Below are 57,671 nucleotides of genomic sequence, written 5' to 3'. Positions count from 1 at the left end.
CACAAAGCCGACGCACGGGCCGGAAGGCGACTTCCTGGCCAAGCTGGACCCGGTGGCCGAACTGGCCGAGGCCGCCGCCGAGTTCTCCGACGAACGCGAGGCACGGCCGGACGGGCAGCGACAGACCGGGAGAACCGCCCTGAACGGGCGACCTGGCACGGCGGACGGCGAGGATGCCACCCCGGCCGTCGGCGGCGGGCCGGGCCCAGCCGTGCGCAGGGACGCCGCCCAGGTGGGCGACGGCACGGCGACCGCCCCGAACGGCACGAAGCGGCCGGCCCAGCGCCGGGTTCCGCCACTGCCGGCCGATTTCGCCGAGACCCTCGACGTGGACCTGGACCAGGAACTCGTCGCCGAGCTGAACGCCGCGAAACTGAACGCGGCCGCGCGTCGACGGTTCCGCTGACGCGGCTCCCCGCCCCCGCGCGGGCGGGCGGTGGCCCACAGCCCGCTGGAAGCGAGCATCCCGCCTGAGCGGGACGGCGGCGTCGCAGACCGCTGGGAGCGGATATCTCAGGGGGCGGCCCGCTGTTCCCTCCGCCGTCCCGCCGCGCTCGTGGGTCCGGAGCCGGACGGCCGCTGAAACACCTCCGCGCCGGCCCCGGAAGCGGACCGGCGCGGAAACGTCGACAGCTACTTGGCCTGCTCCTCGCGCAGCGGCTTGCCCTCGGTCATGTCGGCGAGGATCTCGCGCATCTCGTTGTCGCCCAGCGAGTGCTTGTCGTGGTTGGTTTCGACCAGCTCGTACAGCGTGGTCTGGATCTTCTCCACGTTCGGGATGTCCGCCAGCACGGACTGCCCGCGCTCGCCGGCCGACTCGATGGTGAGCGTGCCGCAGCCGAGCATCCGCTCGAGGAACCGCTGGTTCATGGAGTGGTCGTTGATCCGGCTCAGCGGGATGTCCCGCCGGTCACGGTTGAAAACACCCTTCTGCAGCAGAACCCGCTCATTGGTGAACAGATAGTGTGTGGTCCGCCACACCAGGTACGGCCACAGGCTCAACACGACCACCGCCACCAGCGCGACCGCCGCGATCACCCAGCCGGCGATCGACGGCAGGAGGACGAAGCCGACCACCACCGCGGCAATGGCCAGGACCAGCACCAGAACCGGCCGGATCAGCGCCTTCCAGTGTGGGTGCAGGTGCGCCACGACATGCTCGTCCGTGGTGAGCACGTCCTCAGGGAATGCCACCCCAACCTCCTCGTCCATACACGAATGTCCGCCGGTGACCGTAGCGGTTGTCCGCCACCGACACGCCATTCGGTACCGACTCTTTACCGCGACGTACGCCTGGTGACATCCCACCCGTCGGGGACGGTCGCGCCTGGGCCGTGGCAGGGCCGGACTCGGCTCACGACAGGGCCGGGCCCCGGATCACTCAGGCCGGGCGTCAGCAGGCCGGCAACACAGCGGGCCGGGCATCACGGCAGGCCCGGCAGCACGGGGAGGCTCAGCGGAGGTGCAGGACGTCACCCGCGGCGACCCGCCGCTCGCCGTCAAGGGTGTCGAGGACCAGCTGGCCATCGGGGTCGATGGTCCGGGCCGTGCCCACCAGGTCGTCACCGCCGGGTAGCAGCACCCGTACCTCCCGGCCGAGGGTGGCACAGTGCTGCAGATATGCCTCGCGCAGGCCACACTCCCCCGCGTCGCCGCCGGCGGCACGCCAGCGGCCGTACCAGCGCTCGATGCCGCGCAGCAACGCCCGGAGCAGTGGGTCCCGGTCCGTGGCGACGGCACCGGCCAACTGGAGCGAGGTCGCCGGCAGACCGGTGGTGACCGGCAGTTCGTCCACCCGCAGTGTCACGTTCAGCCCGATCCCGAGCACCACCGCCGATGGCTGCCCGGCGGCCGCCGCCACGCCCTCCGCCAGGATCCCGGCACACTTCGCCTCACCCGAGGGCTCGTCGCCCGGCTCCATCGTGGCGGATCCACCGCCCGCCGGCCCGACCCGACCGACGCCCGCCGGGCCGGCAACGCCATCCGCCGGCCCGACATCCGCCCGCTCGACCGGACCGACGCCCGCCGGCCCGGCGACGCTGACCGGCGCCCCGAGTCCGGGCCAGACGAGCAGGTCGTTGGGCCACTTCAGCGCGGAGTCCAGCTCGGCGAGCCGATCCACCGCCTCGACCAGCGCTACGCCGGCCAGCAGCGGCAGCCAGCCGTACCGGGCCGGTGGCACGGCCGGCCAGCCCCGGTCAGACGCGGCAACCCCCGGTCGGAGCAACACACTCACCGCGATCCCGGCCCTGGCCGGCGACTCCCAGGAGCGCCCCCGCCGGCCACGGCCGGCGGTCTGCCGCTCGGCGACCACCACCAGCCCCTCCGGCTCCCCGGACCGGGCGGCGTCCGCCACGTCGGCGTTGGTCGACCCGGTCTCGGCCCGCAGCACCAGCCGGTTCCAGAGGCCGTCGGGGACGATCAGGGCCCGCTGCAGCCGTCGCGCGTCGAGCGGCGGACGGTCCAGGTCGGTGTACGGCGATCCCGGCATCAGGCCAGCGTACGGGGCGTCGTTACGATCGCGGACGTGACTGCGCAGCGGACCTCCACCGAACCCGACCTTCACAGCACCGCCGGACGGATCGCGGACCTCGACCGACGGGTGGACGAGGCGGTGCACGCCGGCTCGGCCCGGGCGGTGGAGAAGCAGCACGCCCGGGGCAAGAAGACCGCCCGGGAACGGATCGAGATGCTGCTCGACGAGGGCTCCTTCGTCGAGTTGGACGGGCTGGCCCGGCACCGGTCGACGAACTTCGGGCTGGAGCGGACCCGCCCGTACGGCGACGGTGTCGTCACCGGCTACGGCACTGTCGACGGCCGCAAGGTCTGCGTCTTCGCCCAGGACTTCACCGTCTTCGGCGGCTCCCTCGGCGAGGTCTTCGGCGAGAAGATCGTCAAGGTGATGGACCTGGCGATGAAGATCGGCTGCCCGGTGGTCGGCATCAACGACTCCGGTGGCGCCCGGATCCAGGAGGGTGTGGTCAGCCTCGGCCTTTACGGCGAGATCTTCTTCCGCAACGTCCGCGCGTCCGGCGTCATCCCGCAGATCTCGCTGGTGATGGGTCCGTGTGCGGGTGGCGCGGTCTACTCACCGGCGGTGACCGACTTCACCGTGATGGTCGACCAGACATCCCACATGTTCATCACCGGACCGGACGTGATCAAGACGGTGACCGGTGAGGACGTCGGGATGGAGGAGCTGGGCGGGGCGCGTACCCACAACACCCGCAGCGGCAACGCGCACTACCTCGCCACGGACGAGGACGACGCGATCGAGTACGTCAAGGCACTGCTGTCCTACCTGCCGTCGAACAACCTCGACGAGCCGCCGGTCTTCGACGACGCCTCGGCCGAACTGGACGTCACCGACGCCGACCGGGAGTTGGACACGCTGATCCCCGATTCGGCGAACCAGCCGTACGACATCCACCAGGTGATCGAGCACGTCCTCGACGACGGCGAGTTCCTGGAGATCCAGCCGCTGTACGCGCAGAACATCGTGGTCGGTTTCGGCCGGGTCGAGGGCCGTCCCGTCGGGGTGGTGGCGAACCAGCCGATGCACTTCGCCGGCTGCCTGGACATCGACGCCTCGGAGAAGGCCGCCCGGTTCGTCCGCACCTGTGACGCGTTCAACATCCCGGTGCTGACCTTTGTGGACGTACCCGGGTTCCTGCCCGGCACCGGACAGGAGTGGGAGGGGATCATCCGACGCGGCGCGAAGCTCATCTACGCGTACGCGGAGGCGACCGTCCCGAAGGTCACGGTCATCACCCGCAAGGCGTACGGCGGCGCGTACGACGTGATGGGTTCCAAGCATCTCGGTGCCGACCTCAACTTCGCCTGGCCGACGGCGCAGATCGCGGTGATGGGCGCGCAGGGCGCCGTGAACATCCTCTACCGGGGTGAACTCGCTGCCGCCGAGGACCCGGCCGCGCTGCGGGCCGAGAAGATCACCGAGTACGAGGACACGCTCGCCAACCCGTACATCGCCGCCGAACGCGGGTACGTCGACTCGGTGATCCGGCCGGCGGAGACCCGGGGCCAGATCGTCCGGGCGCTGCGGGTCCTGCGTACCAAGCGGGAGACCCTGCCGCCGAAGAAGCACGGCAACATCCCCCTCTGACCGGCGGACATCCTCCGATCCGCCCCGGCACGCCGGTTGGAGGTCGGATCGGCTGCCAGACCGGTCGTACCGGCCACCGGTTTCAGCAGCCCCGGATCGCGGCCAGGCAGAGCCGCGCCGCCGCCGCCGAGGCCAGTTCACGGGCGCGGTCCCGATCCGTGTCCACCGGTTGGATCAGCGCGACCAGGTCGCCGAGCCGGATCACCGCCATCAGGTACGTGTCGGAGTCGCTGAACGTTTCGTCCGGCTCCCGGCTGCGGACGGTCACCCGGTGCTCGATCAACAACGACTCGTCGCCGCCGAGGCGCTCCCCCAGCACCGCCCAGTGGTGCTCCGCCTCCACGTCGATGACGCGCGTGCCGCTCTGCGCCGAGCCGGTCGAGACGAAGCGGTCGCAGTCGGTGACGATCCGGTGCACATCCGCGAGGATCCGGCTCGCGTCGTCGACGCTGACCCGGTACACCTCCTCGTGCACGACCGGTTCACCGGTCTCCGGTGCCGCGTACACGGTCGGCGGCTGCTGGACGGTGTGCCGCCGGTACTGCTGGGCGTACACGGTGTCGAACCGGCTCCGGGTGAACGCCGGACAGTGGTTGAGGGTCGCTGGATCGAGAAGGGTCACCGGCTCGTCCCTGCCGGTGTTGACCCGGTCGACCACGAGCCCCGCTCCGACGTCCACCGGCTGCAGCAGCGCCTCCTCCGGCACCGGTTTCCCGGGCGATGCCGGTGAGGGCAGGCCCAGGGCGGTCGTCGACCGGACCGGGGAGGTCGTCGGCACGTCGCCACCCGGCAGCGCCGGCACGTCGTACACCGCCGGGCCGAGGGTGGCGATGGCGGCCGTGCCGGTGCCGAGCAGGACGACCGACGCGAACGCCCCGACGACAAGACGGATCAGGGTACGACGTCGGGCGCGGCCCCGGATCTCCTCCGCCGTGGACCACCGGACGTTGACAAGTTCGGCGTTGAGCCGTTCGACGAGTGCCGCTTCCCGGTCATGCATCGACGACCTCCTCGAACTCCACCACGGACAGTAGTTGGGCGAGCGCGGCCCGCCCCCGCGAAAGCCGGGCCTTCACGGTGCCGACCGGTGCTCCCGTTTTCCGGGCCACCTCGGCGACCGGCATGCCGAGCAGGTAGTAGAGGGCGATGGCGGTGCGCTGCTCCTCGGGCAGCCGGCGTAGCGCGGCGACCACCTCGACGGTGTCGGTGTCCGGCGGCGGGGTGTCCGTGGTCGTCACGCCGTACCGGAGGTAGGCCCGGGCACGGCTACGCAGGCTGCGCCAGCGGTTGATCGCCACCCGGGTCGCCACCATTCGGACCCAGGCCTCCGGATTGTCGTGCCCGCGCACCGTCGACCAGCGCTGCCACGCCCGAATGTACGCCTCCTGGACCGCGTCCTGCGCCTCGCTCAGGTTGCCGGTCAGCAGATAGACGTATCCGAGCAGCCGTTGCCGACTGCCCCGGTAGAACTCGTCGAAGTCCTCGACGTCGGCCACCTGCACCTCCTCGGGCGGATACAGGCGTTACGTCTGTGCCCCCGGGTCCGGTTGCCGGCCTCAGCGGAAAAGTCGTGCCCTCGGGAAGGCACCGGCGGGGATCCGTTCCCGTACCGCCTGCCGGATCGCCCGCTGGATCGCCGCGTTCACCGGCGTCGGCACGTCGTGGCGCCGGCCCAGCAGCACGATCTCACCGTTGAGGTAGTCGGTCTCGACCGAGCCGGTGTCCCGGGCCAGGCTCTGCCAGGTGGAACTGCCCTGCCGCCCAGCCCCGCCGACCGGCACGGACTGGATCCGGTCACCCCGCTCGGCGGCCTCCTCGGCCACCGACGTGTGGGCGATGCCGGCCTTGCCGAGCACCGCCTCTCCCTCGGCCCGTACCGCCTCGTACAACTCTTCGACGGCGCCGGAGTCGCGGCCGAACAGCGCCTCGACGGCGTTGCCGAGGTTACGGAGCAGTTTGCCGTACTTCCAGCGCATGACGTCGTCCCGGACCGGGGCGAGAAAACCAGCGGCCACCAGGTCCTCGGCGATCCGCCGGGCGGTCCCGTCGGAACCGTCCGGGTACCCACCGAGGTGCAGCATCCCGGAGTACGGGTGTCCGCTCGCCACCACCCGCCCCGGTTCCAGGTACGTCGCCGGCAGCCAGACGCAGACCGGATAAACCCGGTCGAAGAGGCGGGCGGCGGCGGTCTCGTTCGCCACGCCGTTCTGGGCGGTGAGCAGCGCAAGCCGCTCCGACGCGGTTCCACCGCCGACCACCGGCAGGTCCGCCCAGGCGCGCAGCGCCGCTTCGGTGTCCTGTGACTTGACCGTCAGCACCAGCACCGTGTCCGGGGTCAGCGTCGGCACGTCCGCGCCGGTGGCCGGGTCGCCGTAGCCGGGCACCTCGGCGGTGTGTTCGCCGTCGGGTGTGACCAGGGTCAGGCCGCGCTCCCGGATCGCCTCCAGTTGGGCACCGCGGGCGACCAGCGCCACGTCCAGGCCGGCCCGGCTCAGCCGTACGCCGATGGTGCCGCCGACCGCGCCGGTGCCGACAATCACGTACCGCATCGTCTTCCTCTGCTCCTCGCCAGCCCCTCCGGTCAGCCCGGTTTCGACTGCTCGTCGTCCAGGTCAACCCGGCAGGCTGACGCCGTTCAGGATCGGACCGGCCAGCAGGGCCGCCCCGGCAAGCAGCACGATCAGGTTGACCACGCCGAAGAACCCGACCCAGACCAGACCGGGTACCCCGGTCAACCAGGCGAGCTGGTCGGCGTCCGACTGCGACAGCTGTCCACGTCGACGCTGCGTCTGCATCTCGCCCACCGGCCGTACGCCCCCGAGCAGCAGAAACCATACCCCGGTGTACGCGAACGCGGCCTGTACCTGCGGTGACGCCTTCCAGGAGACGCCGAGCACCACCGCCGTGGTGACCACGATCGAGACGATGCCGTAGACGTTGCGGATCATGACCAGCATCGCGAGCAGCAGCGCGACCGCGACCCACAGCAACAGGGTTATCCGGTTACCGCCGAGCAGCCACGCACCGGCCAGCCCGATCAGCGACGGCGCGAGATATCCGGCGAGCAGGGTGAGGACCATGCCCGGTCCGGTCGGCTTGCCGGCCGACACGGTCAGTCCGGAGGTGTCCGAGTGCAGCCGGATGCCCTGCAGTCGGCGGCCGGTGAGCAGCGCGACAAGGGCATGTCCGCCCTCGTGCGCGATCGTGATGGCGTTGCGTCCAATTCGCCACGGCACCCGGGTCAGCACCACACCGAGCGCCACCAGGCCGGTGACCAGCACCAGCAACGCCGGCGGATCCGGTTGCGCGCCGAACAACCTGCCCCACAGCTCCGACAGCCCGTCGATCGACATCCGAGCGAGCCTACTGCATGTAAGGAAGGGCCCCTGTTAGCGCTTTCTGTAGGGAAAGGGCCCCCTATCAACCGCCGTGGGCGTGGGCCGGCGGTTCGGCGCAGCAGAACTGGCCAGCCGCAGAAGCGGCAAACGGATGGATCGGCAGCAGCGGGACCGGTTGTCACCGTACGGTCGACAACTGATCCTGCTGCCGCCGATGCCTACTGTTCCGATCAGCTCTGGTTCAGCGGAACCGGTGGGTCACCGCACCGGCGCTCGGTCGGCTCGACACCGCGCCCGTCGCCCGGGCAGGCACCAGGTTGCGGTTCGGCTCACCGCGGCGCAGCACCAGCCATCCAGCCACGGCACCGACGGCCACGGTCACGACACCCACGAGCACAATCAACGCGACCACGCCGAGACTCGCCACCAGCAGTGCCAGGTCACCGACGGCGACCAGCATCCAGAGCGCGATGCTCGGCTTCTTCGCACGACATCGGAAGCTCATCAGTCGTACCTCCTTCCGTCGAGATCATCACTACCCCGACGGAAGGAGGGTCATGCGTGTCTAGTCCGCCCGTACGGGCTTGAAGCCGTCCGCGATGATCTCAAAGTTCTTGAGGTTCTCGTCCCAGTCGTCGGCCGGGACGTCCCAACGGATCGCGTACCCCTTGTCCTTGGCCGTGACAAAACCCCGGTTGCGGACCTGCAGCCGGACACCGTCGTCGTCGAACCGCCACTCCCAGTCGGCCGCCCTGAGCCAGTAGTCCACGCTGTCGATGTTCACCCGCTCGTAGTTGCGGTAGCTGCCCCTGCGGGACTGCTCCTGGCGCCGCCAGTCCGCCTCAGCGTCCGCCAGCGGCCTGTTCGTCTGGTCGATGAGGAGCATGCGCCGGCTCTTCGGATCCTCGAAGTAGACCCGGACCTCGTCGGCCGCCCGACCGTACTTCTGCCGCCGCATCGTCCAACCCTCCGGCACGGGAACGGAGAAACCGGTCGAATCCTTGTGCAGCCGCCAGCCGGGCGGCAACTCCTGTCCGCTGCCGCCGGGCTGCCCCGTCGGGGTGGATGAAGGTTGGGCGGCGGGTGTGCTCGTCGGGGCCGGAGGTTGTGCGGCACTGCCCGTCGGGGCCGGCGGATTCGCCGCCTGGCTGGTGCGGTTCGCGACCGGGTCGGTCCCGCCGCCGTTCTCGTCGCCCGAGCCACCCCTGACCAGTGGCACGATCACCGCGATCGCCAGCAGCACCAGGACGACCAGTCCGCCGATCAGCCACACCTTGTGGTTGTCGCCGCCGATCGCGGCCAGCGGGTTACGGGCGGGGCGCTCTCCGTCGTACGCCACGGCGGCGCCGGTCGGGATCGGCGCGCGACCGGTCGACGGAGCGGCCGCGGCGACCACCTCGGTCGGCGCCGGGTCAGACCTCGGCGGGTCCGAGGTCGGCTCCGGCTCCGGGTCCGGCTCGGCCGTCTCCCCGGTCGCTCCCCCCGCCGGTACGACAACCGTCGGCTCGGCCGCCGGCCGAGTCTCCTCCACACCGGTCGCCGAATCGGTCGGCGCCGGCGCGGTCTGCTCCGGTTGCCCGGTGTTGTTGTCCTCAACCGAGAACGGGGCGGTGTCGGCGGCCGGCGCCGGGATGACCGGAACCGACGGCGGGGACGCGTCGGACGTGGCGGCCGGCGGAGGCGGCGACGCGGCGGTGGGCGCCCCCGACTCCTCCTGGGCCGGTCGGGGCGCCGGCACCGGCACGATCGGGGTACGCGGCACACGCGGACCGTTGGGGCCCGGGCGTCGTACGCCGTCAAGCAGCGACAACCCGGGGCGCCCGCGCCGACCCGCGGCGCGGCGCAGCAGTCGCTCGGCCGTCTCCGCGTCGATCCGCAGCGCCGGGTCCTTCTGCAGCAGCCCGGCCAGCACCGTTTTGAGCGGTCCGGCCCGGCGGGACACCGGCGGCGGTTCGGTGGCCAGCGCGGCCAACGTCGCGATCGCGGACGGCCGGGCGAACGGGGACTGCCCCTCGAGCGCCGCGTAGAGCGTCGCGCCCAGCGACCAGAGATCGGCCTCCGGCCCGAACGTGCCATCCTTGGCCCGTTCCGGAGCGATGTACGCCGGCGAACCCAGAACCAGGCCGGTACGAGTCACGTTCGGGTCACCCGGCACGGTCGCCAGACCGAAGTCGGTCAGGACGACCCGTCCATCGTCGCCGAGCAGCACGTTGCCCGGCTTCACGTCCCGGTGCATCACGCCGGCCCGGTGCGCGGCCTTCAACGCACCCAGCACACCCAACCCGATGTCGATCGTCCTGGCCGGCGAGACCGGCCCGTCGGAGGCGAGGACGTCCTGCAGCGAGCGCGACGGGATGTACTCCATCACGATCCACGGATCACCGTCCGTGCGCAGCACGTCGAAGACGCGGACCACGTTCGCGTGGTTGAGCCGGGCGATCGCCCGAGCCTCCCGCAGCGAGCGCTCCCGCATCTCGCGGCGTTCATCCTCGGTCAGTCCCGGCGGCGGGACCAGCTCCTTGATCGCGACGTCGCGGTGCAGCACCTCGTCGCGCGCCTTCCAGACACGACCCATGCCGCCCTGGCCAAGCGGCTCGACAAGCCGGTAACGGTCAGCAATGAGTTGCGGGGGCGCACTGGACACCTAGGGACGGTACCCAACGCCACATCCGGTCACACTCGCGGCACGCCTATCTGAGACGTCCACCAACTCAGGCAACGTACCCTGAAGCTCATGGCTGACGAGAAACCGCTGCTCCGGGTGGTCCGAGGCACCCCGACCGCCGAGGAACTGGCCGCTCTGGTCGGTGCGCTCGTGCTGCGCCCGCGACCGGCCACATCGGTGCGTTCCGCCGCCGTGTCAACCTGGGCCCGGCACGGCCGTCCCGGTACGGTGTCTCCGTCCGGCCTACCCACCCGTACCGGCCGCGACGCGTGGCGGGTCTCCGGCCTTCCCCACTGACCGCACCGGGTCACGCGTCCCACGTCGTTTACGGGGCTGCCCTGGCTGGCTCACACCCACTAACCTTGATGTGGGGCAGTATGTAGCACCTGGGGAGATCACGTGATACCTGACGAAGACCGTGGCCCAGCCTGGCTGCGGGACTACGGCGGATCCATCGAAGCCGACATCCAGCAGATGGAGCAGTTCGCCAAGGACCTCATGGCCGAGGTGCAGAAGAACTACGTGCCGCACATGGAGCAGGTCCAGGGCGACATGACGCCCAATCTCCCGACGCCGATGGGCTTCCCTGAGCTGTACGACTTCATGCAGGCCCACCGAACCGTCCAGCAGGACTTCTCCGACCGCATCTGGGAGATCGGCGACGGCACGGGCAGGATGGCCACGGCTGCCGAGACGGTGAGCAAGAACTACAGCAACTCCGACGCGTTCTCGCATGCGCGGGTGACCGAGGTCGAGCGAGCCCTGGACCAGAGCGGAGTGGGCGCGCCCCCGGCGCCGGGTACCGAGGCCACGCCACCGGCACAGGGCAACACGTACACCACGGGGGGTTCGAATGCTTGACGCGGGCGGAGGCGGCGGATACGCCGGATCGACCAACTGGTACGGCTTCAACACCCGAGAGATGTGGGCGAGGCTGGCCAATCAGGACACCGAGCCCTACTGGAAGCAGGTCAGCGCCTGGAAGAAGACCGCAGACCTCAGCTCGATGCACCTGTCGCGTTTGAAGCAGTACCGCGACGGGCTGGCCGAGGCCTGGCCGCCGGAGAAGAACGAGGCTGCCCGGGCGTACGTCGAGCGCCTCGACGACCTCATCAACGTGGTGCAGGGCGTCTACGACACGTCAAGCAGCAACCATCAAACTCTTTCGAACATCACGCTGGCCGTCTCCGAGGCGCGGCGCAACCTCGAACCCGTCCTCCGGGAATACGAGGAAAAGGAACGGGCGAAGAAGGACTACGAGGACACCAACCCGCTGCTCGCCATCTTCAAGGACGAGGTGAAGCAGTCGGACCTGGACGCGGTCGACAACAAAGCCCGCAGCATCATGTACTCGCTGAGCGGCGAACTCGCAGGCGCCCAGGTACGCCTCCAGAAGCCTCCGGTATTAGAAAAGGGTGGGGGCCGAACGGGCGGCGACGACGTCAACGATAGCCCGATGGGCAACTCTTACCCGCCCGTCCTGCCTCCGGTGGCACCCATGCCGACAGGCGGGGGTAGCGCCACCTACACAACTTCACCAACACCTGCCATTCACACCGTCGTACCGACACAGACCGCGCCGGGTGTTGGGCCTGTCCTCGGAAATACAAGCACACTGACACCACCAACTGTCTCACCGACGCCGTCACCGATCATTACGCCTTCACCGACGCCTACTCCTGGACCTGGCCTCCCTGGCCCATTCCCACCGCCCAGCACGGGGTTGCCGCCAGGCCCCAAGCCACCGGGTCTGCCGCCAACCCCCGGATATCCCAACTCGTCGAATCTTGGCCAAGGCGGGCCCAAGACCGGCCTGGGTAACGGCGGGGGATTGCCTCCACGAGCGATGCCGCCGGGCGGGATGATCGGCGGATCGCCCGGGTCTGGACTGGGACAACCAGCACCCGGAGCCGGAGCCGCGCGGCGGATCAACCCCATCGGCGGCGTCATCGGCGGCGGAGGCGCTGGTGGCAGCGCGGGCACAACGCCACTCGGCGGGGCCGGTCAGCGGCCAGGCATGGGTGGAGTACCGGCCAGCGGCGCCGGCAGGCCAGGAGCTGGCATGGGACGCAACCCGATGAGTCCTGGTCAAAACCTCGGCGTGCCGCCGAGCAGTCGCGCTGGCGCCCAGAAGCAGGACGAGGAGAACAACCAGCACTGGGATCCCGACAACCCTTGGGAGACCGATGAAGGCGTCGCCCCGGTCATGATGCCGTCCCGTCCGACCGGTCGGATCGATCCGGGCCCGGCGATCGGCTACAACCGGTGATCGTTCGCACGACCCGCGCGGCCGTGGCGCTCCTCTGCGCCACGGCCGTCGCCGTCCTACCCGCCACTACGGCCCAGGCCGATCAGATCCGCGATGACCAGTGGCATTTGCGCTATCTCAAAACCGTTGAAGTTCACAAGATCAGCCAGGGCGAGGGGGTTACGGTTGCCGTTATCGACACCGGCGTCGACCCGCACCCTGACCTGCGCAACAATCTATTGCCGGGAACCGCCACCTACTCGGGCGGCTCAGGCGATGGCCGTCAGGATGGCGACCCCGGCGGCCACGGAACAGGTATGGCTGGCTTAGTAGCGGCTCATGGTCGCGGAAGTAGTGGCGCCTTGGGCATCGCCCCGAAGGCGAAGATCCTCCCAGTTCAGGACGCGGCCGACAAGAAGACGATCGGGCCCGATGACGCAGCTAAGGCAATAGAGTGGGCAACGGCGCAGGGCGCGGACGTAATCAACATCTCGGCAGGCTTGTCTTCTACTTCTCGTCTCCGCGCCGCGATTGAGGCAGCCATAGCCGCCGACATCGTCGTTGTCGCCGCAGGAGGGAATAGGCCCGCCGACTTTCTTGTCCCTTTCCCTGCGGCCTTCGACGGTGTGGTCGCGGTAGGATCTATCGATCGCCAAGGGCGTCTGGCCGATCATTCAGTTACAGGAAACAAGATAGTAATCACAGCTCCTGGGATCGATATTCGAAGCACATCCCGGGGCGGGCGTTACAGCGACACCTGGGGAACCTCGAACGCTGCCGCGATTGTTGCTGGGGCTGCGGCGTTGGTTCGGAGCAGGTACCCGGACCTGTCGGCTAAAGAGGTCGTGCACCGGTTGACGGCGACCGCCGACGACAAGGGCGCGCCTGGACGCGACGAGGAGTACGGCTACGGCGTACTCGACATCGTCGCCGCGCTGACGGCGGACGTACCGCCGCTGGAAGGCGATGCGCAGCCGACCGGAGCCGCCACGCCGGAACAGACCCGGAGCAGCAGCGCCGCACCGGATGGGGGCAGCGCGGGCAACGTCCTCACCACCATCGCGCTGGTCGGGTGCGCCGCGGTGGTGCTCTTCGGGCTGCTGATCGCGTTCCTGATCGTCATGTTGGTACGGCGGAAGAAGCGGACCGCGCCCCGACCGCCCTACTGACAGGCCGGTGATCGGACGGGCGGGCGAACTGGCGGACGGCCGGCGACCTGACGGGCGGTACCGGCGATCCGACGGGCCGGCGACGGGACGAATCCCGCCCGCCGGGCCGAGGCTCGCCAGGCGGGCGGGTAGCGTAGGCCGCCGTGGGTACGACAATCCGGCCGCGTCTGGTGCTCGCCTCGGCGAGCCCGGCCCGACGTAAGCTCCTGCAAGCCGCCGGCATCGAGCCGGAAGTCCTGGTCAGCGGGGTCGACGAGTCACAGGTCGACCATTCGACCCCGGAGGCGCTGAGCCTCACGCTCGCCCGGCTCAAGGCGCGGGCGGTTGCCGATCGGCTCGACCCGTCCATCGCCGGCAGCACCAGCACGGAGACAGGCACCGGCACCGGCAGCAGTAGCAGGGAGACCGGCTCCGGCAGCAGCCGGGAAAACGGTGGCAGCGGCGGCACGGAAAACGGCCAGCCGCGCACCCTGGTCCTCGGCTGCGACTCGGTACTCGCCTTCGACGGGGAAATCCTGGGCAAGCCGGCCGACGCCGACGAGGCGGTCCGGCGCTGGCGCAACATGCGGGGCCGCAGCGGCGTACTGCACACCGGGCACAGCCTGGTCGAGCTCACCACCGGCCGCGAAGTCGGTCGGGTCGCCGGCACCGCCGTGCACTTCGCCGAGGTCACTGACGACGAGATCGACGCGTACGTGGCGACGGGCGAGCCGCTGCACGTGGCCGGGGCCTTCACCCTGGACGGTCTGGGTGGCCCGTTCGTCGAACGCGTCGAGGGCGATCCGGGCACGGTCATCGGGCTCTCGCTGCCGCTGCTGCGCGGCATGCTCGGCGAGTTCGGGGTACGGATCACCGACCTCTGGACGGTCAGCCCGGTACGGCCCGGCTCACGCTGACCTGCCGTACCGCCGCGCCGACTGTCCCGCGCGCGCCACTCATCGGTCCTGGCACGCACCTGGCCCGGGGTGGTCGGGGCCGCCCGGACCGGGGAGGTCGGCACACCGCTGCCGCTCCCCTGTCCGACCAGTCGAGTCACCCCTGGCCAGGTGCCGGTTCAGCGGACGCTGCGGGCGAACTCGCGAGCCGCCCAGCCCACCGCCAGGACGGTGATCACCGTCATGATGCCGAGGCCCTGCCAGACCGAGTCGTTGCCCAGGTCTCCGGCGAAGAGTGCCCGGGCGCCGTCGACCGCCCAGGAGAACGGGTTCCAGTCCGCGATGCCCTGCAGCCAGCCGGGCGCGCCGGCCAGCGGCAGCAGGATCCCGGAGAGCAGCAGCACCGGTTGGGCGATCGTGTTCATCAGCGGCGCCAGGGCGTCCTCGCTCTTCACGACGAGGGCGATCCCGTACGACAGGGCGGACGTCATCAGCGCGATGAGCGCCAGCATCAGGTACGTCAGCAGCAGGTCCAGGATGAACACCGACAGTCCGAAGGCCAGCGCCAGCAGGGTGATGATGATCGCTTGGGCGATCAGCGAGACCACGTCCCGCAGGGACCGGCCGAGCAGCAGGGCCAACCGGCTGACCGGCGTCACCCGGGACCGTTCGATGACTCCGGCCCGCAGTTCGGCGATCAGGCCGAAGCCCTGGAACAGTCCGCCGAAGATGGCGAGCAGCACCAGCAGCCCGGGCACGAAGATCCGGTACGCCTCGGCGTTGGTGGTCACCCCCAGGAAGCCGAGCGCCGGCTTGAGCAGCGGGGCGAAGAGCAGCAGGTACATCACCGGCTGGAAGATGCCGACGAAGAGCCAGACGGGCTGGCGGACCAGTAGCAGGAACTGGCGTTGGAAGATCAGCCAGGTGTCGCGGGCGAACTTCATCAAGGTCTCCTGATCGGGAAGGCAGGGCAGCGTCAGGGGCGTGCGGCGGCGGTCAGGACTCGCGCAGCGAACGCCCGGTCTTGGTGAGGAACACGTCGTCGAGGCTGGGGCGGTGCAGCTCGATGGAGGTGAGCGTGACGCCGGCCGCGTCGAGGCAACGCAGGATCTGCGGCATGTCCCGGGAGCCGTCGTTGACGTAGAGCCGTACCGCGCCCTCGTCGGTGGTCTCCAGGCGGCTGACGTACGGCTCGGTCTCCAGGACCTTGGCGGCGGCGGACGCCGCGCCCTCGATGGCGACCAGCACCACGTCGCCGGAGATCTCCCGCTTCAGCTCCGCCGGTGTGCCCTCGGCGACGATCTCGCCGTGGTCCATGATGGCGATCCGGTCGCAGAGCGCGTCCGCCTCGTCCAGGTAGTGCGTGGTGATGAAGACGGTCATCCCGTCGGCCCGCAGCCGGCGGATCTCGTCCCACATGTGGGCGCGGCTCTGTGGGTCGAGGCCGGTGGTCGGCTCGTCCAGGAAGACGATCTTCGGCTCGTGGATGATGCCGAGCGCGATGTCGACCCGGCGGCGCTGACCGCCGGAGTACGTCCGGCACTTGCGGTCGGCGTACTCGGTGAGCTGGAACGCCGCCAGGGCGCGGGTCGCCCGCTGCTGTGCCTCGGCCTTGCCGATGCCGTACATCCGGGCCTGCAGGACGAGTTCCTCCCGGGCGGTCGACTCGTCCCAGGTGCTGCCGCCCTGGGCCACGTAGCCGATCCGGCGCCGCACCTCACCGGGCTCGGTACGCAGGTTGGCGCCGGCGACCATCGCGTCGCCGCCGTCCGGCTCGATGAGGGTGGCGAGCATCCGCAGCGTGGTGGTCTTGCCCGCACCGTTCGGCCCGAGAAAGCCGAAGATCTCGCCTTCGGCGACCACGAGGTCGACGCCGCGTACCGCGTCGACGGTCTTCTGCGTTCTGCCCTGCCGGGACCGGAACGACTTCCGTAGGCCCCTCGTTTCGATCATTCCCACTCCTGGTTGGCCGGGTCGGCTCTCCGCCGACCGCTCCCCCGGGGCCACGCCGACCGGCGCCCACCCCAACGCTCGGAGGCAGGCTAACGCGATATAACTTTTTTAGTCAACGTTGATTATTGCTTGTTATCCGACTCCGCTCCACCGTCGTCAGCGGCGGCCGACCCGGGCAGCCCGGCCGGCCAGGTGTTCTCGGCGTCGAGTTCGGCGAACCGCTCCCAGCCGGCGAATTCCGTGTAGTTCTCCGGCAGGTACGACACCCCGGCGTCGATCAGGTCGGCGACCCGCTCACACCAGTCGACCTCCCCCTTCGCCCGGGCGATCGCCAGCTGCCACATCCAGGTCACATGGATCGGCTTCCCCTGCCGCATCCACCCGGAGTCCATCGCGGCCTGCAGGCTCGCCATCTCGGCCCGCAGCAACCGGGCCCGATTGTGCAGCGCCGCCGACGCCTCCTCCCGGGGCAGCGCGGGCAGGAACGAGAAGGCGACCGAGAACGGGTCGACCACCTGGGCGAGATCCCACCACTGAGCCCTCAACAGGTTCTGGAACTCCTCCTCGCCCTTCGCGGTGACCTCGTACGTGACCCGGGCCGGACGGGCGCCGACCTGCTCGGTCGCCACCTCCCGCAGCAGCCCCTCCTCGGTCATCTTGCGCAGTGCGTGGTAGATCGAGCCGGGCTGCACGTTCGCCCACTTGTCCGCACCCCAGCTCAGCAGCTCGCGGCGGACGTCGTAGCCGTGCACCGGTTGCATCCACCGCACCAGGCCGAGAATCATCATTCGGGTACTTGACACACAGTGAAGCGTAATAGCCAAACTTGACTAACATCCTGTCGCCACCCGACGGGCGGCGGAGAGACGTCAGCCACACCTGCCCTCAGACGCCACACCCCAGCCGTCGGCGACGCGTCCGGTCACCGACAATGTCCTGGCAAACCGCGCCGGACGTCCGGCGACCCCGGAAGCCGCCCTCGCCGAGGTGACTGCACCCAGCCACCGTCGAGCGGGTGGCCGTCCACGATCCGCGACCGGCACGGCCCGCCATCGGAGCGGTCCGGGCCGGAAGTGGTCCGCGACAGGAGCGGTTCGCGAGACGAGCCGTCCGCAACAGGAGCGGTCCGCCACACGAGCGATCCGCAACACGAGGAGGAGCAGCCGCGTGCGCAAGGTACTCATCGCCAACCGGGGCGAGATCGCGGTCCGGGTGGTCCGGGCCTGCCGGGACGCCGGGCTGGCCAGCGTCGCCGTCTACGCCGACTCCGACCGGGACGCACTGCACGTCACCCTCGCCGACGAGGCGTACGCGCTGGGTGGCGAGACCGCGGCGGAGACGTACCTGCGGATGGAGAAGCTCCTCGACGTGGCCGCCCGGTCCGGGGCGGACGCCGTACACCCGGGTTACGGGTTCCTCTCCGAGAACGCCGACTTCGCGGCCGCGGTGATCGACGCCGGCCTGACCTGGATCGGGCCGAGCCCGCAGGCGATCCGTGACCTCGGTGACAAGGTCACCGCCCGGCACATCGCGCAGCGGGCCGGTGCCCCGCTGGTCCCCGGCACCCCGGACCCGGTGGGCGGCCCGGACGAGGTGCTGGCCTTCGCGGTCGACCACGGGCTGCCGGTCGCGATCAAGGCCGCGTTCGGTGGCGGCGGCCGGGGGCTGAAGGTGGCCCGGACCATGGACGAGATCCCGGCGCTGTTCGAGTCGGCGACCCGGGAGGCGGTCGCCGCGTTCGGCCGTGGCGAATGTTTCGTCGAGCGCTACCTGGACCGGCCCCGGCACGTCGAGGCGCAGGTCCTCGCCGACCAGCACGGCAACGTGATCGTGGTCGGCACCCGGGACTGCTCGCTGCAGCGCCGGCACCAGAAGCTGGTCGAGGAGGCCCCGGCACCGTTCCTCACCGACGAGCAGCGGGCCCGGATCCATGCCAGCGCCAAGGCGATTTGCCGGGAGGCGGGCTACCACGGCGCCGGCACGGTGGAGTACCTCGTCGGTCTCGACGGCACGATCTCGTTCCTGGAGGTCAACACCCGTCTGCAGGTCGAGCACCCGGTGACCGAGGAGACCGCGGGGATCGACCTGGTCCGGGAGCAGTTCCGGATCGCGGCCGGCGAGAAGCTCCGGTTCGACAGCGACCCCATCCCGCGCGGGCACTCGATCGAGTTCCGGATCAACGGGGAGGACCCGGGCCGGGGTTTCCTGCCCGCCCCGGGCACGATCACCGCGCTGCGGCTGTCCTCCGGCCCCGGCGTACGGGTCGACACCGGGGTCGCCGCCGGTGACGTGGTCGGCGGCAACTTCGACTCCCTGCTGGCCAAGGTGATCATCACCGGCGAGACCCGGACCGAGGCGCTGGAACGGGCCCGTCGTGCCCTCGACGAGATGGTGGTGGACGGGATGGCGACCGCGCTGCCGTTCCACCGGCTCGTCGTCCGGGACCCGGCCTTCACCGACGCGCCGTTCCGGGTGCACACCCGGTGGATCGAGACCGAGTTCGACAACGTCGTGCCGGCGTTCACCGCGCCCGCCCCGGCCGCCGAGCCGACCCCGGCCCGCGAGACCGTGGTGGTCGAGGTGGCCGGCAAGCGGCTGGAGGTGAGCCTTCCCGCCGGCTACGGCTCGGGTACGGCGCCTTCTGTCGCCCCGGCCGCTGGCGCCCGGCGGCCGGCCCGCCGGGCCGGAGGCTCCGGTGCGGCCGGTGGCGGCGCCGGCGGCGACGCGCTGACCTCCCCCATGCAGGGCACCATCGTCAAGATCGCTGTTGCCGACGGCGACACCGTGGCCGAGGGCGACCTGGTCGTGGTGTTGGAGGCGATGAAGATGGAACAGCCACTGCACGCGCACCGGGCCGGCGTGGTCAGCGGGCTGACCGCCGAGGTCGGCGCCGTACTCACCGCCGGGGCGACCATCTGTGTGATCAAGTGAACGCCGGCCGTACCCGGCCATCGTCCGGGTCCGGCTCGGGCATGATGGCCGGGTGCGGTTTCTCAGCGGTGCGACGCCCGGGCAGGACCTGACCTACAACGACGTCTTCCTGGCGCCGGTCCGCTCGGCCGTGGAGTCCCGGCTCGACGTCGACCTCTCCACCGGCGACGGGACGGGCACCACGATCCCGATCGTGGTGGCGAACATGACCGCGGTGGCGGGCCGCCGGATGGCCGAGACGGTGGCCCGGCGAGGCGGCCTCACCGTCCTGCCCCAGGACATCCCGATCGACGTGGTCACCGAGGTGATCTCCTGGGTCAAGCGGCGGCACCTGGTACACGACACCGCGATCACGCTCGGCCCGACCGACACCGTCGGCGACGCCATCCACCTGTTGCCGAAGCGGTCGCACGGCGCGGTGATCGTGGTCGACCCGGAGGGTCGGCCGCTCGGCGTGGTGACCGAGGCGGACACGGTCGGGGTGGACCGGTTCGCCCAGCTCCGCCACGTGATGTCCACCGAACTGCACACCGTGCCGGCCGAGGCCGATCCTCGGGCCGGCTTCGACCTGCTGACCCGGGGACGCCGTCGGCTGGCTCCGGTGGTGGACGTGGCGGGCCGACTGGTCGGCGTGCTGACCCGGCAGGGGGCGTTGCGGGCCACCCTCTACCGCCCGGCGCTGGACGACAAGGGCCGGCTGCGGATCGCCGCCGCGATCGGCATCAACGGTGACGTCGCCGGCCGGGCCGCCGCCCTCTTCGAGGCCGGGGTGGACACCCTGGTCGTGGACACCGCGCACGGCCACCAGGAACGCATGCTCCGGGCGCTGCGCGCCGTCCGCGCCCTCGACCCGCCGGTGCCGGTCGCCGCCGGCAACGTGGTGACCGCCGAGGGCGTACGCGACCTCGTCGAGGCGGGCGCGGACATCGTCAAGGTCGGCGTCGGGCCGGGCGCGATGTGCACCACCCGGATGATGACCGGGGTCGGCCGACCGCAGTTCTCCGCCGTACTCGACTGCGCGGCGGCGGCCCGGGGGCTCGGTCGGCACGTCTGGGCCGACGGCGGGGTACGGCATCCGCGCGACGTCGCGCTGGCGCTGGCCGCCGGAGCGGCCAACGTGATGATCGGCACCTGGTTCGCCGGCACCTACGAGTCCCCCGGGGACCTCTACGCCGACGCCGACGGCCGGCGGTACAAGGAGAGCTACGGGATGGCCTCGGCCCGTGCGGTCAGTGCCCGTACGGCCGAGGACAGCGCGTACGACCAGGCTCGCAAGGCGGTCTTCGAGGAGGGCATCTCCAGCGCCCGGATGTACCTCGACCCGTCCCGCCCCGGGGTGGAGGATCTGATCGACGAGATCGTCGCGGGGGTACGCAGCGCCTGCACGTACGCGGGCGCGGCGGATCTGGCGGCGTTCCACGACAACGCGCTGATCGGCGTGCAGAGCGCGGCGGGTTTCACCGAGGGCATGCCGATCCCGACGAGCTGGTGAACCGGGGCGGCCGACGGCCGATCGCCGAAACCGCCGTCCGGCCCAACCGGGTCACCGGCCGCCGCCTCGCCCGCTGGTTCAGCCGGGTCGCTGGCCGTCGCCCGGCTCGCCGAGGGTGAAGAGCAGCCGGAGCACCTCCCGGGACGCCGCCTCCGGGTCAGCTCCGACCTGGTCGACGGGGAGCGCGCCGCCGAGCCACAGGGTGGCGAAGCCGTGCACGATCGACCAGGCGGCCAGGCCGGCCCGGGCCGCGGCCGGCCCCTCCGGTGCCGCCGGCAGGGTGGTGACGCCGGCCTGGAGCGCTCGGGCCGCCCGCCACTTGGCGGCGACCAGTTCCGGATCGTCGGGGTGGAAGAGTTCCGGCCGGAACATCACCTCGAAGTGAGCGCGGTGGCCGACCGCGAACCGGACGTAGCCGACACCGAGTTCGAGCAGGCTGTCGGTCCGCTCGCGGACCCGGTCGAGGGTCTCGGCGAGCAGGCCGAAGCCCTCGGTCGCGAACGCGGTGAGCAGGCCGGCCTTGTCGCCGAAGTGGTGTGCGGGCGCCGCGTGCGAGACGCCTGCCCGGCGGGCCAGGTCGCGCAGGCTGAGCCCGGCGGGGCCTGACTCCCCGATCGCCTCGGCGGTCGCCGCCAGCAGCGCGCGGCGCAGGTCTCCGTGATGGTACGGCCGTCCGGCCGCCTTCGCCTCGGTCATGCCGACAGCATATCTTGCCATTGACAAGATATAGCGACGGAGGCAATCTTTACGGCGACAAGTTCGCCCCTCCTCGAAGGGACCACCGTGATGGCTCCGCTGATCGCCCTGCTCGTCGGCTCGCTCACCGCCCGGCTCGCCGGGTTCCTCGGGCTCGCCGCCCTGGACGGCTGGCAACCCGCCCTCCGGATCGGTCTGGCGCTGATGTTCCTGCTCACCGGGTACGCCCACTTCGCCGCGCCACGCCGGAACGGGCTGATCGCCATGGTGCCGCCCGCACTCCCCCGGCCCGCCCTGCTGGTCACGGTGACCGGCGTACTCGAGTTGGCCGGGGTGGTCGGTCTGCTGGTGCCGGCCACCGCCCGCTGGACCGCCGCCGGGCTCGCCCTGCTGATGCTCGCGATGTTCCCGGCCAACGTCTCCGCCGCGCGGCGCGGGCTGACCCTGGGCGGCCGGCCGGTGACGCCGCTCGGCATCCGGACCGCCATCCAGGTCGTCTTCCTCGCCGCCGCCCTGCTGGTACTCCTCCTGCCGGCCTGAGCCGACCGGCGGTACCCCCGCACCGCGCCGCCCGAGGTCGGGCCCGCGAGCATGGGTGTCACCCGGCCGGCCGGACCCGTCCATGATTCGTTGCGTGATCGGTGCGGCGGGGGCCGGACCGGAGTTGACCCTCTCCCAGGGGGAGGGTCGAGGCTGTCGGAGGTGTCGGTGACGGGGTTGATGCCGATCGGGGTGTTCGCGCGAGCGACCCGGTTGTCCGTACGGGCGCTGCGCAACTATGACCGGCTGGGTCTGCTCGTCCCCGCCTCGGTCGACCCGGACACCGGCTACCGCCGGTACAGCGTCGACCAGTTTCCCCGGGCGGGGCTGGTCCGGCGGCTGCGAGAACTGGAGGTGCCGTTGCCCGAGATCGCCGAGATCCTGGCGGCCGACACCCCGGAGCAGGCCCGCGCCGTTGTCGAGCGGCACCGGGTACGGGTGGCCGCGCGGGCGGCCCGGCTGGACGAGATCGCCGGGCGGTTGGGCGCCGTGCTGGCCGAGCCGGGCCGGGTGTCGGGCTGGCTGGGGGTGTACGAACGGTGGCGTGATGCCCGGCACACCGCCCGCACCCTGGTGCGTGCCCCGTTGGGCGGGTTGGCCGAGACGCTGGCGCCCGGGTTCGCGCGGCTGTTCACCGGCCTCGCCGCGCAGGGAATCGCCCCGGCGGGACCCGCCGGGAGCCGCTACCTCAGCGACGACCTCGACGCGACGGAACTGGAGGTGGAGTTGTTCGTGCCGGTGGCGCGCCCGCCCCGGCCGACCGCGACGATCACCGCCGGGGAACTGCCCGGTTGCCTGCTCACCGCGACCGTCCACGAGGGCGGCCACGACACCATAGAGACCGCCTACCGGTCACTGGGGCGCTGGATTGCCGAGCACGACCGGGTGCTGGCCGGCCCGGCCGAGGAGCACTACCTCGTCCCGCCCGCACCCGGCGTAGCCACGACCGCGCTCCGCACGGAGGTCACCTGGCCGGTCCGGCCCCCGTCGGGCTCCTGAGCGGAAGACCACGGGACCACCAGGGCGAGCGCGGGAGACCGGGAAACCAGGAGACTGAATGATCATCGATGACGTCGGGTTCCCCGCCGGTCGGCACTGCGAGACGACCATGCTCGGCGCCCTGCTGCGCCACGAGGGCGTCGCGCTCTCCGAGCCCATGCTCTTCGGCCTCGGCGCGGGTCTGGGCTTCGTCTACTGGGATGTCAGGACCATGGACTTTCCGTTCCTCGGCGGCCGCACCAAACCGACCACGATCACCCGAGCCGTGGCCGACCGGCTGGGCCTGACACTGCACATCCAGGAGACCGCCTCAGCCGGTAGAGCCTGGCGGAACGTCACCGCCGCCCTCACCGCCGGACGCCCGGTCGGCCTGCAACTGGACTCCTACCACCTGGACTACTTCACCACGAAGGTCCACTTCGGGGCCCACTTCGTCGCGATGTACGGCTACGACGACACCCACGCCTACCTGATCGACACCGCCGAGCAGGGCGGCGCCGTGACGACCACGCTGGCCAGCCTGGCCCGGGCCCGCGGCGAACGCGGACCGATGACCGCCCGCAACCGCTCCTTCACCGTCACCGGTCCCACCGACCGGCCCGATCTGGGCAGGGCGATCCGGGCGTCCATCCGCGACAACGCCCACACCTTCCTCAACCCGCCCATCACCAACCTCGGTCACCGCGGCATCAACAAGGCGGCCCGGCAGGTCGCGCGGTGGCTCGACCGGTCGAGCGACCCGTCCCGCGACCTTCCGCTCGCCGCCTCGCTGATGGAACGCGGCGGGACCGGCGGCGCCCTGTTCCGGGCCATGTACCGCGACTTCCTCGCCGAGAGCGCCACGATCGTCGACGACGACAACGTCCGCCTCGGTCACCAGCTGTACGCCGAGATCGCCCCGTTGTGGACCGAGGTCTCCCGGCACATCGCGGCCGCCGGGGAAACCGGCGACCAGGACCAGCTGAACCGGGCCTCGGCGATCCTCACCGACCTGGCGGACCGGGAGCGCCACGCCATGCGGATCCTGGCCGGTGTGCGCGGCGACTGACCACCCGACACAGACGTCCAGCACCGCCGGACTGAGCCGGGTCGAGGTCGTCGGCCCGCCGGTCACCGCGCTCGACGCCCCGGGCAACGCTCAGCGCAGCAGTTCCGCCGAACGGTTCCGTACGACGGCGGAGACCAGCGAGACCGCGGCGTCCACGGCCATCGGCGGCAGTTCCCGTCCGTCGCGCAGCCGCAACGACAGTTGTCCGGCCGCCGCCTCCCGCGCCCCGACCACGGCCGCGTACGGCACCCGGCGGGCGATCGCGGCCCGGACCCGGGCGCCGAGCGAACCGTCCGACACCAACTCGACGCGCAGTCCCGCCGCCAGGTACGCCCGACGGACCGCCTCGGCCGCCTCGACCTGTGCGGGACCGACCGGGAGAACCTGGACCTGCATCGGCGCGTACCAGGCCGGAAAGGCGCCGTCGTGCACCTCGGTCAGGTACGCGAAGAGCCGTTCCAGGCTGCCCACCAGACTCCGGTGCACCAGCACCGGTCGGGCCCGCCGGCCGTGCCGGTCGGTGTAGGACAGGTCGAACCGGGCCGGTTTGTCGAAGTCGAGTTGGATGGTGGCGAGGGTCTGCTCCCGACCCGCCCCGTCCCGGATCTGAATGTCGATCTTCGGCCCGTAGAACGCCGCCTCCCCGGCCGCCTCGACGTACGGCAGCCCGGACAGCGCGTCCCGGAGCAGGTTCTCGGCCCGGTGCCACATCCCGTCGTCACCGACGTACTTCTCGCCCGGTCCGCGCAGCGAGAGGCGGAACCCGGCCGGTCGTACCCCGAGTGCCGCGTGGGCCACCCGGATCAGGTCGAGGATCTCGGCGACCTCGGCACCGACCTGCTCCTCGGCGCAGAAGTTGTGCGCGTCGTTGAGGGAGATCGCCCGGACCCGGCTCAACCCGCCGAGCACCCCGGACCGCTCCGGCCGGTACATCGCGCCCAGTTCGGCGACCCGCAGCGGCAGTTCCCGGTAGGACCGCCCCCGGGACCGGAAGACCAGGCAGTGGTGCGGGCAGAGCGCCGGTCGGAGCAGGAACTCGTCGTCGTCGCTGAGCCGCAGCGGCGGGAACATGTCGTCTTCGAAGTAGCCGAGATGCCCGGAGAGCTGGAACAGCTCGCGCCTGCCCAGCGGCGGCGAGTAGACGTGCTGGTAGCCGGCCCTCCGCTCCAGTTCGCGCAGGTACTCCTCGATGCTGTGCCGGGCGGCGGCGCCGGCCGGCAGCCAGATCGGCAGGCCGGCGCCGGAGAGCGGATCGGCGTGGAACAGCTCAAGCTCGCGGCCGAGCTTGCGGTGGTCGACCATGACAGTCTCCTGGTTCGGGTACGGCCCGCGCCCCGCCTGAAGGGGGAGGACGGCACGGGACGACACCCGCCCGGGACACGACGAGGCCCCGGAGCGGATCGCCCCGGGGCCTGTCGACGGAATGGTGCGTCAGCGCGGCACGCCGGGGTGTCCCGGCGTCGTCGTCATCTGCCCGCTGCGCATGCCCGTCACGCTACGACCGCACCCGCTGTCGGCGCAGCCGAATTTCGCCCACGGGTGGGCACCGGAGCGGCGCCGGTCAACGGCGCAGTCGCCGTACCCGGTCCTTGACGGTCAGCCAGAGGCTGCCGAGCAGCAGCATCGACAGCAGCACCGCGACCATCGCCAGCACCGACGCGACCAGCAGCACCAGCGGCCGGGGCGGCAGGTCGGCGCGGGCCGGGAGCTTGCGGGCGCCCCGGTCGCCGATGGTCACCGTCGACCCGATCTCGGAGACGTCGAAGAAGCCCCGCTTGTGCGGCCTGATCCGGTCGACATCGCCGTCGCTCCAGACGACGTCGGCCTCGCAGACGTACCAGTAGCCGAAGCCCTCGCCGATCGGACCGCGACGTTCACAGGACCGCACCGTCGCCTGCCCGGTCCGGCGGTCCTCGTCGAAGCCCGGCCCGGTGAACTGGGCCACCGTCATCGCCGACTCGGCGGTGAGGAAGACGACCACCAGCAGCACCAGCACCCCGCCGGTGTCGGTCAGCCAGCGGCGCAGTCTCGGCATCGCGGCCCGCCTGGCCGCCAGCTCACGGGTCCGCTCGGCCCGTTCCTCGTCGGCGCGGTCCAGATCCGCCAACTGCTCGTCGATCTCCGCGCGGCGTCGCGCGAGCCGCTCGCGGAACTCCTCGTCGGAACCCATCGCCGCTCCACCGGGTGTGCTGCTCAGCAGGGAGGTACCGCGTGGTGGGCCGCCGGCGCGGGACCCGCCGGCGGCCCGATGGCCAACCGCTTCGCCACCAGGAACGGGGGACCCGGGGACCACGGCTCGCGCGCCGACCACGGTACGCCGACAGCGCCGCAGCCGCCGCCCCGAGGAGATCTGTACCCGGATCCGGACCCGGCGGGGCTACTCCAGCCCGTGCAGCATCAGCTGGCGGGCCGCCTCGGTGATCGAGCCGGACAGCGAGGGATAGATGGTGAAGGTGAGGGCCAACTGGTCGACCGTGAGGTTGTTCTCCACCGCCATGGTGATCGGCAGGATCAGCTCACTGGCGTGCGGCGACACCACCACGCCGCCGACGACCTGGCCGCTGGCCGGCCGGCAGAACAGCTTCACGAAACCGTCCTGCAGGTCGGCCATCTTGGCCCGGGCGTTGCCGGCCAGCGGCAGCATCACCTGGCGGGCCGGGACCCGCCCGGAGTCGACCTCGTCCTGGGACACCCCGACGGTGGCCAGTTGCGGATCGGTGAAGACGTTGGCGGAGACGGTACGCAGCCGCAGCGGCGAGACCGCCTCGCCGAGCGCGTGCCACATCGCGATCCGGCCCTGCATGGCGGCCACGCTGGCCAGCGGCAGCACGCCGGTGCAGTCACCGGCGGCGTAGATGCCGGGGACGTTGGTACGGGAGACCCGGTCGACGGTGACGTAACCGCCGGGGGCGACCGTCACGCCGTACTCGGGCAGGCCGAGGTCGGCGGTGTTCGGCACCGAGCCGACCGCCATCAGCGCGTGCGATCCGGAGACCGTCCGCCCGTCGGCGAGTTCGACCTCCACCCCGTCGCCGACCCGCCGGACCGCGTTGGCCCGCGAGTTGTTCAGGATCGTCATGCCCCGGGACCGGAACACCTGCTCGATCGCGGACGCCGCGTCGGCGTCCTCGTGCGGCATCACCCGGTCGCGGCTGGAGACGAGGGTCACCTCGACCCCCATCGCCAGGTAGGCGCTGGCGAACTCGGCACCGGTGACCCCGGAACCGATGACGATCAGTCGTTCCGGCAGCTCCGGCAGGTTGTACACCTGGCGCCAGTCGAGGATCCGCTCGCCGTCCGGTACGGCGGTCGGCAGCACCCGGGGAGTCGCCCCGGTCGCGATCAGGACCGTCGAGGCGTCCATCGAGTATGTCTCGGCACCGTCGGCGGGCGTCACCAGCACCCGGTGGGTGTGACCGAGGGTGTCCTCGCCCAGCTTGGCCCGCCCGGAGACGAAGGTCACCCCTGCCTTGACCAGCTTGGCCTGGATGTCCGCCGACTGGGCGAGCGCGAGCCGCTTGACCCGGCCGTGCACCGTCGTGGCGTCGACCGTGATCGCCTCCAGGCCGTCCGAGTGGACCCCGAACTCCTCCGTGTCGCGGTAGCCGGTCACCACCTCGGAGCTGGCGATGAAGGTCTTGGAGGGGACGCAGTCGTGCAGGACGCAGGCGCCACCGGCCCCGTCCGTCTCGACCACCGTCACGTCGGCGTCGAGCTGCGCGGCGACCAGTGCTGCCTCGTAGCCAGCCGGCCCCCCGCCGATGATCACGATCCGGCTCACCGCGGTCGCCCTCCGTCGCTGCTCACAGTGACAATCTTGCCCACAACCCGACCGACACGCACGGTCGTGTTCTCCCCCGCCCCTCCACCAGGCTATCGTCATCGCCGTGCGTCATTACGCCGCGTACGGCTCGAACCTCGACCCGGCCCGGATGCGGGCCTACTGTCCGCACTCACCGATGGTGGGTACCGGCTGGCTCGAAGGCTGGCGCCTCACCTTCGCCGGTGACGGCGTGCTCGGCTGGGAGGGCGCCGTCACCACCATCGTCGAGTCACCCGGCGACCGGGTCTTCGTCGCGCTCTACGACGTGCACGCCTGGGACGCCGCCCAACTCGACGAGGTCGAGGGGGTGGTCTCCGGCACGTACCGCAAACTGCACGTCCGGGTGGTCACCCTGGACGGCGAGGTGACCGCCTGGGTGTACGTCTTCGCCGGCTACGAGGGCGGGCTGCCGACCGCCTGGTACCTGTCGGAGATCGCCAACGCGGCGGAGAAGGCCGGCGCCCCGGACGACTACGTCGCCGAGCTGCGCGCCCGCCCCACCGGCACCGCCTCCGCCTGACGCCCGCCCGGCCGGTGACGGGTGGGGCCGGATGCCCCGCTCCGGGCGGCCAGGCTTGATCCCGATGCTGGTCACCCGGCCCCACCGGACAACACCGACCGCACGGTCACCCGGTCGCCCGGCTCACGGTGCCGGCGGCGGGCACGGGATCTCCACCGTCAGCCGGGTCGGCCCGCCGGGTGGGCTGTCCAGCGTCAGTGCGCCGTCGAAGGCGCCGAGCCGCCGGCGTACCCCGGCGAGTCCGGTGCCCCGGTCCGGGTCGGCGCCGCCCCGACCGTCGTCGGTGACGACGATCCGCAGCGCCGTACCGGTGTGTCCGACGGTGATCTCGACCTGACCCGCGCCGGCGTGCCGGACCGCGTTGGCCAGTGCCTCCAGGGTGCTGAAGTACGCCGCCGACTCCACCGGCGGGTCGAGCCGCCCCGGCAGGTCGCCGGTGACCCGTACCGGCACCGGGCTGTCCAGCGCCACGGCGCGGACCGCGTCCGGCAACCCGCGCTCGGCCAGTACCGGCGGGTGGATGCCGCGTACCAGGTCACGTAGCTCGGTCAGGGCGGCGGCCGAGGCGTCCCGGGCCTGGGACACCAGCGCCCGCGCGGCGGCCGGGTCCTCCTCGATCAGCCGTTCGACGTCGGCCAGGTTCAGCCCGACCGCGATCAGCCGGGCCTGCGCCCCGTCGTGCAGGTCCCGCTCGATCCGGCGCAGTTCGGCCGCCTGGGTGTCGACGGCGTCGGCCCGGGTCTCGGTGAGCCGGTGTACCCGCTGGGCCAGCGACGCCGACCTGGTGGGGGCGAGCAGCAACCGGTCGTACCGGGCCCGGACCCGGAGCAGCACCGGCCCGAGCAGCATCCCGACGGCCGCGCTGGCGAGGCCCAACAGCGGAGACGCCCAACCCGGCAGCCAGCCGAGCGCCGGCGCCAGGTGGGTGACGCCGTACCAGAGGTACCAGGGGGTGACCCACTCCCCGGTGGCCAACCCGATCGGCACCGCCCACGGCGCCCACCACAGCGGCTGCGCGACCAGGCCGAACAGGCCCAGCCCGAGCAGGGCGGCCGGAATCAGCCCGAGCACCCCGACCAGCGGGTTGGTGGCCATCCACAGCAGGTCCCGCCAGGTCGCCGGGTCGGTGAACAGCCAGTCGTACCCCTGGGCCCGGACCGCCGCCGCCCGGTCGGGGTGCAGGGTACGGCCGACCCGGTACCGACCGTCGGAGTCTGGCGGCGGCGGCTCCGGATACGGCCGGTACGGCTCCGGAACGACCACCCCGGCCCACGTCCAGAGGTACCTGCGATGGCGGCCCACCAGCGACCGGGTCAGCTTCGACACCTGCGGCGACAGCGCGGTCCAGGCGACCGGCAGGGTCACCAGTTCGAGCAGGAAGCCGCCGAACGCCGCGAAGCCCAGTCCACTGAGCCCGGCGCCGTACCAGGCGTCGTCGTACCGCTTCCGGGTCCACCGGACCAGTCCCGACCGGTGCCACCACGTTTCGCCGGGCGGCCCGAGCATCAGCCGGGTCCACCGGGCGTGCAGCCGCAACGCCACCGGCCCGAGCCCGAAACCGAGCCCGGCCAGCGCCAGTCCGGTCGGTACCGCCAGGGCCGGCGGCACCGCCCCGACGACCGGAGCCGCGCCCCCGGTCAGGGCGAGCGTGCCGAGCCAGGCTCCGGCGGTGGCCAGCAGCGGCGGAACCAGCACCGCCAGCCCGCCTACGAACGGGGTGAGGTGCAACCACAGCCAGTGGCGGAGGGCGGCCGGATTCTCCGAGCGCCAGCTCAGTTCGAGGAGGTACGCCGGCATCCGGGGTGACCGGTACAGCTCGTTGGCGTAGACGTACCAGCCGTCGGCCCGACGCTCGGGTGCCGGCGGCCCGGGACGTGGTTCGGCCTCCACCGGAATTCCGCCCCACCGCCCGGCCAACCGCCGGCCCAGGTCCGTCAGCCAGTCGGCGGCCCGGGCCGTGTGCAGGAACGGCACGACGACGGTGGCCGCGACGACCAGCAGGACGGACATCGCCAGGCCGAGCAGGCCCAGCCCGAGCTGGGCCAGGCTCCGGACGAAGGCGACAGCGCGCCGGCGCATCATGCGTACAGTCTGGTCGGCGGCTGCCCGGGGTGGACTGCTGGTACGCGCCCGGTCGGGGTGTAGTTACCCCCACCCCGGCCGGGTACGTGGACGCATTCCGAGCACCGGCCCCGATTTCTAGCGTTCTTCCCATGACAGTCATCGAGGTCAGCAACCTGCAGAAGCGGTACGGCGCCCAGGTCGCCGTCCGGGACGTCTCCTTCGAGGTACGCGCCGGGGAGATCTTCGGGATCGTCGGCCCGAACGGTTCCGGCAAGACCACCACGGTCGAGTGCCTGACCGGGCTGCGCCGGGCCGACGGCGGGACGGTCCGGGTGCTCGGCCTGGACCCCGACTCGGCCCGTGCCGAGTTGCGCCGCCAGGTCGGCGTACAACTCCAGGAGAGCCAACTGCCGGACCGGTTGAAGGTCTGGGAGGCGCTCGACCTGTACAGCTCGTTCTATCCGGAGCCGGTGGACTGGCGGGCGCTGCTGGACGACATGGGACTCGCCACGAAGCGGAACACCGTGTTCGCCAAGCTCTCCGGCGGGCAGAAGCAGCGGCTGTCGATCGCGCTCGCCCTGGTGGGCAATCCCCGGATCGCCGTACTCGACGAGTTGACCACCGGGCTGGACCCACAGGCCCGCCGGGACACCTGGCAGCTCATCCGGGACGTACGCGACCGAGGCGTGACGGTCGTGCTGGTCACCCACTTCATGGACGAGGCCGAGCGGCTCTGCGACCGGCTCGCCGTCATCCGGGCCGGTGAGGTCGTCGCGATCGACACCCCGGCGAACCTGGTCGCCCGGGCCGAGATACCCGGAGTCGCGCAGCCGACCCTGGAGGACGCCGTCCTCGCCCTGACCCACCCGGCGAACTCCGCCACCAGGAACTGACCCACCGTCCGGCCGGCCTCGCCCGGAACCGGTCCGCCGCCGCCCGCCCGCACTCCACCGGACCGCGCTCACCCGAACCCGAAGGATCGAGGAGATCCCATGAACGCCACCGCTTCCCGTACCACCGACCGGTCCGGTGCCCCCATCGCGCCGACGCCGCGCCGGATCGCCGTCCGGAGCACCACGAAACTGATCGTCGCCGAGGCGAAACTCTTCGTCCGGGAGCCCCTCGGGGCGTTCTTCGGCATCGCCTTCCCGGCCATCCTGCTCCTGGTGCTCGGCAGCGCCATGCCGGGGTTCGACGAACCGAGCGCCGACATCGGCGGCCGCCGGCCGGTCGAGGCCTACGTACCGGTCGTGCTGGCCCTGGCGATCGGCACCGTGGCCCTGGTCAACCTGCTGAACACCCTGGCCACGAACCGGGAGCGGGGGATCCTGCGAAGGCTCTCCACCACACCCGTCCCGCCGGTCCGGCTGCTGGTGGCCCAACTCGTCGTCAACGTGGTCGCACTGGTCGTCGGCGCGGCGCTGGCCGTGCTCGGTGCCTGGGCCGGCTTCGGGATCGACCTGAGCCCGAACCTTGCCGGACTGCTGCTCGCCTTCGTGCTCGGCTCGGCCTCGATGGTGACGCTGGCGGTACTCGTCGCCGCCTTCACCCCGACCAATCGGGCCGCAGTGGCGGTCGGCAGCCTGATCTACTACCCGCTGCTCTTCGCCGCCGGGGTCTGGACGCCCGGCCCGCTGATGCCCGAGGGCGTACGCCGGGTCGCCGACTTCACCCCGCTCGGCGCGGCCTCCCAGGCCCTCCAGGACGCCTGGGCCGGCGACTGGCCGCAGCCGCTGCACCTGGCCGTGCTGACCGGGTTCACCGTCGGCTTCGGGGCGCTGGCGACGAGGCTGTTCCGCTGGACCTGAGCCCTGGGCGGAGCCCCTTCCTGTCCCTGAGCGGTCAGGGAGGGGCTCCGCGACGTCGCTCAGTCCGGTTTGGACGGAGACCTCCGCACCGAGGTCAGCGCGCCGCCGAGCAGGCCGACCAGTTCCACCCGTTCCTCGGCGCCGAGCAGGCCGAAGGCGGGCGAGACGATCCGGTCGGTCACCGACTCCACCCACAGTCGCCGTCGTACCAGCGGGCCAACCGGCGGGTACGGCGGCGACCAGCCGTACGCGACCGCGCCCGACTCGCCCTCCGGACCGGCCAGGATGATCTCCATCGGGGTCATTCCGGCCGCCCGGACCGCCATCAGGCTCGCCCCGGAGTAGTACTCGTAGAGCAGGTGCAGCAGCACCGCGGCGCGGGCGGCGGGTGCGGCGTCGGCCGGCACCGGCAGGCCCCGCCACGCGGCGAAGAGCGGCATCCCGGCCGCGTCCGCCGCCGCCACCACCGGCGTCAGGAGTTCGACCAGCCGTCCCGTCTGGGGCAGCCCGGCGAGGTAGTCGATTCCCCAGCGGCAGCACTCGGCCCGGCTGACCTCGGCCACCTCGCTCGGCTTCGCCACCTCGGCGGCGGTGTCCCAGCCGTCGGCGACGGCGTCGGGGGCGACGATCCCGATGGCGGCGGCGACGGTCTCGGCCCGTACGTCGCCGAGCACCGCACCTCGCCCGGTCACGAAGAACGCCCAGCCGGAGATGCCCATCTGGCGCGCCTGGCGCAGGGTACGCGGGCACTCGATGAACGCGCTGCCCAACTTCAGCACGCTCGGCCTGGCCGCCGTGGCGGCCTGCTCGGGGGTCAACGACACCGCCTTCCGGGTCCGGGTCGCGGACGTACTGCCCGCGTCACCCGCTTGAGTGTGCCTCGCGTACCGGCTTTCCGGGAGCCCTGCCCGGTTTTCCGGAAGACCTGTCCTCCGCCGCCAGTGCCTCGACGGCGGCCTGGACCTCGCCGACCCGCCGTCGGGCGGCGACCGCGCCCCGCTCGGCGGCCTTCCGGGCCACTCTGGCCTGGCCGACCGCCCGCTCGGCGGCGACCCGCCGCCGTTGCAGGTCGGCCAGGGCCTTCTCCAGCTCGGCCAGGGTCGCGGCGCCGTCCCGCTCGACCTCGACGACGCGGGCCAGCTCCGCCTCCGCCCGTTCCTGTCGGGCACGCGCGTCCGCCAGTGCCCGGTCGAGGGCCCGGCGTCGGCTGGTCCGCGCCTCCGCCCGCGCGGCCTCCGCCTCGGCCTCAGCCGTCTCCGCTGCCTTTGCCTTCGCCTCTGCCGCCTCCGCCGACTTCGCCTCCGCCGACTTCGCCTCCGCCGACTTCGCCTCAGCCGCCGTCGACCGGGCGTCCCGCCGGCGACGCGCGGTCTCCGGTCGCGCCTCCGGTGCCGGACCGGCCGTCGGCGCCCCGGCACCTTCCGCGCCGGCCCCGGGCGGCTCGGCCTCCTCCGGGCCGCCCACGATCAGCCGCAACTGCGGCCGGGGCACCTCGCCGAAGCCGGCGTAGCTGGCCGCTCGGACCAGCCGGCCGGACCTGACCTGCTCGGCGACATCCGCGTCGGCGAGTGCGGCGTTCAGTGTCGTCTCCACCTCGGCCAGGGGAAGTTTGCCGGCGGCGAGCCGGGGATCCGCCTCCACGGCCAACGTCCGCGCCTCGCCGACCAGTGCGGAGACCACCCGGCGCCGCTGTGCGGAGAGTTCCCGCAGTTGTGGCCCGCGCAGTTCCCGTTGCGCGGCGTGCAACCCGGCCGACAACTCGACCAGTTCCGCCACCAACTCCCGCCGGTGTGCCACGAGCAGGTTGACCAGCCAGGCGGCGACGGTCGGCTTACGGAGTTTCGCGATCTCCCGGGCGGCGGCGACGTCCCCGGCGGCCCGGGCCGTGGCGACGGCTTCGGCCCGGGCGGCGACAAAGCCGTCCGGTGGCACCGTGTAGAGCCGGTCGACGAGTTCCCGGGACATCTCCGCCATTGTGCCGGCGCGCTCAGGCCACGGCGGTTCCGGGCTCCAGGCGGGCGTACTCGCAGTTCGCCAGCCGGCGCAGGTTCGCGTCGTAGAGCGTCAGACCTGCATCCCCGAGCAGCCCGTCGTGCAGGGCGTACGCCCGGCGCGGGGCGACCGCCCGGACGAAGTCGACCGAGTCGGAGAGTTTGAGCCAGGGACCGGAGATCGGCACGAACAGCGTCTCCACGTGCGCGCCCTCCGGTACGTCGAACGAGTCGCCCGGGTGGTACACGGAGTCGTTGACCAGGAATCCGAGGTTCACCACCCGGGGAATCTCCGGGTGGATCTCCGCGTGCCAGCCCCCGTACGCGCGTACCCGGAATCCGGCCGCCTCGAACGAGTCCCCGGACTGGACCGTGTTCACCACCCCGTTCAGCGCGTCCAGTCTGGTGGCCACCTCCGGGTGGGTGTGGACGGTCACCGACGGGCGCTTGCCGAGCGCGTCGGCGAGCGCGTCGACGTCGAGGTGGTCGACGTGCTCGTGGGTGATCAGCACGGCGTCCACCCCGTCCAGGGCGGCCCGCTCGGTGAGCGTGCCCGGATCGATGACCAGCACCGCCCCGTTGTCCTCCACCCGTACGCAGGCGTGGCCGTACTTGGTCACTCGCATCGAGACTCCCCAGTCGCCGAATCGTGATGTCCCTTGGGCAGTCTGCCGGAACCGGGACTGGTTCGCGGCGCGTCTGACGGATCACTTTCAGCGGGCGCACAGGGACGGGAGCGGGGAGATGAGCGGACGAAGCGGCAGTGGACCGGGGTGGTCACGGCGGCTGGCCGTACTGCTGGGCGCGGTGACGGTGGTGTCCGGTCTGGCGTTGGCCGGTTGCTCGGCCGGCGGCGAGGACTCCGGCAGTGCGGTGGAGCCGAACTCGGCGGTGGAGCAGGCGAATCCGGAGCAGCCGGCGGTGGGTGGCGCCGCTCCGGCGGAGGGTCAGCCGAATCAGCCGGCGCGGGATCCGGACGCTCCGGAGCTGGCGGTCAACCAGCGGGCGATCGTCTACACCGGCTCGATCACGATCCGGGTCGACGATGTCGACCAGAAGGCGGCGCAGGCGGCGGCGATCGCGACCGGTGCCGGCGGCTTCGTCGGCGGCGACACCCGGAGCAGCGACCCGTCCAGCGCGGAGGCGACGCTGCAGCTGCGGGTGCCGGCCGACCGGTTCACCGCTGCCGTCGACGCTCTCGCCGGACTCGGCTCCCAACTCCGCCGGGACATCAAGACCGACGACGTCACCGAGGAGACGCTCGACCTGGACGCCCGGCTCGCCACCCAGCGGGCCCGGGTGGAGAACGGACGCCGGCTGCTGGCGCAGGCGAAGTCCCTCTCCGATCTGGTGATGCTGGAGGGCGAGCTGGCCCGCCGGGAGGCGGACCTCGCCTCGCTGGAGGCGAAGAAGCGCCGGCTGGCCGACCTGACGGCGCTCTCCACGATCACCGCGGTGCTGCTCGGGCCGAACGCCGAGGACGACACCCGGGACGAGCCGGCGACCGGCTTCGTGGCCGGGCTCAAGGGTGGTTGGCGGGCCTTCGTCGCCTCACTGGAGATCCTGCTGACCGTCCTGGGTGCCCTGCTGCCCTGGCTCGTCGCGCTCGGCCTGCCAGCGGTCGGGGTCGGCTGGCTGGTCCGGCGGCTCCGTCGCCGGCGTCGGCCGGCCCCGATGCCGGCCAGGCCCAACGGTCCGGTCTCCTCACCGGGTCCCTCGGCGTCCAGCTGACCGCGGCCGGGGATGGCCGTCGGCCCGCCCGGTGGGTGGCGGCCGGCGCACGATCCCGTCGGCGCCCGACCCGGCCGGCTCCCGGAAGGGCCGGCTCGACCGCCACCGGGCCGGTTCAGTCGGCGATCGCCTTGAGCGCGGTCTGCACCAGCAGCCGGACGCCCACCGCGATCGCCCGCTCGTCCACGTCGAAGGTCGGCCGGTGCAGGTCGACGTTTGCCGCCGCCCGACCCACACCGAGCCGGGCCAGCGCGCCGGGCACGTGCTCCAGGTACCAGGAGAAGTCCTCGCCGCCCATGCTCTGCGGCGTCTCGGCGACCCCGGCCGGACCGGCGGTGGCGACCGTGGCGGCGGTGAGCACCCGGATCGACCGGGCGTCGTTGACCACCGGCGGCCGGCCGCGCAGGTACTCGATGTCGACGGTGGCACCGGTCGGGGCGATCACGTCGCGGACCACCTGGGTGACGATCTTCGGTGCCTGCTCCCAGGTGTCGCGGTCCAGCACCCGCAGCGTGCCGGCGGCCATCGCCTCGTTCGGGATGACGTTGTACTGGGTGCCGGCCGATGCCTGCCCGAAGACCAGCAGCAGCCCACTGTTCGCCGCTACCCGGCGACTGACCAGGGCGGGTACCTCGGTGACCAGCCGGCCGAGGGCGTCGACCAGGTCGACGGTCAGGTGCGGCCGGGCGGTGTGCCCGCCGGGGCCGCTGAGCCGGACGGTGATGTTGTCCGCGGCGGCGGTGATCGGGCCGACCCGCAGGCCGACCTGACCCACCGGCAGGTTGGGGTCACAGTGCAGGGCGAAGATCTGGGTCACGTCGGTCAGGCCGCCGGCCTCGATGACCTCCAGCGAACCGCAGGGCAGGATCTCCTCCGCCGGCTGGAAGATCAGCCGGACCCGTCCGGCCAGTTCGCCCCGTTCGGCGAGCCGGGCCAGCAGCAGGCCGACGCCGAGCACCATCGTGGTGTGCACGTCGTGCCCGCAGGCGTGGCAGGCACCCTCCACGGTGGAGCGGTACGGCACGTCCTTGACGTCGATCAGCGGAAGCGCGTCCAGATCGGCCCGGAGCGCGATCACCGGACCGTTCGGGCGCCCGTCGATGTCGCAGATCACCCCGTTGCCCTTGGGCAGCAGCCGCGGCGCGAGGCCGGCGACGGAGAGTTCCCGGGCGATCAGCGCCGCGGTGTTGAACTCCTGCCCGGACAACTCCGGGTGGGCGTGCAGGAACCGCCGGGTCGCGATCAGGTCGGGCAGCCGGAGGTCCAGCGCCTGGTCCAGCCCGAAGGGCAGGGGTTCGGCACCGGGTGCCGTCTCGGATCCCGTCGTCTCTGATCCCGACGACGCCAGCGGGCTGCCGGCCGGCAGTTGCAACGCACTCGTCACGTCGAATTCTCGATCACTGTGAATGGGATGGGACTCGGACAGCCTAGACCGCCGACGGTGACGCTGCGCAACCTCGTTCTGGTAGCGATCAGACAGCACAGCGTCACGAAAGCCCTGGTAGGAGCGTTCGGCGGCGTACGGAGAGCTGCTCAAGCCACCCTCAGAAGCCGCCATCTGTCCCACACCTCCTACAACGCGTGACGGAATCGCCGGTCACGACCCCTACCCGGAGTCGAGCCACCCGACCGAAATGTCGCACCGTCCGGAGGATTCCTCGAAACCGGCGATCGCGATCACCGACCGTCACCGTGCGGATGACAGGGATCTGCATCCTGACAGGCCGGCCCAGGGCCGGTACGGACAACATGTCCGTCACCGTGCCCGCCCGACCCATTCCGGCGGCTTACCCCGAATGCCGCCGGAACATTCCCGCTCCGACGGTTCCGCGGCCGGGACGACGGTCCACCGGCGGCCCGGAGCGGCCGGCGATCAGAACTGGTCGCTGGGCCGGTACGTGCCCCAGACCTCGCGCAGCACCCCGCAGACCTCGCCCACGGTGGCCCGGGCCCGCAGCGCCTCCCGCATCGGGTAGAGCACGTTCTCCGTCCCCGAGGCGGCGGTACGCAGCTCGTCCAGGGCCCGCCGCACCGCGTCCGCGTCCCGCTCGGCGCGCAGCCGGGCCAGCCGCTCGACCTGGGCCGCCTCGATCGCCGGGTCGACCCGGAGCGGCTCGTACGGCTCCTCCTCGTCCACGGTGAACCGGTTGACCCCGACCACCACCCGGTCCCCGGACTCGATCTCCTGAGCCACCCGGTACGCCGAGGTCTCGATCTCCCGCTTCTGGAAGCCCGCCTCGATCGCCTCCACCGCCGAACCGAACTCGGCGACCCGGGCCATCAGGTCCCGGACCCCGGTCTCGATCTCGTCGGTCATCGCCTCGACCACGTACGAGCCGGCGAACGGGTCGACGGTGGCGGTCAGGTCCGTCTCGTACGCCAGCACCTGCTGGGTCCGCAGCGCCAGCCGGGCGGCCTTCTCGGTCGGCAGCGCGATCGCCTCGTCGAAGCTGTTGGTGTGCAGCGACTGGGTGCCGCCGAGCACCGCGGCGAGGCCCTGCACCGCGACCCGGACCAGGTTCACCTCGGGCTGCTGCGCGGTCAGTTGCACCCCGGCCGTCTGGGTGTGGAAGCGCAGCATCAGCGACTTCGGGTCGCGGGCGCCGAACTCGTCGCGCATCAGCGCGGCCCAGATCCGCCGGGCGGCGCGGAACTTCGCCACCTCCTCCAGCAGGGTGGTCCGGGCGACGAAGAAGAACGACAGCCGGGGTGCGAAGTCGTCGACGGCCAGCCCGGCGGCGAGCGCGGCCCGGACGTACGCGATCCCGTTGGCCAGGGTGAAGGCGATCTCCTGCACCGGGGTCGCCCCCGCCTCCGCCATGTGGTAGCCGGAGATCGAGATGGTGTTCCACTTCGGTACGTCCTCGCGGCAGTACGCGAAGGTGTCGGCGACCAGCCGCAGCGACGGCTTCGGCGGGAAGATGTACGTCCCCCGGGCGATGTACTCCTTGAGGATGTCGTTCTGGATGGTGCCGTTGAGCGCCGTGCCGGGAACTCCGGACTCCTCCGCGACGAGCTGGTAGAGCAGCAGCAGCACCGAGCCGGGCGCGTTGATCGTCATCGAGGTGGAGACCTTGTCCAGGGGGATTCCGGCGAACAGGGTCCGCATGTCCTCGATGGAGTCGATCGCCACCCCGACCTTGCCCACCTCGCCGTGCGCGATCGGGTGGTCGGAGTCGTACCCCATCTGGGTGGGCAGGTCGAAGGCGACGGAGAGGCCCATCGTGCCGGCGTTGAGCAGCTGGTGGTAGCGGGCGTTGGACTCGGCGGCGGTTCCGAAGCCGGCGTACTGCCGCATGGTCCACGGCCGCGACGTGTACATCGTCGGGTAGACCCCCCGGGTGTACGGGAACCGTCCCGGCACGCCGAGCCGCTCGTCCAGCCCGCCCCGCACGTCGGTGGCGTCGTAGACCGCCTTGATCGGGAATCCGGACTCGCTCAACCGACCTTCACTCATGACCGGCATGGTAGATCCCAGCTGGCGGGACGGCGGCGGGTAGCGGCCCGACGGTGACCGGTCCGGCACGACCGGGGTTCCCGGCCGGACCGCGCACCGCGCTCGGGCGGGTGTCGGAACCGGACACCGGGCCGGAAACCGGGTGAGCGATCGGGCACTTGGGGTGAGAAAAACGAGCGGTCAGTGAAGAGATCAACACATACTGTCTAGTTCTGCCATACTCCGGCGGTTGTCTTTCCCTTCTGCGGTCGGAACCCGCAATATAGGGGGGTTCTGTCCTGTGCCCCTCAATTCTCTCGGTGGCTCTTCTGTGACTCAGATCCCGACGTGGAGTGGCGGACCGGTCAATCCCCCGAACGGACGTGCGGCACCCGGCATCACCATCGGTGGCCGGTACTCGTTGCGGGCGGCGGTCGGCCACGGCGGCATGGGCACGGTGTGGCGTGCCGCCGACACGCTGCTGCGCCGCGACGTGGCGGTCAAGGAGGTCGTGCTCCCCGCGGGGCTCGCCCCCAGCGACCGCGACTCGATGTACCAGCGCACCCTGCGCGAAGCCCGGGCCGCCGCGGCCCTGCAACACCCCGCCGTCGTCCAGGTCTACGACGTGGTGACCGAGGGCGGACGCCCCTGGATCGTGATGGAGCTGCTCGACTCGCGCAGCCTCGCCGACATGGTGATCGAGGACGGCCCGCTCGCCCAGCGCGCGGTCGCCAAGATCGGCATCGCCCTGCTCGGCGCGCTGGAGGTGGCGCACGCGAGCGGCGTACTGCACCGGGACGTGAAGCCGGCGAACGTGCTGATCTGCTCCGACGGCCGGTGTGTGCTCACCGACTTCGGCGTGGCCCGGATGCCGACCGACGTCCAGCTGACCACCCCCGGCATGGTGCTCGGCTCCCCGCACTTTATCTCCCCGGAACGGGCCATGGGCCAGGACTTCGGCCCGCCCAGCGACCTCTTCTCCCTCGGCGTCACCCTCTACACCGCAGTGGAGGGCCGGCCGCCGTTCGACAAGGGCGACCCGATCGAGACCATGCACGCCGTGGTCGAGGACCCGCCGGCGCCGCCCAGCCGGTCCGGGCCGCTGACCCGGGTGCTGATGGGTCTGCTGGAGAAGGATCCGGCCCGCCGGCTGGACGTCACCGCCGCCCGGACGATGCTCCGCGAACTCCTCGCCGGTCCGCTGGCCAGCAAGGCCGCCGGGCACATGGTCACCGACCCGTACGCGGTGGTGCCGGCCCAGCGGGCACCGTGGCAGCAGCCCGGCGCCCCGGCGCAACAGCCGGGCGACACGCCCGGCCTGGTCCGTCCCCCGTCGGGCAAGGAGATCGGCGGCTCGGCGATGCTCGCCCCCGGCGAGTCCCTCGCCGACCGGATCGCCCGCAGCACCGCTGGCTCGGCACCCAACGGGACGCGTCCCCCGGCCGCCGGGTCGAACCCGGCCGACGCGCCGACCAGCGCGATGCCGGCCGCCGGCGCCGGACGCTGGGTCAGCTCGCCGGCCCGGGGCCCGTTGGAGACGCCGACCGGGGCGATGGCCGGACACGGCGGCCCGCTGGACACGCCGACCGGGGCGATGCCCGGCTCGGGTGGCCGCCCCGGCACGGTGCACGTCGCCAGCGGCGGCGGCCTGGGCCGGGTCACCTCCGGGGCCCGCGGCGCCGGCGGCACCCTGGTGCGGACCGTCAAGGGCTGGCCACGCCAGCTGCAGCTCGCCGCCGCCGGTGGCGTCGCCGTGGTGCTGCTGCTCGGCATCCTGGTGATCTCGCTCGGCGGCGGTGACGAGCCGGAGGGGAGCGGCCCGACCCAGGCCGGCGGAACCCCGCCGGTCGTACCGGCCGCGTTCCCCACCCAGACGCACAGCGAGCGCGGCCTCTCGATCAACGTGCCGAAGGGCTGGAAGAAGAACGCCCCGAAGAACGTCGTCTACGTCGACTACACCGACCCGCAGGACGCCGGCCGGCGGGTCCGGATCCTGGTGGAGAAGGCGGGTCCCAGTACCCAGCCGATGACGTTCCTCAAGGACGCCGGCAACCGCCTGTCGAACAACTCGCAGAGCTGCGCCAGACCGTACGAGCAGGTGGGGCTGACCGAAACCGAGGTGGCTGGCGAGCCGTCGGCGGAACTGGAGTACACCTGCGGGGACGACGGCAGGAAGCGACACGGCGTCTGGCGGGCGGTCGTCTCGAACGGCAAGGTCTTCTCGTTCTATCTGACCACTCCGGACGAGCGGTTCGACGAGAGCAAGGGGATCTTCGACGAGATGGTCGGATCCTTCAAGCTCACCAACGCGGGCTGAGCCCGGGCGTGGCGACCGGGGCACGCCCACCGGTCGCCACGCCCGGGGCCCCGCCGGCCGTGCCCGGTTTCGCGCCGGCTGTGCCGGGCCGTCCCGGGGCCGGTCCCGGCAGCGGGCCGGCGGGCGTGCTATCAAGTCGGGATGGCGGCTGAACTCACCGAGCTGGACGACCTCCGCGCCCGTACCCAGGCCTGGATCGACGACGATCCCGACCCGGCGACCCGCGACGACCTACGGCAGCTGCTCGACCGGCTGCCGGCGAGCACGGCCGAGCTGGCCGACCGGTTCGCCGGGCCGCTGACCTTCGGCACCGCCGGGCTGCGCGGCCCACTGCGGGCCGGCCCGAACGGGATGAACCTCGCCGTCGTCACCCAGGCCGCGGCCGGCCTGGTCAGCTGGCTCGCGGCCCGCGACACCCCCGGCCCGCTGGTCATCGGGTACGACGCCCGGCACGGCTCGCAGGCGTTCGCCGAGCGGACCGCCCAGGTCGCCACCGCTGCCGGGCGGCGGGCGCTGCTGCTCCCCCGGCCGCTGCCCACTCCCGTCCTGGCGTACGCGGTCCGGGCCCTCGGCGCGGTCGCCGGGGTGATGGTCACCGCCAGCCACAACCCGCCGCAGGACAACGGCTACAAGGTCTACCTCGGCACGGAACTCGGTGGGGCCCGGGGCGGTGGTGCGCAGATCGTGCCTCCGGCCGACGCCGAGATCGAGGAGGCGATCCGTTCGGTCGGCCCGCTGGCGGCGGTACCGCTCGGGCCGGCCGGTGAGGTGCTCGGCGACGACGTCACCGCCGAGTACGTCCGGGCCGCCGCCGCGGTGGTCGCGCCGGACGGGCCCCGTGACCTGACCATCGCGTACACCCCGCTGCACGGGGTGGGTGCGGCGGTGCTCACCTCGGTCTTCGCCCGGGCCGGGTTCAAGCTGCCGGGAGTGGTGCCGGAGCAGGCCGAGCCGCACCCGGACTTCCCGACCGTCCCCTTCCCCAACCCGGAGGAGCCGGGCGCGACCGACCGCCTGCTGGCGCTGGCCCGCACCATCGACGCCGACCTGGCGATCGCCAACGACCCGGACGCCGACCGGTGTGCGGTGGCGGTCCCGGATCCGGTCCGGGGCTGGCGGATGCTGCACGGCGACGAGGTGGGCGTACTCCTCGCCGACCAGTTGATCCGGCGGGGCCGGGGCGGGTTGTACGCCACCACCATCGTGTCGTCGTCGCTGCTCGGGGCGTTGTGCGAGGCGCGCGGCGTGCCGTACGCGGAAACCCTCACCGGGTTCAAGTGGATCGTCCGGGCCGAGTCCGGGGACGCCGAACTGACGTACGGCTACGAGGAGGCACTCGGCTACTGCGTGGCGCCCGGACACGTCCGGGACAAGGACGGGATCACCGCCGCGCTGACCGTCGCCGAGCTGGCCGCGACGCTGAAGGCGCAGGGGCGTACGCTCGCCGACCGGTTGGACGAGTTGGCGGCCGAGTTCGGCGTGCACCTGACCGACCAGCTCTCGGTACGGGTCGACGACCTGAGCGAGATCGGGACCACGATGACGTACATCCGGACCAGGACCCCGGCAACGCTGCTGGACGAGCCGGTCACCTCGGTCGAGGATCTCGCGCCCGAGGCGGACGTGCTGATCCTGCGCACCGAGAACGCCCGGGTGGTGATCCGGCCCTCCGGCACCGAACCGAAGCTGAAGGCGTACCTGGAGGTGGTGGAGCCGGTCGTCGACGGTGATCTGCCGGCGGCCCGGGAGCGCGCCGCGGCCTCGGTACGGGCACTGCGCACCGAGACGGCGGCGGCGCTCGGCATCTGGTAGCTCCGGGCGGTTCCGCCGGCCGTGGACCGGCCCGGCCGGTCCGGACATCCCGGGGTGTCCCGGTCCGGCCGGTCCGGCCAGCGGGACGTCAGGTGTGGTCGGGGCTTGCCTGGTGGCGCGCCCGGGCCCGGGCGGTGCTCAGGCGCGGGTGCCGAGCGCGGTCTCGATGGCCCGGGACAGCGCGGCGATGACCAGTGCCACCGAGGGGCGGATGGTCGACTCCTCCAGGCTGACGCCGCCGTCGGCGAAGCCGGCGCCGCGGGCGATCTCCAACAGTCGGTTGCGGGCGTCCTCGGCGGCCGGCCCGGTCAGCCCGAGGCTCGGCTCGACCCGGATCGCCGCCATCACCGCGGCGAGCGCGGCGGTCCGCTCGTCCGGCGTCCGCTCCCCGGTCAACGCGTCGACCAGTCGGCCCCGGATCTCCGCCTCGACGGACGGGTCCAGCACCGGATAGCGGTGCACGTGGATGTGGTCGAGCCTGGTCTCGTCGACGTCGCTGATCACGCCCCGGGAGCAGAGGTCGCCGAGGATCCGGTCGCGCAGCCCGTGCCGCAGCCGCTGCACCCAGGAGGCCGGCGTGTGCGGGGTGTCCGCCGCGATCCGGGCGAGAACGTCGTCGGCGATCGGGTCGCCGATCGGGGTGGGGTCGGTGACCACCAGCGAACCGTCGGAGAAGGCGAGCCGGCCGGCGAGCGCCAGCTCGACCAGCACGGCGGCGGCCATGCCGAGGTCGAGGCCGATCCGGGAACCGGTCGCCTTGCCGGATTTGTCGTCATAGCCGAGCAGCAGCAGCTCCTCGGCCAACCCAACACCAGTCATGGCCCGGAACGGTAGCCGGTCCGGGCCAACCATGCATGTGTCCCGGCCGTCGGTGTACCGATGGTGGCCGGAAGTGGCCGGCACGCCCCCACCGCCGACCCCGGCCGCCCGCGAGAACCGGCCCGGACGGGCACCCGGCCCGGATGGGCGGACGGCAGCCGGGTGAGCGGCGCGGAACCGGGCAGTCGCTCAGAACCGGGGCATGCCGCCGAACTGACGGTCGCCGGCGTCCCCGAGGCCGGGCACGATGAACATGCTGTCGTTGAGCCGCTCGTCGACCGCGGCGGTCACCAACCGCAGCGGCAGGCCGGAGCGCTCCAGCCGCTCGATGCCGGTCGGCGCGGCGAGGACGCAGAGCACGGTGATGTCGGTGCAGCCCCGGTCGGCGAGCAGCCGGCAGCAGTGCTCCAGCGACCCCCCGGTGGCCAGCATCGGGTCCAGCACCAGCACCGGCCGGCCGGTCAGATCGGTCGGCAGCGACTCCATGTAGGCGCGGGGCTCGTACGTCTGCTCGTCGCGGGCGAGCCCGACAAAACCCATCGAGGACTCGGGGAGCAGCGCGAGCGCCGAGTCGGCCATCCCGAGCCCGGCCCGGAGCACCGGGACCAGCAGCGGCGGGTTCGCCAGCCGGATGCCCCGGGTCGACGTCACCGGCGTCTCGATCGGGAAGGTCTCGACCGGCAGCGAGCGCGCGGCCTCGTACACCAGCATGGTGGTGAGTTCGCGCAGCGCGGCGCGGAACGACGCGGAGTCGGTCCGGGCATCGCGCATCACGCTCAGCCGCGTCTGGGCCACGGGATGGTCAACGACGAGTACGTCCACGGTCGCTCAACCTACTAGTAACCCGGCTGCCCAGGACCCGCCGGTCGGCGGACCACTCCGTCCGGTGCCCCCGGATATGGTCAAGATCACACCCTCGCCCCGGTGCGTATGCTTGCCCGCATGACGGCGACAACGGCGTCGGCCCGGTCCGACCTGTCCGAGGTGGGCCGCTCCGCGGCGACCCTGCGGAGCTTCCTGCACGGCCTGCCCGGCGTGGACCAGGTCGGCGCGGAGCAACGGGCGGCGATGCTCGGCACCCGCTCGATCAAGACCACCGCCAAGGCGTGGGCGATCGACCTGGCGATCCGGATGGTCGACCTGACCACGCTGGAGGGCGCCGACACGCCGGGCAAGGTACGCGGCCTGGCTGCCAAGGCGCTCCGGCCGGACCCTGCCGACCCGTCGTGTCCGGCGGTCGGCGCGCTCTGCGTCTACCCGACGATGGTCCCGTTCGCCGCCGAGGTCCTCGCCGGAAGCACCGTGCACCTGGCCAGCGTCGCGACCGCGTTCCCGTCCGGTCAGGCCCCGCTGGAGGTCCGGCTCGCCGACACCCGGGCGGCGGTGGCCGGCGGCGCGGACGAGATCGACATGGTGATCAACCGGGGCGCCTTCCTCTCCGGCCGCTACTCCGAGGTCTTCGACGAGATCGTCGCGGTGAAGGCGGCCTGTGGGGACGCCCACCTCAAGGTCATCCTGGAGACCGGCGAACTGGTCACCTACGACAACGTCCGCCGGGCCTCCTGGCTGGCGATGCTGGCCGGCGCCGACTTCATCAAGACCTCGACCGGCAAGGTGCCGGTGGCCGCGACCCTGCCGGTCACCCTGGTGATGTTGGAGGCGGTCCGCGACTTCCGGGACGCGACCGGCCGCCAGGTCGGGGTCAAGCCGGCCGGCGGCATCCGGACCACCAAGGACGCGATCAAGTACCTGGTGCTGGTCAACGAGACCGTGGGCGAGGACTGGCTGCACCCCGACCGGTTCCGGTTCGGCGCCTCCAGCCTCCTCAACGACCTGCTGATGCAGCGCACCAAGCTGACCACCGGCGTCTACTCCGGTCCCGACTACTTCACCCTGGACTGACGATGTTCGAATACTCCCCCGCGCCGGAGTCGCGCGCCGTGGTGGACCTCAAGCCGTCGTACGGCCTGTTCATCAACGGCGAGTTCGTCGACGGCGAGGATCGCGACGTCGAGACCGGTGACGGCGGCACCATCAAGTCGGTCAACCCGGCCACCGAGGAGGTGCTGGCCGAGGTCACCGAGGCCGGCCGGGCCGACGTGGACCGGGCGGTCCGCGCCGCGCGGCGCGCCTACGACGAGGTGTGGGGCCGGATGCCCGGCCGGGACCGGGCGAAGTACCTGTTCCGGATCGCCCGGATCATCCAGGAACGGGCCCGGGAACTGGCCGTGCTGGAGTCGCTGGACAACGGCAAGCCGATCCGGGAGTCCCGGGACGTCGACATCCCGCTGGTCGCCGCGCACTTCTTCTACTACGCCGGCTGGGCGGACAAGCTCAACCACGCCGGCCTCGGCCCGGAACCCCGCCCGCTCGGCGTCGCCGGCCAGGTCATCCCGTGGAACTTCCCGCTGCTGATGCTGGCCTGGAAGGTAGCCCCGGCGCTGGCCACCGGTAACACGGTGGTGCTCAAGCCGGCCGAGACGACCCCGCTGACCGCGCTGCTCTTCGCGGAGATCTGCCAGCAGGCCGACCTGCCGCCGGGCGTGGTCAACATCGTCACCGGGGCCGGCGAGACCGGCCGGGCGGTGGTCGAGCACCCCGGCGTCGACAAGGTGGCGTTCACCGGCTCGACCGAGGTCGGCCGGCAGATCGCCCGGACGGTGGCCGGCACCCGCAAGAAGCTCACCCTGGAACTCGGCGGCAAGGCGGCCAACATCGTCTTTGACGACGCGGCGATCGACCAGGCCGTCGAGGGGATCGTCAACGGCATCTTCTTCAACCAGGGCCACGTCTGCTGCGCCGGCTCCCGGCTGCTGGTCCAGGAGTCGGTGTACGACGAGGTGCTCACCTCGCTCAAGAGGCGGATGGCCCGGCTGCGGGTCGGCGACCCGCTGGACAAGAACACCGACGTCGGGGCGATCAACTCGGCCGCCCAACTGGACCGGATCAGGGAACTCTCCGCCGCCGGCAGCGCCGAGGGCGCCGAACTCTGGTCCCCGCCGTGTGAGCTGCCGGACCAGGGTTTCTGGTTCGCCCCGACCATCTTCACCGGGGTCAGCCAGGCGCACCGGATCGCCCGGGAGGAGATCTTCGGCCCGGTGCTGTCGGTGCTGACCTTCCGTACCCCGGCGGAGGCGGTGGAGAAGGCGAACAACACCCCGTACGGGCTGTCGGCCGGGATCTGGACCGAGAAGGGTTCCCGGATCCTCTGGCTGGCCGACCGGCTGCGGGCCGGGGTGGTCTGGGCGAACACGTTCAACAAGTTCGACCCGACCTCGCCGTTCGGCGGTTACCGGGAGTCGGGTTACGGCCGCGAGGGCGGTCGGCACGGGCTGGAGGCGTACCTGAATGTCTGAGCGGGTCGCGGTGCGCAAGACGTACAAGCTCTTCATCGGCGGGAAGTTCCCGCGCAGCGAGTCGGGGCGGTCGTATCTGGTGGACTCGACGGACGGCGGCAGCAACGTGGCACTCGCCTCCCGCAAGGACGTCCGCGACGCCGTGCTGGCGGCAAGGGCCGCGGTCAAGGGCTGGTCCGGTACGACCGCGTACAACCGGGGTCAGGTCCTCTACCGGGTGGCCGAGATGCTGGAGGGCCGGCGGGACCAGTTCGTCGGGCTGGGCGTGCCGGCGGCCGAGGTCGACGAGGCGATCGACCGCTGGGTCTGGTACGCCGGCTGGTCCGACAAGATCACCCAGGTGTACGGCAACGCCAACCCGGTCGCCGGGCCGTACTTCAACCTCTCCGCGCCGGAGCCGACCGGGGTGGTCGGGGTGCTCGCCCCGGCCGAGCCGGCGCTGCTCGGGCTGGTCAGCGTGGTGGCCCCGGCGATCGTCACCGGCAACACGGTGGTGGTGCTGGTCGCCGAGTCGGCTCCGCTGCCGGCGGTGACCCTGGCCGAGGTGCTGGCCACCTCGGACCTGCCCGGCGGGGTGGTCAACCTGCTCACCGGCCGGCCGGCCGAGACCGCGCCCTGGCTCGCCGGCCACATGGACGTCAACGCCCTCGACCTGACCGGCGTCGACGACCCTGGACTCGGTACCGAACTGGAGCGGGCCGCCGCCGGCAACCTCAAGCGGGTGCTCCGCCCGCCGGCCGGGCCGGTCGACTGGTCCGCGGACCCGGGTGTCGGCCGGATGACCGCGTTCCTGGAGACGAAGACGGTCTGGCACCCGAAGGGGGTGTGACGGCCGGGCGCCCGCCACGGTCGGCGCCCCGGTCCCCGTGCCCGGGGAAGCTTCCCGTTATCGCCGACATGTCCGGCTGGTCCGCCTAGGCTCGACCACGGTCCCCGTGACATGTGGAGGCGCCATGACGGACACCGTGGGCCGACCCACTCCGGCGGACCCGACGCCGGGTGCCACCCCGCCCGACCAGACCCCGAGCCCGGTGGTCCGGAACCTGCCGCCTGACCTCGGACCGGACGCGATCGGGATCTTCGAGGGGCTGTCGTTCCTCATCTCCAACCGGGTCGGCGACGTGCCGCCCGGCTCGATCGGCGGTCTGGTGCACCACGACACCCGACTGCTGAACCGGTGGGAGCTGACCCTCAACGGCGCGCCGCTGCTCGTCCTGGCCTCCGGGTTGGTCGACGACTACTCGGCCAGCTTCTTCCTGGCCAACGCCGAACTGCCCGGACTTCCCGCGAACACCGTCGGCGTCCGACGGCACCGCTTCATCGCCGACAGCGTGCACGAACGCATCGTGCTGCAGTGCTTCGCCCGGAAGCCGGTCCCGGTACAACTCCGGCTCGCCGTCGGCACCGACTTCGCGGACCTCTTCGAGATCAAGGAGACCGTCCGGGACCGTTCCGCGCAGATCACCCGGGAACATTCCGGCGACGGCTCGGGCCTGACCTTCCGCTACCGCAACGGGCCGTACTCGGTCCGCACGGAGATCGGGGTCGACCTGCCGGCCACCCGGGTCGAGGGCGACGACCTGGTGTGGGATCTCGAACTGCGGCCGAACGAGCCCTGGAGATGCAACGTCACGGTGCCAATGGAGTTCTGGCCGGTCGACGTCATGCCGGTCCGGCGCCGGTTCGAGGAGGTGTTCCTCGGCGCGTCGCCGGAGGCCGAGCGGCAGGACCCCGCTGTCGCGGTACGCCGACGCCTCCCCCACCTGCTCGACGGCTCCGAACTGCTGCGCGACGTGTACGACCGGTCGGTGTCCGACCTGGTGGCCATGCGGGTCTACAAGGACCTGCGAGAGGAGCCGGAGTACCACCGGAAACTGCTCAAGATCGGGCGCGGTGACGATCCGCTGCTGGTCTGCTCCGCGGGACTGCCCTGGTTCCTCGCCTTCTTCGGGCGGGACATGCTGATCACCGCGTACCAGATGATCGCCTTCTGGCAGGACCTGGCGTACGGGGTGCTGGTGATGCTCGCCACGCACCAGGCGACCGAGTGGGACGACTTCCGGGACGCCGAACCGGGCAAGATCCTGCACGAGATCCGCCGGGGTGAACTGACCCAGCTCGGCCTGAAGCCGCACAGCCGGTACCACGGCACGGCCGACGCCACCCAGCTCTGGCTGATCCTGCTCTCCGAGTACTGGCGGTGGACCGGCGACGACCGGCTGGTCGTCGTCCTGCGCGAACACGTCGAGGCCGCGTTGCGCTGGATCGACGAGTACGGCGACCTGGACGGCGACGGCTACGTCGAGTACGCCACCCGCTCGCCCCAGGGACTCGGCAACCAGTGCTGGCGCGACTCGTGGAACGGGGTGCTGTTCTCCAACGGGATCGTGCCGTACCTGCCGATCGCCACCTGCGAACTCCAGGGCTACAGCTACGACGCCAAGCTGCGGGTCGCCGAGCTCGCCGACGGTCCGCTGAACGACCCGGCCCTCGCCGCGCGGCTGCGCGCACAGGCGGGCGAGCTGCGTGAGCGGTTCAACCGCGACTTCTGGATCGACGACCGGGGCGGCTACTACGCGGTCGGCCTGGACGGCGACAAGCAGCGGATCGACTCGCTCACCTCCAACATCGGTCACCTGCTGTGGAGCGGGATCGTGCCGCCGGACCGGGCCGAGGTCCTCGCCCGCCAGCTCATGTCCGACCAGCTCTTCTCCGGCTGGGGGGTACGCACCACGGCCAGCACCGACCCGGCCTTCAACCCGATCGGCTACCACATGGGCACGGTCTGGCCGCACGACAACTCGATCATCGCCGACGGGCTGGCCCGGTACGGCTTCCGGGAGGAGGCCAACCGGATCATCATGGCGATGTTGGAGGCCGCCAAGCACTCCAACTTCCGCCTGCCGGAGGCGTTCTCCGGGTACGACCGGTCACTCGGGCGTTCCCCGGTGCAGTACCCGACCGCCTGCAACCCGCAGGCGTGGGCCAGCGGTGCGCCGCTGTTGTTCCTCCGTACCCTGCTCGGGCTGCACCCCAGGGACGGACGGGTCGTGCTGGACCCGGTGGTGCCCGAGTCGCTCGGCCGGATCCTGCTCACCGGCAGCAACGCGTTCGGGAAACGCTGGGATCTCGAAGCCGTCGGCGGCCAGTCGGACATCCGGCTCAGCCAGCCGTGAACGGCCCCGGGGTGGGCCCCGCCGGTCGACGTCGAACGGGCGGAATGACCGGAACCGACGTACGACGATGGGTAGTAGACTTGCCGTCGTGACACGACTCGGTGATCTCGAACGTGCGGTGATGGACGTGCTCTGGGACCGGAGCACGGACGGCGGAGTCACCGTGCGCGAGGTGGCCGATGTGCTACGGGACCGCGAGTTGGCGTACACCACGGTGATGACCGTGCTGGACCGGCTCGCCGGCAAGGGCATGGTGGAGCGCGAGCGGGAGGGTCGGGCCTGGCGTTACCGGCCGGCCGCCAGCCGGGAGGCGCACATCGCCCGGCTGATGCTCGACGCGCTCGACCTGGCCGGCAGCCGGGACGCCGCGCTGGTCCGGTTCGCCCGATCGGTGTCCGGTACCGAGGCCGAGATCCTGCGGGCCGCGCTCGACGGGGAGGAGGCCGGCGGCACCCTCGACCGGCCGCCCGCTCCCGAGCGGCGGGGCTGACCCCGATGGCGTACGTCGCCCACTTCGCGATCACCGCCCTGGCGTGCTACCTGGCCGCACAGGCGCTCACCGGCGCCGGTCGGCTCGGCGCGGCGTGGACCTGGCACAGCCCCCGGGTCGCGATCATCTGCTGGCAGGCGGTCGGGCTGGCCCTCGGGCTCTCCGCGATCGGCCTGCCGCTCTCGGTCGGGCTGGCCCCGTACGGCGAGAGCACCGGCTCGGCCCTGCGCTCGCTCGGCGGTGACCTGCTCGGCGGCGGCCCGCTGCCGCCCGGACTGGGCGTGACGCAGCTCGCGCTGGTCGGCGTCGGGTTCGGGGTGGCCGCCGTGCTGCTCGGCTCGACGGCGCGCAGCATCTCCAGCACGTTGCGCGCCCAGCGCCGGCACCGGGACCTGCTCACCCTGGTGGCCCGGGACGATCCGGCCGCGCCCGGCGCGTTGGTCCTCGACCACCCGAGCGCCGCCGCCTACTGCCTCCCCGGGGTACGTCCGCAGGTGGTGGTCAGCGCCGGCACCCTGAGCCTGCTGGACCGGCCGCAGCTCGCCGCGGTGCTCAGCCATGAGCGGGCGCACGCCGACGAACGGCACGACCTGGTGCTGCTGCCGTTCACCGCGCTGTGCCGGGCCTTGCCCTGGGCCCGCTGGGTGCGTGCCGCGCACGAGACGGTCGGGCTGCTGGTCGAGATGCGGGCGGACGACAAGGCCCGGCTCCAGCACGCGGACGGGCCGCTCGCCGGCGCGCTGCTGCGGTTCGCCACCGCCGGGTCGCGGATCACCCCGGCCGGTGCCCTCGGGGTCGCCGACACGCATCTCGACGCCCGGGTACGCCGACTGCTGGTCGCGCCGCGACCGAACCGGCTACCCGGCGTGGCCGCGCTGGTGGTGGCGACGATCCTGGTCAGCCTGCCGATCTCACTGTTCCTGCGCTGAGCGGAGCCGCTACCCGCCCTCGGCGATCCCCACTGTGAGCTGGCCCTCCGGCACCTGTCGCCGAGTCTTGGTACTCTTTACTACGGGACGTAGTAAACGACACCGCCGCCGCCGAGCGGCGGTGGAGGTACTGAGCTGGCTGATCGTGCCGCTGCTGCCGGTACTGTTCGGCTTCCAACCGGTCTGCTGGCGGATCTTCCGCCGTCGACCCGACATCCGGACGGTGGTCCACTGGTGAGCCGTCGACCCTTCGACCCGCGCCTGCTGCACCGGGTACCCGGTGCCCGACCGCAGCTCGGCGTACTCGCCCTGCTCGGCGTCGCCGGCGCCGCGCTGGTCGTCGTACAGGCCGGCACCCTGGCCACCGTGCTGGCGGCGGCGGCCGGCGGGCGACTGGACCGGGTCGCCCTGGTCGGCTTCCTGGCGAGCGTGGCCGGCCGGGCCGCCCTGGCCTGGGCCCGTGGTGTGGTGGCGGCCCGGATCGCGGCGACGGTGAAGGCGACGCTCCGCGCCGAACTGCTCACCGCTGTGACGCGGCACGGCCCGGCCTGGCTCGCCGGACAGCGGGCCGGGCAGCTCGCCACGCTGGCCGGACGGGGACTCGACGCGCTCGACGCGTACTTCACCGGTTATCTGCCGCAACTGGTGCTGAGCGTGACGGTGCCGGTGGCGGTGCTCGCCCAGCTGACGTTCGCCGACTGGAGTTCCGCCCTGATCATCGCGGTGACGCTGCCGCTGGTCCCGGTCTTCGGCGCGCTGCTCGGTTGGCAGGCGCAGGCGGCGACCGAACGGCAGTGGCGGCGGCTGAGTCTGCTCGGCGGGCACTTCCTGGACATGGTGACCGGGCTGCCGACGCTGCGCGTCTTCGGCCGGGCCCGGGCCCAGGTGGCGATGGTCCGCCGGATGGCCGACCAGCACCGGGTCGCGACCATGCGGACGTTGCGGGTGGCCTTCCTCTCCGCGCTGGTCCTCGAACTCGTCGCCACCCTCTCGGTGGCGCTGGTCGCGGTACCGATCGGCCTGCGACTGCTCGACGGCGGGCTCCCGCTGCGGACCGCGCTGCTGGTGCTGCTGCTCGCCCCCGAGGCGTTCCTGCCGCTGCGTGCCGCCGGCAGCCAGTTCCACGCCAGCCAGGAAGGGCTGACCGCGCTGGACGAGGCGCTGACCCTGCTGAACCCGGCCCCGGCCGGATCGCCGGAAGCCGGTGGCGGGCCGGGCCCGACCGGAGTGCCGGCGCCGAGTGCCGGACCGACGACGAGCCGGGTGCCGGGGACGAGCGGGGTGATCCGGTTCGAGGGGGTCACCGTCGAATACGAGCGGACCACCGCGCTACGGGACGTCTCGCTGACCATCCGGCCCGGCGAGCGGATCGCGATCGTCGGGCCGAGCGGCGCCGGCAAGAGCACCCTGCTCCACCTGCTGCTCGGCTTCGTCGCCCCGACCAGCGGACGGATCACCGTCGACGACGTCGACCTCGCCACGCTCGACCTCGACGAGTGGCGTCGCCGACTGGCCTGGGTCCCCCAGCGGGCGCACCTGTTCGCCGCCTCGCTGGCCGACAACATCCGGCTCGGCGCCCCGGAGGCCAGCACCGAATCGGTCCGGGCGGCGGTCCGGGCGGCCGCCCTCGACGAGGTGGTGGCGCTGCTGCCGGAAGGTCTGCGGACCCGACTCGGGGAGCGTGGACACGGGCTCTCCAGCGGACAACGGCAGCGGGTCGCGCTGGCCCGGGCCTTCCTGCGGGACGCGCCGATCGTCCTGCTCGACGAACCGACCGCACGGCTCGACAGCGGCTCGGAGGCAGCCGTACTCGCGGCGACCCGTCGACTCGTCGTCGGGCGTACCGCGCTGCTCGTCGCGCACCGGCCGACGTTGCTGGCCGGCGCGGACCGCGTACTGCGGGTGGAGAACGGTCGGGTCGTCGAGGAGCCGACGACGACCACGGCGACCACCGTCCCGGAGACGACGACCGGGCTGGTCCCGGAAGGCAGGCTGGCATGACACCGCGGACCGGAGCGAGAACGTCGGTTCCGGCCGGGACGACACCCCGGGCCGGCGGGACGTCGGTCGGCGGGACGGCCATCCACGGGGTACCGGGTCCGGCCGGGACGATCCTGCGGTCCGAACGCGTGGTCTGGCACCTCAGCCGGCCGTACCTGGGTCGGCTGGTCGGTGCGGGCCTGCTCGCCGCCGGCACCGAACTCGCCGGGCTCGTCCTGATGGCGACCGCGACCTGGCTGCTGATCAGCGCGGCCGGCCGACCGCCGCTCGACACCCTCACCGTCGCGATCGTCGCGGTCCGGGCCCTGGCCATCGGACGTGGTGTGCTCCGCTACACCGAACGGCTCGCCGGCCACGACGCCGCGCTGCGGGTGGTCACCGAGGTCCGGACCCGGGTCTTCGCCACCCTGGCCTCGGCCGGGCGCCCCACCGCCGGGCAGCGTTCCGGCGACCTGCTCAGCCGGCTCGTCTCGGACGTGGAGGCGGTCCAGGACCTGCTGCTCCGGGTCCTGGTCCCGGCGGCCGCGGCCACCGTCGTGGGGCTGCTCGCCGTCGGCGGCACGGCCCTCGTCTCCGTCCCGGCCGCGCTGGCGCTCGCCGGCGGTCTGCTGCTCGCCGGCCTGGCCCTGCCCGTCCTGGCGGCGGTCCTCACCCGGCGTACGTCGGCCCTGGTCGCCCCCTTGCGGGGCACGCTCGCCGTGGACGCGGTGGATCTCACGCACGGCGCCGCCGAACTGGCCGCCTTCGGCGCGACCCGGACCGCACTGGACGGGGCGGCGACCCGGGCCCGGGAACTGGCCCGACTGGAGCGCCGGACGGCGGCCGCCAGCTGGGCCGTCGACGGCCTCGGGGTACTGCTGTCCGGGGCGACAAGTGCCGCGGTGGTCCTGGTGGCACTCCGGACGGAGGTGGACGGGGTACTGGTCGGCGTCCTCGCGGTCGGCACCCTCGCCGCGGTCGAGGCGGCACTGGCGCTGGTCGGCGCCGCCCGACAGTGGACCCAACTGCGTCCCGGCCTGGACCGGGTGGCCGAACTGCTCGCCGACCCCGAGGGCCTGGCCACGACCGACGCCACCGTGGACCCGACCGGTGCCACCGCCGAAGCCGCCGACGCCGCCACCGACCGGAGCGGTCCGGGTAACGGGCGGGTCGGCAGCCGGATCACGCAGGTGACCGTCCGGTACCGACCGGACGCACCCCCAGCCCTCGACCAGGTGAGCCTGGAGCTGCCGCCGGGACGCCGGATCGCCGTTGTCGGCCCGAGCGGGGCGGGCAAGAGCACACTGCTCGCGGTACTGACCGGGGCGGTACGACCGGAGGCCGGCCGGGTGACGGTCGGCGGTCTCGACCTGGCGTCCTTCTCCGGCGAGGAGCTGACCCGATCGGTCAGCGGCCTGCTCGCCGAGGCGCACGTCTTCCACACCACGGTACGGGAGAACCTGCTGCTCGGCCGGAGCCGGGCGACCGAGGACGAGTTGACCGCCGCCGCCGAGGCGGCCGGCCTGCTGGACTGGGTACGCCAACAGCCGGCCGGCTGGGAGACCGTGGTGGGCGAGGACGGCGGTCAACTCTCCGGTGGCCAACGGCAGCGACTCGCGCTGGCCCGGGCCCTGCTCGCGGCGCCGACCGACGTACTGCTGCTCGACGAGCCGACCGAGGGTCTGGACCCGCACGCCGCCGACCGGGTACTCACCTCCGCCACCGCGTACGCCGGCCCGACCCGTACGGTGCTGCTGGTCACGCACCGGCTCTCCGAACTGGAGGCTTACGACGAGATCGTCGTACTCGACTCGGGTCGGATCGTGCAGCGCGGCAACCACTCCGAACTGGTCGACCAGCCCGGCTGGTACCGGGACCAGTGGAAACGCCAGCGCGGCGCGGAACTCGCCTATCCGGCACCGCGCGGCTGAGCGGGGCGACCGGTCAGGTCCGCTCAGCCGCGCCGAGCCCGCCGACTCTCCGACCGGTGGCGTCCGCGACGGTGTCAGGCCGGCGCGGACGGGGGCTCGGCAACGGTGTCAGGCCGGCGCGGACGGGGGCTCGGCGACGTCCAGGAACCGGCTCACCGTCGAGCTGAACTCCCGCCAACTGCTCCGCTGACCGGCCAGGGCGCGGTGCCCGGCGTCGGTCAACTCGTAGGTACGGCGTTCCCGGCCGTTGACCACGCTCCAGGCACTGCTGACGTAGCCGGCGCGCTCCAGCCGGCGCAGTGCCGGATAAATTGTTCCGGTCGGCAGATCGAGCACACCGCCGCTGCGGGCGCGGAGCGCCTCGATGATCGCGTAGCCGTGTTGCGCCCCCCGTTCGAGCACCGCGAGCAGCAGCGCGTCGAGGTGACCGTGCAGCGACTGTGCGTTCATAGGTAGCAAGCCTACTAATGGGTACGGCGAGAACCAACGGGGTGCCGGCATCCGCGTCCGTCAGCGGCCTACTAGGGTGTGTGCGCAGAGTCACCGATCCGCCGGCAACCGGGCCGGGTCGGGGGTGCCCATACCGAGCGCACACGGAGGTCAGAGTGGCCCGCCAGTCGTCCCACCGGCCCGATACCGACGAGCCTGGCAACGAGCCCGTCGAGGGTGACAGCCCCACCGACTCGGAACAGGACGAGGCCGGCTCCACGGAGACCACCGCCGAGGCTGACCGGAGCGAGACCCCTTCCGAGCCGGCGGACCGGTCGTTGTGGGAAGAGGTCCGGATCGACCCGGTCGAGATCGCCCTGCCCGCCGGTTCCGGTTTCACGCTGCGGGCCTACCGCCCCTCGACCGCGCTGACCCCGACGGACATCTCCGAGCGGGAGCAGGACGACCTCTTCGCCGGCCGCTCCCGGGTGGTGGAGGACGACGAGGAGGACGAGACCGTCGTCATCCTCGACGAGGAGCTCGCCGAGCAGTTCGCCGAGGCCGACGAGGAGGACGGCGGCAAGGACCCGAAGGCCGGGGCGGGTCGCCAGGGCGAGAAGGACAGCGCCGACGACGACTCCGCCGACGAGACGGAGGACGAGGAGGAGGAGGGCGAAGAGGTGCCCGCCTTCCTCACCCACCGCGGCAAACTGCTGCTCTTCAAGAGCCCCGAGGGGCTCGTCACCTTCATCCGGTCCGGCGCCCCGCACGACCTCTCCCAGCTCGACACCTGGGACCAGCTCGTCGAGCGGGTCGAGCCGGCGGACATCGCCCCGCTCGACGAGGACTCCTACGAACTCGACCTCGTGGTGGAGAATCTGCGTGGCGGCCACGACGTGTGGGACGCCACGCTACTGATCGAGGCTGGCGAGGTCTCCCGGGACCTGGCGTACGCTCTACGTCTGCCGGCCGTACTGGACAT

Annotated in this window: 48 protein-coding genes and 4 pseudogenes (2 of these 52 running past the window's edge); 27 read left to right on the top strand and 25 right to left on the bottom strand. The window is 72.2% G+C overall.

The window, feature by feature from the left end:
• Positions 1-148 (top strand): annotated as a pseudogene (locus V1633_RS14190) (GtrA family protein); its annotated part reaches 461 nt to the left of the window's first position; the annotation flags it as partial.
• A 485-nt stretch (positions 149-633) separates the two neighbouring features.
• Here the strand turns inward: V1633_RS14190 and V1633_RS14185 are convergent.
• From V1633_RS14185 to V1633_RS14180, 3 genes and pseudogenes are all read right to left on the bottom strand, one after another.
• Positions 634-1,194, bottom strand: coding sequence for a PH domain-containing protein (locus V1633_RS14185; protein ID WP_331214749.1), 561 nt, complete (start codon positions 1,192-1,194; stop codon positions 634-636).
• 259 nt (positions 1,195-1,453) lie between these two features.
• Positions 1,454-1,591 (bottom strand): annotated as a pseudogene (locus tag V1633_RS36975) (biotin--[acetyl-CoA-carboxylase] ligase); the annotation flags it as partial.
• Positions 1,571-2,491 (bottom strand): annotated as a pseudogene (locus V1633_RS14180) (biotin--[acetyl-CoA-carboxylase] ligase); the annotation flags it as partial. The pseudogenes V1633_RS14180 and V1633_RS36975, both read right to left, overlap by 21 nt.
• 36 nt (positions 2,492-2,527) lie before the next feature.
• Here V1633_RS14180 and V1633_RS14175 point away from each other — a divergent pair.
• A complete protein-coding gene (locus tag V1633_RS14175) occupies positions 2,528-4,123 on the top strand; it encodes an acyl-CoA carboxylase subunit beta (protein ID WP_331214747.1) in 1,596 nt (531 codons plus the stop codon).
• A gap of 82 nt (positions 4,124-4,205) precedes the next feature.
• On the opposite strand, the gene V1633_RS14170 is transcribed toward V1633_RS14175, so the two are convergent.
• From V1633_RS14170 to V1633_RS14145, 6 genes are all read right to left on the bottom strand, one after another.
• Entirely contained in the window at positions 4,206-5,123 is a 918-nt protein-coding gene (locus V1633_RS14170; protein WP_331214746.1) for a hypothetical protein, read from the bottom strand.
• Complete coding sequence (locus V1633_RS14165; protein ID WP_331214745.1) at positions 5,116-5,619, bottom strand: RNA polymerase sigma factor; 504 nt, start codon at positions 5,617-5,619, stop codon at positions 5,116-5,118. Before V1633_RS14165 ends, V1633_RS14170 begins: the two co-directional genes overlap by 8 nt.
• A gap of 60 nt (positions 5,620-5,679) precedes the next feature.
• Entirely contained in the window at positions 5,680-6,672 is a 993-nt protein-coding gene (locus V1633_RS14160) for a ketopantoate reductase family protein (RefSeq protein ID WP_331214744.1), read from the bottom strand.
• A 63-nt stretch (positions 6,673-6,735) separates the two neighbouring features.
• On the bottom strand, positions 6,736-7,476 hold the full coding sequence (locus tag V1633_RS14155; RefSeq protein ID WP_331214743.1) for a M50 family metallopeptidase: 741 nt from the start codon (positions 7,474-7,476) through the stop codon (positions 6,736-6,738).
• 226 nt (positions 7,477-7,702) lie between these two features.
• Positions 7,703-7,966 carry a hypothetical protein gene (locus V1633_RS14150; RefSeq protein ID WP_331214742.1) on the bottom strand — a complete coding sequence of 88 codons (264 nt, stop codon included), beginning with the start codon at positions 7,964-7,966 and terminating at the stop codon, positions 7,703-7,705.
• A 60-nt stretch (positions 7,967-8,026) separates the two neighbouring features.
• Complete coding sequence (locus V1633_RS14145; RefSeq protein WP_331214741.1) at positions 8,027-10,105, bottom strand: serine/threonine-protein kinase; 2,079 nt, start codon at positions 10,103-10,105, stop codon at positions 8,027-8,029.
• Positions 10,106-10,195: 90 nt separating this feature from the next.
• Between V1633_RS14145 and V1633_RS14140 the strand changes: the two genes are divergently transcribed.
• From V1633_RS14140 to V1633_RS14120, 5 genes are all read left to right on the top strand, one after another.
• Complete coding sequence (locus V1633_RS14140) at positions 10,196-10,423, top strand: acyl-CoA carboxylase subunit epsilon (RefSeq protein ID WP_331214740.1); 228 nt, start codon at positions 10,196-10,198, stop codon at positions 10,421-10,423.
• Positions 10,424-10,525: 102 nt separating this feature from the next.
• Positions 10,526-10,987 (top strand): hypothetical protein, encoded by a 462-nt coding sequence (locus V1633_RS14135; RefSeq protein ID WP_331214739.1) that lies wholly within the window; start codon positions 10,526-10,528, stop codon positions 10,985-10,987.
• Positions 10,980-12,395, top strand: coding sequence for a hypothetical protein (locus V1633_RS14130; RefSeq protein WP_331214738.1), 1,416 nt, complete (start codon positions 10,980-10,982; stop codon positions 12,393-12,395). The genes V1633_RS14135 and V1633_RS14130 overlap by 8 nt, the downstream gene beginning before the upstream one ends.
• Complete coding sequence (mycP, locus tag V1633_RS14125; protein ID WP_331214737.1) at positions 12,392-13,543, top strand: type VII secretion-associated serine protease mycosin; 1,152 nt, start codon at positions 12,392-12,394, stop codon at positions 13,541-13,543. The genes V1633_RS14130 and mycP overlap by 4 nt, the downstream gene beginning before the upstream one ends.
• Before the next feature lie 143 nt (positions 13,544-13,686).
• Positions 13,687-14,439: a Maf family protein gene (locus tag V1633_RS14120; protein WP_331214736.1), complete on the top strand. Its 753-nt coding sequence runs from the start codon at positions 13,687-13,689 to the stop codon at positions 14,437-14,439.
• Positions 14,440-14,597: 158 nt separating this feature from the next.
• Here the strand turns inward: V1633_RS14120 and V1633_RS14115 are convergent, their stop codons facing one another.
• From V1633_RS14115 to V1633_RS14105, 3 genes are all read right to left on the bottom strand, one after another.
• Entirely contained in the window at positions 14,598-15,362 is a 765-nt protein-coding gene (locus V1633_RS14115) for an ABC transporter permease (RefSeq protein ID WP_331214735.1), read from the bottom strand.
• A 52-nt stretch (positions 15,363-15,414) separates the two neighbouring features.
• Positions 15,415-16,371 (bottom strand): ATP-binding cassette domain-containing protein, encoded by a 957-nt coding sequence (locus V1633_RS14110; protein ID WP_331214734.1) that lies wholly within the window; start codon positions 16,369-16,371, stop codon positions 15,415-15,417.
• A 122-nt stretch (positions 16,372-16,493) separates the two neighbouring features.
• Positions 16,494-17,174, bottom strand: a complete 681-nt coding sequence (locus V1633_RS14105; RefSeq protein WP_331214733.1) for a PadR family transcriptional regulator — start codon at positions 17,172-17,174, stop codon at positions 16,494-16,496.
• 364 nt (positions 17,175-17,538) lie between these two features.
• Between V1633_RS14105 and V1633_RS14100 the strand changes: the two genes are divergently transcribed.
• The gene (locus V1633_RS14100; protein WP_331214732.1) at positions 17,539-19,302 is read left to right on the top strand and encodes an acetyl/propionyl/methylcrotonyl-CoA carboxylase subunit alpha; all 1,764 of its coding nucleotides are present in this window, start codon (positions 17,539-17,541) and stop codon (positions 19,300-19,302) included.
• Between the two features lie 52 nt (positions 19,303-19,354).
• Entirely contained in the window at positions 19,355-20,794 is a 1,440-nt protein-coding gene (locus V1633_RS14095) for a GuaB1 family IMP dehydrogenase-related protein (RefSeq protein ID WP_331214731.1), read from the top strand.
• Positions 20,795-20,872: 78 nt separating this feature from the next.
• On the opposite strand, the gene V1633_RS14090 is transcribed toward V1633_RS14095, so the two are convergent.
• Positions 20,873-21,490 (bottom strand): TetR/AcrR family transcriptional regulator, encoded by a 618-nt coding sequence (locus tag V1633_RS14090; RefSeq protein ID WP_331214730.1) that lies wholly within the window; start codon positions 21,488-21,490, stop codon positions 20,873-20,875.
• 90 nt (positions 21,491-21,580) lie between these two features.
• Here V1633_RS14090 and V1633_RS14085 point away from each other — a divergent pair, with 90 nt between their 5' ends.
• From V1633_RS14085 to V1633_RS14075, 3 genes are all read left to right on the top strand, one after another.
• A complete protein-coding gene (locus V1633_RS14085; protein ID WP_331214729.1) occupies positions 21,581-22,030 on the top strand; it encodes a DoxX family protein in 450 nt (149 codons plus the stop codon).
• 168 nt (positions 22,031-22,198) lie between these two features.
• Positions 22,199-23,029, top strand: a complete 831-nt coding sequence (locus V1633_RS14080; protein ID WP_331214728.1) for a MerR family transcriptional regulator — start codon at positions 22,199-22,201, stop codon at positions 23,027-23,029.
• A 58-nt stretch (positions 23,030-23,087) separates the two neighbouring features.
• Positions 23,088-24,077, top strand: a complete 990-nt coding sequence (locus V1633_RS14075; RefSeq protein WP_331214727.1) for a BtrH N-terminal domain-containing protein — start codon at positions 23,088-23,090, stop codon at positions 24,075-24,077.
• Between the two features lie 90 nt (positions 24,078-24,167).
• Here the strand turns inward: V1633_RS14075 and thrS are convergent, their stop codons facing one another.
• The 3 genes from thrS to V1633_RS14060 all read right to left on the bottom strand — a co-directional run bounded on the left by thrS (position 24,168) and on the right by V1633_RS14060 (position 27,858).
• Positions 24,168-25,445: a threonine--tRNA ligase gene (gene thrS / locus V1633_RS14070; RefSeq protein ID WP_407952011.1), complete on the bottom strand. Its 1,278-nt coding sequence runs from the start codon at positions 25,443-25,445 to the stop codon at positions 24,168-24,170.
• Between the two features lie 193 nt (positions 25,446-25,638).
• The gene (locus V1633_RS14065) at positions 25,639-26,247 is read right to left on the bottom strand and encodes a DUF6346 domain-containing protein (RefSeq protein ID WP_331214726.1); all 609 of its coding nucleotides are present in this window, start codon (positions 26,245-26,247) and stop codon (positions 25,639-25,641) included.
• Between the two features lie 207 nt (positions 26,248-26,454).
• Entirely contained in the window at positions 26,455-27,858 is a 1,404-nt protein-coding gene (locus tag V1633_RS14060; RefSeq protein WP_331214725.1) for an NAD(P)H-quinone dehydrogenase, read from the bottom strand.
• Positions 27,859-27,964: 106 nt separating this feature from the next.
• Here V1633_RS14060 and V1633_RS14055 point away from each other — a divergent pair, with 106 nt between their 5' ends.
• Positions 27,965-28,420, top strand: coding sequence for a gamma-glutamylcyclotransferase (locus V1633_RS14055; RefSeq protein ID WP_331214724.1), 456 nt, complete (start codon positions 27,965-27,967; stop codon positions 28,418-28,420).
• Between the two features lie 123 nt (positions 28,421-28,543).
• Here V1633_RS14055 and V1633_RS14050 read toward each other — a convergent pair whose 3' ends face one another.
• The gene (locus V1633_RS14050) at positions 28,544-30,502 is read right to left on the bottom strand and encodes a sensor histidine kinase (RefSeq protein ID WP_331214723.1); all 1,959 of its coding nucleotides are present in this window, start codon (positions 30,500-30,502) and stop codon (positions 28,544-28,546) included.
• Between the two features lie 131 nt (positions 30,503-30,633).
• Between V1633_RS14050 and V1633_RS14045 the strand changes: the two are divergent.
• Together V1633_RS14045 and V1633_RS14040 are read left to right on the top strand one after the other, a co-directional pair.
• Positions 30,634-31,290, top strand: a pseudogene (locus V1633_RS14045) (ABC transporter ATP-binding protein); the annotation flags it as partial.
• Between the two features lie 186 nt (positions 31,291-31,476).
• The gene (locus tag V1633_RS14040; RefSeq protein WP_331214721.1) at positions 31,477-32,292 is read left to right on the top strand and encodes an ABC transporter permease; all 816 of its coding nucleotides are present in this window, start codon (positions 31,477-31,479) and stop codon (positions 32,290-32,292) included.
• A gap of 59 nt (positions 32,293-32,351) precedes the next feature.
• Here V1633_RS14040 and V1633_RS14035 read toward each other — a convergent pair whose 3' ends face one another.
• From V1633_RS14035 to V1633_RS14025, 3 genes are all read right to left on the bottom strand, one after another.
• Entirely contained in the window at positions 32,352-33,062 is a 711-nt protein-coding gene (locus V1633_RS14035; protein ID WP_331214720.1) for an SCO6745 family protein, read from the bottom strand.
• 91 nt (positions 33,063-33,153) lie between these two features.
• Complete coding sequence (locus tag V1633_RS14030; protein WP_331214719.1) at positions 33,154-34,266, bottom strand: hypothetical protein; 1,113 nt, start codon at positions 34,264-34,266, stop codon at positions 33,154-33,156.
• Between the two features lie 13 nt (positions 34,267-34,279).
• Positions 34,280-34,909 carry an MBL fold metallo-hydrolase gene (locus V1633_RS14025; protein WP_331214718.1) on the bottom strand — a complete coding sequence of 210 codons (630 nt, stop codon included), beginning with the start codon at positions 34,907-34,909 and terminating at the stop codon, positions 34,280-34,282.
• A 118-nt stretch (positions 34,910-35,027) separates the two neighbouring features.
• On the opposite strand from V1633_RS14025, the gene V1633_RS14020 reads away from it, so the two are divergent.
• Entirely contained in the window at positions 35,028-36,014 is a 987-nt protein-coding gene (locus tag V1633_RS14020) for a DUF4349 domain-containing protein (protein WP_331214717.1), read from the top strand.
• 115 nt (positions 36,015-36,129) lie between these two features.
• On the opposite strand, the gene V1633_RS14015 is transcribed toward V1633_RS14020, so the two are convergent.
• Positions 36,130-37,398 (bottom strand): amidohydrolase, encoded by a 1,269-nt coding sequence (locus V1633_RS14015; RefSeq protein WP_331214716.1) that lies wholly within the window; start codon positions 37,396-37,398, stop codon positions 36,130-36,132.
• A 489-nt stretch (positions 37,399-37,887) separates the two neighbouring features.
• Positions 37,888-39,471, bottom strand: coding sequence for an acyl-CoA mutase large subunit family protein (locus V1633_RS14010; RefSeq protein WP_331214715.1), 1,584 nt, complete (start codon positions 39,469-39,471; stop codon positions 37,888-37,890).
• A gap of 310 nt (positions 39,472-39,781) precedes the next feature.
• Between V1633_RS14010 and V1633_RS14005 the strand changes: the two genes are divergently transcribed.
• Both V1633_RS14005 and V1633_RS14000 read left to right on the top strand, forming a co-directional pair.
• Positions 39,782-41,767 (top strand): serine/threonine-protein kinase, encoded by a 1,986-nt coding sequence (locus V1633_RS14005; protein WP_331214714.1) that lies wholly within the window; start codon positions 39,782-39,784, stop codon positions 41,765-41,767.
• Between the two features lie 141 nt (positions 41,768-41,908).
• Entirely contained in the window at positions 41,909-43,579 is a 1,671-nt protein-coding gene (locus tag V1633_RS14000) for a phospho-sugar mutase (RefSeq protein ID WP_331214713.1), read from the top strand.
• Positions 43,580-43,717: 138 nt separating this feature from the next.
• Here V1633_RS14000 and V1633_RS13995 read toward each other — a convergent pair whose 3' ends face one another.
• Both V1633_RS13995 and upp read right to left on the bottom strand, forming a co-directional pair.
• Entirely contained in the window at positions 43,718-44,398 is a 681-nt protein-coding gene (locus V1633_RS13995; protein WP_331214712.1) for a GOLPH3/VPS74 family protein, read from the bottom strand.
• A gap of 189 nt (positions 44,399-44,587) precedes the next feature.
• Complete coding sequence (upp, locus tag V1633_RS13990) at positions 44,588-45,220, bottom strand: uracil phosphoribosyltransferase (RefSeq protein ID WP_331214711.1); 633 nt, start codon at positions 45,218-45,220, stop codon at positions 44,588-44,590.
• A 120-nt stretch (positions 45,221-45,340) separates the two neighbouring features.
• Here upp and deoC point away from each other — a divergent pair, with 120 nt between their 5' ends.
• The 8 genes from deoC to cydC all read left to right on the top strand — a co-directional run bounded on the left by deoC (position 45,341) and on the right by cydC (position 56,260).
• Positions 45,341-46,300: a deoxyribose-phosphate aldolase gene (gene deoC, locus V1633_RS13985; RefSeq protein ID WP_331214710.1), complete on the top strand. Its 960-nt coding sequence runs from the start codon at positions 45,341-45,343 to the stop codon at positions 46,298-46,300.
• A 2-nt stretch (positions 46,301-46,302) separates the two neighbouring features.
• Positions 46,303-47,754 (top strand): aldehyde dehydrogenase family protein, encoded by a 1,452-nt coding sequence (locus V1633_RS13980; protein ID WP_331214709.1) that lies wholly within the window; start codon positions 46,303-46,305, stop codon positions 47,752-47,754.
• A complete protein-coding gene (locus V1633_RS13975; RefSeq protein ID WP_331214708.1) occupies positions 47,747-48,583 on the top strand; it encodes an aldehyde dehydrogenase family protein in 837 nt (278 codons plus the stop codon). Before V1633_RS13980 ends, V1633_RS13975 begins: the two co-directional genes overlap by 8 nt.
• A 124-nt stretch (positions 48,584-48,707) precedes the next feature.
• Entirely contained in the window at positions 48,708-50,930 is a 2,223-nt protein-coding gene (locus V1633_RS13970; protein WP_331214707.1) for an amylo-alpha-1,6-glucosidase, read from the top strand.
• Between the two features lie 88 nt (positions 50,931-51,018).
• Positions 51,019-51,420 carry a BlaI/MecI/CopY family transcriptional regulator gene (locus tag V1633_RS13965; protein WP_331214706.1) on the top strand — a complete coding sequence of 134 codons (402 nt, stop codon included), beginning with the start codon at positions 51,019-51,021 and terminating at the stop codon, positions 51,418-51,420.
• A gap of 5 nt (positions 51,421-51,425) precedes the next feature.
• Entirely contained in the window at positions 51,426-52,349 is a 924-nt protein-coding gene (locus V1633_RS13960) for a M56 family metallopeptidase (RefSeq protein WP_331214705.1), read from the top strand.
• Between the two features lie 234 nt (positions 52,350-52,583).
• The gene (gene cydD, locus V1633_RS13955; protein WP_331214704.1) at positions 52,584-54,350 is read left to right on the top strand and encodes a thiol reductant ABC exporter subunit CydD; all 1,767 of its coding nucleotides are present in this window, start codon (positions 52,584-52,586) and stop codon (positions 54,348-54,350) included.
• Positions 54,347-56,260, top strand: coding sequence for a thiol reductant ABC exporter subunit CydC (gene cydC, locus V1633_RS13950; protein WP_331214703.1), 1,914 nt, complete (start codon positions 54,347-54,349; stop codon positions 56,258-56,260). The genes cydD and cydC overlap by 4 nt, the downstream gene beginning before the upstream one ends.
• 108 nt (positions 56,261-56,368) lie before the next feature.
• Here cydC and V1633_RS13945 read toward each other — a convergent pair whose 3' ends face one another.
• Positions 56,369-56,710 (bottom strand): PadR family transcriptional regulator, encoded by a 342-nt coding sequence (locus V1633_RS13945; protein ID WP_331214702.1) that lies wholly within the window; start codon positions 56,708-56,710, stop codon positions 56,369-56,371.
• A gap of 155 nt (positions 56,711-56,865) precedes the next feature.
• On the opposite strand from V1633_RS13945, the gene V1633_RS13940 reads away from it, so the two are divergent.
• Positions 56,866-57,671 carry the 5' portion of a DNA primase gene (locus V1633_RS13940; RefSeq protein ID WP_331214701.1) on the top strand. The gene runs 178 nt beyond the window's last position, so 806 of the gene's 984 nt are visible here — the first part of the coding sequence; the start codon lies at positions 56,866-56,868; its stop codon lies off the right edge, out of view.

The sequence above is a fragment of the Plantactinospora sonchi genome, from assembly GCF_036422035.1.
In the GTDB taxonomy this organism is placed as follows: domain Bacteria; phylum Actinomycetota; class Actinomycetes; order Mycobacteriales; family Micromonosporaceae; genus Plantactinospora; species Plantactinospora sonchi.
Note: the sequence above shows the minus strand (reverse complement) of the source record. Positions and strands in the feature narration are given on the sequence as shown.

What these genes read in the sequence shown, in the direction of transcription:
- V1633_RS14170 (WP_331214746.1), bottom strand. Translation starts at nt 5,123, where the DNA reads ATGCATGACCGGGAAGCGGCACTCGTCGAACGGCTCAACGCCGAACTT.
- V1633_RS14160 (WP_331214744.1), bottom strand. Translation starts at nt 6,672, where the DNA reads ATGCGGTACGTGATTGTCGGCACCGGCGCGGTCGGCGGCACCATCGGC.
- V1633_RS14155 (WP_331214743.1), bottom strand. Translation starts at nt 7,476, where the DNA reads ATGTCGATCGACGGGCTGTCGGAGCTGTGGGGCAGGTTGTTCGGCGCG.
- V1633_RS14150 (WP_331214742.1), bottom strand. Translation starts at nt 7,966, where the DNA reads ATGAGCTTCCGATGTCGTGCGAAGAAGCCGAGCATCGCGCTCTGGATG.
- V1633_RS14140 (WP_331214740.1), top strand. Translation starts at nt 10,196, where the DNA reads ATGGCTGACGAGAAACCGCTGCTCCGGGTGGTCCGAGGCACCCCGACC.
- V1633_RS14130 (WP_331214738.1), top strand. Translation starts at nt 10,980, where the DNA reads ATGCTTGACGCGGGCGGAGGCGGCGGATACGCCGGATCGACCAACTGG.
- V1633_RS14115 (WP_331214735.1), bottom strand. Translation starts at nt 15,362, where the DNA reads ATGAAGTTCGCCCGCGACACCTGGCTGATCTTCCAACGCCAGTTCCTG.
- V1633_RS14110 (WP_331214734.1), bottom strand. Translation starts at nt 16,371, where the DNA reads ATGATCGAAACGAGGGGCCTACGGAAGTCGTTCCGGTCCCGGCAGGGC.
- V1633_RS14090 (WP_331214730.1), bottom strand. Translation starts at nt 21,490, where the DNA reads ATGACCGAGGCGAAGGCGGCCGGACGGCCGTACCATCACGGAGACCTG.
- V1633_RS14085 (WP_331214729.1), top strand. Translation starts at nt 21,581, where the DNA reads ATGGCTCCGCTGATCGCCCTGCTCGTCGGCTCGCTCACCGCCCGGCTC.
- V1633_RS14075 (WP_331214727.1), top strand. Translation starts at nt 23,088, where the DNA reads ATGATCATCGATGACGTCGGGTTCCCCGCCGGTCGGCACTGCGAGACG.
- V1633_RS14065 (WP_331214726.1), bottom strand. Translation starts at nt 26,247, where the DNA reads ATGGGTTCCGACGAGGAGTTCCGCGAGCGGCTCGCGCGACGCCGCGCG.
- V1633_RS14050 (WP_331214723.1), bottom strand. Translation starts at nt 30,502, where the DNA reads ATGATGCGCCGGCGCGCTGTCGCCTTCGTCCGGAGCCTGGCCCAGCTC.
- V1633_RS14040 (WP_331214721.1), top strand. Translation starts at nt 31,477, where the DNA reads ATGAACGCCACCGCTTCCCGTACCACCGACCGGTCCGGTGCCCCCATC.
- V1633_RS14030 (WP_331214719.1), bottom strand. Translation starts at nt 34,266, where the DNA reads ATGGCGGAGATGTCCCGGGAACTCGTCGACCGGCTCTACACGGTGCCA.
- V1633_RS14025 (WP_331214718.1), bottom strand. Translation starts at nt 34,909, where the DNA reads ATGCGAGTGACCAAGTACGGCCACGCCTGCGTACGGGTGGAGGACAAC.
- V1633_RS14020 (WP_331214717.1), top strand. Translation starts at nt 35,028, where the DNA reads ATGAGCGGACGAAGCGGCAGTGGACCGGGGTGGTCACGGCGGCTGGCC.
- V1633_RS14010 (WP_331214715.1), bottom strand. Translation starts at nt 39,471, where the DNA reads ATGAGTGAAGGTCGGTTGAGCGAGTCCGGATTCCCGATCAAGGCGGTC.
- V1633_RS14000 (WP_331214713.1), top strand. Translation starts at nt 41,909, where the DNA reads ATGGCGGCTGAACTCACCGAGCTGGACGACCTCCGCGCCCGTACCCAG.
- V1633_RS13995 (WP_331214712.1), bottom strand. Translation starts at nt 44,398, where the DNA reads ATGACTGGTGTTGGGTTGGCCGAGGAGCTGCTGCTGCTCGGCTATGAC.
- deoC (WP_331214710.1), top strand. Translation starts at nt 45,341, where the DNA reads ATGACGGCGACAACGGCGTCGGCCCGGTCCGACCTGTCCGAGGTGGGC.
- V1633_RS13980 (WP_331214709.1), top strand. Translation starts at nt 46,303, where the DNA reads ATGTTCGAATACTCCCCCGCGCCGGAGTCGCGCGCCGTGGTGGACCTC.
- V1633_RS13975 (WP_331214708.1), top strand. Translation starts at nt 47,747, where the DNA reads ATGTCTGAGCGGGTCGCGGTGCGCAAGACGTACAAGCTCTTCATCGGC.
- V1633_RS13970 (WP_331214707.1), top strand. Translation starts at nt 48,708, where the DNA reads ATGACGGACACCGTGGGCCGACCCACTCCGGCGGACCCGACGCCGGGT.
- V1633_RS13960 (WP_331214705.1), top strand. Translation starts at nt 51,426, where the DNA reads ATGGCGTACGTCGCCCACTTCGCGATCACCGCCCTGGCGTGCTACCTG.
- cydC (WP_331214703.1), top strand. Translation starts at nt 54,347, where the DNA reads ATGACACCGCGGACCGGAGCGAGAACGTCGGTTCCGGCCGGGACGACA.
- V1633_RS13945 (WP_331214702.1), bottom strand. Translation starts at nt 56,710, where the DNA reads ATGAACGCACAGTCGCTGCACGGTCACCTCGACGCGCTGCTGCTCGCG.